At 68.5% G+C, this 55130-nt stretch carries 56 protein-coding genes and 4 tRNA genes (1 of these 60 running past the window's edge); 36 read left to right on the top strand and 24 right to left on the bottom strand.

Annotation, left to right across the window (positions count from 1 at the left end):
* The 4 genes in view from ITJ56_RS12500 to ITJ56_RS12485 are tightly spaced (at most 10 nt apart) and all read right to left on the bottom strand, a layout consistent with a single transcriptional unit that may run on beyond the window.
* Window positions 1-332, bottom strand: partial view of a DUF2071 domain-containing protein gene (locus ITJ56_RS12500; RefSeq protein ID WP_323749799.1) — the 5' portion only. 430 nt of this gene lie to the left of the window's left edge; the window shows 332 of its 762 coding nt (coding positions 1-332); it begins with the start codon at window positions 330-332; the stop codon falls past the left edge of the window.
* Complete coding sequence (locus ITJ56_RS12495; RefSeq protein ID WP_194630939.1) at window positions 329-1162, bottom strand: nitroreductase family protein; 834 nt, start codon at window positions 1160-1162, stop codon at window positions 329-331. Before ITJ56_RS12495 ends, ITJ56_RS12500 begins: the two co-directional genes overlap by 4 nt.
* Window positions 1163-1165: 3 nt before the next feature.
* Window positions 1166-1549: a hypothetical protein gene (locus ITJ56_RS12490; protein ID WP_194630938.1), complete on the bottom strand. Its 384-nt coding sequence runs from the start codon at window positions 1547-1549 to the stop codon at window positions 1166-1168.
* Between the two features lie 10 nt (window positions 1550-1559).
* Entirely contained in the window at window positions 1560-1997 is a 438-nt protein-coding gene (locus ITJ56_RS12485) for an Lrp/AsnC family transcriptional regulator (protein WP_194630937.1), read from the bottom strand.
* A 245-nt stretch (window positions 1998-2242) separates the two neighbouring features.
* Between ITJ56_RS12485 and ddaH the strand changes: the two genes are divergently transcribed.
* Window positions 2243-3151 carry a dimethylargininase gene (gene ddaH / locus ITJ56_RS12480; protein WP_194630936.1) on the top strand — a complete coding sequence of 303 codons (909 nt, stop codon included), beginning with the start codon at window positions 2243-2245 and terminating at the stop codon, window positions 3149-3151.
* The gene (gene rocD / locus ITJ56_RS12475) at window positions 3151-4380 is read left to right on the top strand and encodes an ornithine--oxo-acid transaminase (RefSeq protein ID WP_194630935.1); all 1230 of its coding nucleotides are present in this window, start codon (window positions 3151-3153) and stop codon (window positions 4378-4380) included. Before ddaH ends, rocD begins: the two co-directional genes overlap by 1 nt.
* An 85-nt stretch (window positions 4381-4465) precedes the next feature.
* On the opposite strand, the gene ITJ56_RS12470 is transcribed toward rocD, so the two are convergent.
* The gene (locus ITJ56_RS12470) at window positions 4466-5458 is read right to left on the bottom strand and encodes an NAD-dependent epimerase/dehydratase family protein (protein WP_194630934.1); all 993 of its coding nucleotides are present in this window, start codon (window positions 5456-5458) and stop codon (window positions 4466-4468) included.
* Window positions 5459-5634: 176 nt separating this feature from the next.
* Between ITJ56_RS12470 and ITJ56_RS12465 the strand changes: the two genes are divergently transcribed.
* Window positions 5635-6645: an aldo/keto reductase family protein gene (locus tag ITJ56_RS12465; protein WP_194630933.1), complete on the top strand. Its 1011-nt coding sequence runs from the start codon at window positions 5635-5637 to the stop codon at window positions 6643-6645.
* Window positions 6646-6733: 88 nt separating this feature from the next.
* Here ITJ56_RS12465 and ITJ56_RS12460 read toward each other — a convergent pair.
* The 3 genes from ITJ56_RS12460 to ITJ56_RS12450 all read right to left on the bottom strand — a co-directional run bounded on the left by ITJ56_RS12460 (window position 6734) and on the right by ITJ56_RS12450 (window position 7049).
* Window positions 6734-6806: transfer RNA gene (locus ITJ56_RS12460), tRNA-Phe, on the bottom strand.
* A gap of 1 nt (window position 6807) precedes the next feature.
* Window positions 6808-6884, bottom strand: a tRNA-Asp gene (locus ITJ56_RS12455).
* 92 nt (window positions 6885-6976) lie between these two features.
* Window positions 6977-7049: transfer RNA gene (locus ITJ56_RS12450), tRNA-Glu, on the bottom strand.
* A 258-nt stretch (window positions 7050-7307) separates the two neighbouring features.
* Here ITJ56_RS12450 and ITJ56_RS12445 point away from each other — a divergent pair.
* Window positions 7308-8585, top strand: a complete 1278-nt coding sequence (locus ITJ56_RS12445; protein ID WP_194630932.1) for a M23 family metallopeptidase — start codon at window positions 7308-7310, stop codon at window positions 8583-8585.
* Between the two features lie 33 nt (window positions 8586-8618).
* Entirely contained in the window at window positions 8619-10043 is a 1425-nt protein-coding gene (locus ITJ56_RS12440) for an NlpC/P60 family protein (RefSeq protein WP_194630931.1), read from the top strand.
* A gap of 76 nt (window positions 10044-10119) precedes the next feature.
* Here ITJ56_RS12440 and ITJ56_RS12435 read toward each other — a convergent pair whose 3' ends face one another.
* The gene (locus tag ITJ56_RS12435) at window positions 10120-10611 is read right to left on the bottom strand and encodes an inorganic diphosphatase (RefSeq protein WP_194630930.1); all 492 of its coding nucleotides are present in this window, start codon (window positions 10609-10611) and stop codon (window positions 10120-10122) included.
* A 64-nt stretch (window positions 10612-10675) separates the two neighbouring features.
* Between ITJ56_RS12435 and tilS the strand changes: the two genes are divergently transcribed.
* From tilS to ITJ56_RS12365, 15 genes are all read left to right on the top strand, one after another.
* Window positions 10676-11695 (top strand): tRNA lysidine(34) synthetase TilS, encoded by a 1020-nt coding sequence (gene tilS, locus ITJ56_RS12430; RefSeq protein WP_194630929.1) that lies wholly within the window; start codon window positions 10676-10678, stop codon window positions 11693-11695.
* A 9-nt stretch (window positions 11696-11704) separates the two neighbouring features.
* Window positions 11705-12256, top strand: coding sequence for a hypoxanthine phosphoribosyltransferase (gene hpt / locus ITJ56_RS12425; protein ID WP_110895024.1), 552 nt, complete (start codon window positions 11705-11707; stop codon window positions 12254-12256).
* A 135-nt stretch (window positions 12257-12391) separates the two neighbouring features.
* Window positions 12392-14377, top strand: coding sequence for an ATP-dependent zinc metalloprotease FtsH (gene ftsH / locus ITJ56_RS12420; protein WP_194630928.1), 1986 nt, complete (start codon window positions 12392-12394; stop codon window positions 14375-14377).
* 6 nt (window positions 14378-14383) lie between these two features.
* On the top strand, window positions 14384-15352 hold the full coding sequence (folP, locus tag ITJ56_RS12415; protein ID WP_194630927.1) for a dihydropteroate synthase: 969 nt from the start codon (window positions 14384-14386) through the stop codon (window positions 15350-15352).
* Window positions 15349-15738 (top strand): dihydroneopterin aldolase, encoded by a 390-nt coding sequence (folB, locus tag ITJ56_RS12410; protein ID WP_194630926.1) that lies wholly within the window; start codon window positions 15349-15351, stop codon window positions 15736-15738. The genes folP and folB overlap by 4 nt, the downstream gene beginning before the upstream one ends.
* A complete protein-coding gene (gene folK / locus ITJ56_RS12405; RefSeq protein WP_194630925.1) occupies window positions 15735-16289 on the top strand; it encodes a 2-amino-4-hydroxy-6-hydroxymethyldihydropteridine diphosphokinase in 555 nt (184 codons plus the stop codon). Before folB ends, folK begins: the two co-directional genes overlap by 4 nt.
* Window positions 16286-16777: a DUF3180 domain-containing protein gene (locus ITJ56_RS12400; protein ID WP_194630924.1), complete on the top strand. Its 492-nt coding sequence runs from the start codon at window positions 16286-16288 to the stop codon at window positions 16775-16777. The genes folK and ITJ56_RS12400 overlap by 4 nt, the downstream gene beginning before the upstream one ends.
* Window positions 16778-16801: 24 nt before the next feature.
* On the top strand, window positions 16802-17323 hold the full coding sequence (locus ITJ56_RS12395; RefSeq protein WP_194630923.1) for a PH domain-containing protein: 522 nt from the start codon (window positions 16802-16804) through the stop codon (window positions 17321-17323).
* Between the two features lie 8 nt (window positions 17324-17331).
* Window positions 17332-19101, top strand: a complete 1770-nt coding sequence (locus tag ITJ56_RS12390) for a PH domain-containing protein (RefSeq protein WP_194630922.1) — start codon at window positions 17332-17334, stop codon at window positions 19099-19101.
* Complete coding sequence (locus ITJ56_RS12385) at window positions 19098-19790, top strand: Rossmann-like and DUF2520 domain-containing protein (protein ID WP_194630921.1); 693 nt, start codon at window positions 19098-19100, stop codon at window positions 19788-19790. Before ITJ56_RS12390 ends, ITJ56_RS12385 begins: the two co-directional genes overlap by 4 nt.
* Window positions 19791-19861: 71 nt before the next feature.
* A complete protein-coding gene (lysS, locus tag ITJ56_RS12380; protein ID WP_194630920.1) occupies window positions 19862-21388 on the top strand; it encodes a lysine--tRNA ligase in 1527 nt (508 codons plus the stop codon).
* Between the two features lie 29 nt (window positions 21389-21417).
* Window positions 21418-21621, top strand: a complete 204-nt coding sequence (locus ITJ56_RS12375) for a hypothetical protein (protein WP_194630919.1) — start codon at window positions 21418-21420, stop codon at window positions 21619-21621.
* A gap of 58 nt (window positions 21622-21679) precedes the next feature.
* On the top strand, window positions 21680-21826 hold the full coding sequence (locus ITJ56_RS12370) for a hypothetical protein (protein WP_194630918.1): 147 nt from the start codon (window positions 21680-21682) through the stop codon (window positions 21824-21826).
* Window positions 21827-21889: 63 nt separating this feature from the next.
* On the top strand, window positions 21890-22018 hold the full coding sequence (locus ITJ56_RS18735) for a hypothetical protein (RefSeq protein WP_267239042.1): 129 nt from the start codon (window positions 21890-21892) through the stop codon (window positions 22016-22018).
* Between the two features lie 352 nt (window positions 22019-22370).
* On the top strand, window positions 22371-23429 hold the full coding sequence (locus tag ITJ56_RS12365) for a sigma-70 family RNA polymerase sigma factor (RefSeq protein ID WP_194630917.1): 1059 nt from the start codon (window positions 22371-22373) through the stop codon (window positions 23427-23429).
* Window positions 23430-23565: 136 nt separating this feature from the next.
* On the opposite strand, the gene ITJ56_RS12360 is transcribed toward ITJ56_RS12365, so the two are convergent.
* A complete protein-coding gene (locus ITJ56_RS12360; RefSeq protein ID WP_194630916.1) occupies window positions 23566-24498 on the bottom strand; it encodes an NAD(+)/NADH kinase in 933 nt (310 codons plus the stop codon).
* 286 nt (window positions 24499-24784) lie between these two features.
* On the opposite strand from ITJ56_RS12360, the gene ITJ56_RS12355 reads away from it, so the two are divergent.
* Window positions 24785-27307, top strand: coding sequence for an ATP-dependent Clp protease ATP-binding subunit (locus tag ITJ56_RS12355; protein WP_194630915.1), 2523 nt, complete (start codon window positions 24785-24787; stop codon window positions 27305-27307).
* A gap of 281 nt (window positions 27308-27588) precedes the next feature.
* On the opposite strand, the gene ITJ56_RS12350 is transcribed toward ITJ56_RS12355, so the two are convergent.
* From ITJ56_RS12350 to ITJ56_RS12330, 5 genes are all read right to left on the bottom strand, one after another.
* Window positions 27589-28611 carry a hypothetical protein gene (locus tag ITJ56_RS12350; RefSeq protein ID WP_194630914.1) on the bottom strand — a complete coding sequence of 341 codons (1023 nt, stop codon included), beginning with the start codon at window positions 28609-28611 and terminating at the stop codon, window positions 27589-27591.
* Window positions 28608-29558 (bottom strand): hypothetical protein, encoded by a 951-nt coding sequence (locus ITJ56_RS12345; RefSeq protein ID WP_194630913.1) that lies wholly within the window; start codon window positions 29556-29558, stop codon window positions 28608-28610. Before ITJ56_RS12345 ends, ITJ56_RS12350 begins: the two co-directional genes overlap by 4 nt.
* Before the next feature lie 4 nt (window positions 29559-29562).
* Window positions 29563-30018 carry a hypothetical protein gene (locus tag ITJ56_RS12340; RefSeq protein ID WP_194630912.1) on the bottom strand — a complete coding sequence of 152 codons (456 nt, stop codon included), beginning with the start codon at window positions 30016-30018 and terminating at the stop codon, window positions 29563-29565.
* A complete protein-coding gene (locus tag ITJ56_RS12335; protein ID WP_194630911.1) occupies window positions 30015-30458 on the bottom strand; it encodes a hypothetical protein in 444 nt (147 codons plus the stop codon). Before ITJ56_RS12335 ends, ITJ56_RS12340 begins: the two co-directional genes overlap by 4 nt.
* A 192-nt stretch (window positions 30459-30650) precedes the next feature.
* Window positions 30651-31103 (bottom strand): SRPBCC family protein, encoded by a 453-nt coding sequence (locus ITJ56_RS12330; RefSeq protein WP_194630910.1) that lies wholly within the window; start codon window positions 31101-31103, stop codon window positions 30651-30653.
* A gap of 98 nt (window positions 31104-31201) precedes the next feature.
* Between ITJ56_RS12330 and ITJ56_RS12325 the strand changes: the two genes are divergently transcribed.
* Together ITJ56_RS12325 and ITJ56_RS12320 are read left to right on the top strand one after the other, a co-directional pair.
* Window positions 31202-31744, top strand: a complete 543-nt coding sequence (locus tag ITJ56_RS12325; protein WP_194630909.1) for an amino-acid N-acetyltransferase — start codon at window positions 31202-31204, stop codon at window positions 31742-31744.
* A 64-nt stretch (window positions 31745-31808) separates the two neighbouring features.
* On the top strand, window positions 31809-32480 hold the full coding sequence (locus ITJ56_RS12320; RefSeq protein ID WP_194630908.1) for a hypothetical protein: 672 nt from the start codon (window positions 31809-31811) through the stop codon (window positions 32478-32480).
* Window positions 32481-32590: 110 nt separating this feature from the next.
* On the opposite strand, the gene ITJ56_RS12315 is transcribed toward ITJ56_RS12320, so the two are convergent.
* Window positions 32591-32800 carry a cold-shock protein gene (locus ITJ56_RS12315; protein WP_017887662.1) on the bottom strand — a complete coding sequence of 70 codons (210 nt, stop codon included), beginning with the start codon at window positions 32798-32800 and terminating at the stop codon, window positions 32591-32593.
* 279 nt (window positions 32801-33079) lie between these two features.
* On the opposite strand from ITJ56_RS12315, the gene ITJ56_RS12310 reads away from it, so the two are divergent.
* The gene (locus ITJ56_RS12310; RefSeq protein WP_194630907.1) at window positions 33080-33463 is read left to right on the top strand and encodes an SseB family protein; all 384 of its coding nucleotides are present in this window, start codon (window positions 33080-33082) and stop codon (window positions 33461-33463) included.
* 4 nt (window positions 33464-33467) lie between these two features.
* Here the strand turns inward: ITJ56_RS12310 and radA are convergent, their stop codons facing one another.
* Together radA and ITJ56_RS12300 are read right to left on the bottom strand one after the other, a co-directional pair.
* Window positions 33468-34829, bottom strand: coding sequence for a DNA repair protein RadA (gene radA / locus ITJ56_RS12305; RefSeq protein WP_194630906.1), 1362 nt, complete (start codon window positions 34827-34829; stop codon window positions 33468-33470).
* A gap of 10 nt (window positions 34830-34839) precedes the next feature.
* Window positions 34840-35829 (bottom strand): SGNH/GDSL hydrolase family protein, encoded by a 990-nt coding sequence (locus tag ITJ56_RS12300; protein WP_228517748.1) that lies wholly within the window; start codon window positions 35827-35829, stop codon window positions 34840-34842.
* A gap of 143 nt (window positions 35830-35972) precedes the next feature.
* Between ITJ56_RS12300 and ITJ56_RS12295 the strand changes: the two genes are divergently transcribed.
* Window positions 35973-36062 (top strand) — tRNA-Ser (locus ITJ56_RS12295).
* 290 nt (window positions 36063-36352) lie between these two features.
* Here ITJ56_RS12295 and ITJ56_RS12290 read toward each other — a convergent pair.
* Together ITJ56_RS12290 and ITJ56_RS12285 are read right to left on the bottom strand one after the other, a co-directional pair.
* Entirely contained in the window at window positions 36353-38290 is a 1938-nt protein-coding gene (locus ITJ56_RS12290; protein ID WP_228517747.1) for a hypothetical protein, read from the bottom strand.
* Window positions 38291-38298: 8 nt separating this feature from the next.
* Window positions 38299-39726 carry a site-specific integrase gene (locus ITJ56_RS12285; RefSeq protein ID WP_194630904.1) on the bottom strand — a complete coding sequence of 476 codons (1428 nt, stop codon included), beginning with the start codon at window positions 39724-39726 and terminating at the stop codon, window positions 38299-38301.
* A 628-nt stretch (window positions 39727-40354) separates the two neighbouring features.
* Between ITJ56_RS12285 and ITJ56_RS12280 the strand changes: the two genes are divergently transcribed.
* From ITJ56_RS12280 to ITJ56_RS12255, 6 genes are all read left to right on the top strand, one after another.
* Window positions 40355-41038 carry a hypothetical protein gene (locus ITJ56_RS12280; protein ID WP_194630903.1) on the top strand — a complete coding sequence of 228 codons (684 nt, stop codon included), beginning with the start codon at window positions 40355-40357 and terminating at the stop codon, window positions 41036-41038.
* 83 nt (window positions 41039-41121) lie between these two features.
* Window positions 41122-42288 carry a non-hydrolyzing UDP-N-acetylglucosamine 2-epimerase gene (wecB, locus tag ITJ56_RS12275; protein WP_194630902.1) on the top strand — a complete coding sequence of 389 codons (1167 nt, stop codon included), beginning with the start codon at window positions 41122-41124 and terminating at the stop codon, window positions 42286-42288.
* Window positions 42285-43505: an MFS transporter gene (locus tag ITJ56_RS12270; RefSeq protein ID WP_194630901.1), complete on the top strand. Its 1221-nt coding sequence runs from the start codon at window positions 42285-42287 to the stop codon at window positions 43503-43505. Before wecB ends, ITJ56_RS12270 begins: the two co-directional genes overlap by 4 nt.
* 16 nt (window positions 43506-43521) lie before the next feature.
* On the top strand, window positions 43522-44787 hold the full coding sequence (locus ITJ56_RS12265; RefSeq protein WP_194630900.1) for an FG-GAP repeat domain-containing protein: 1266 nt from the start codon (window positions 43522-43524) through the stop codon (window positions 44785-44787).
* A gap of 3 nt (window positions 44788-44790) precedes the next feature.
* Window positions 44791-46530 (top strand): FAD-dependent oxidoreductase, encoded by a 1740-nt coding sequence (locus ITJ56_RS12260; protein WP_194630899.1) that lies wholly within the window; start codon window positions 44791-44793, stop codon window positions 46528-46530.
* Window positions 46527-47702, top strand: a complete 1176-nt coding sequence (locus ITJ56_RS12255; RefSeq protein ID WP_194630898.1) for an acyltransferase family protein — start codon at window positions 46527-46529, stop codon at window positions 47700-47702. Before ITJ56_RS12260 ends, ITJ56_RS12255 begins: the two co-directional genes overlap by 4 nt.
* A 53-nt stretch (window positions 47703-47755) precedes the next feature.
* Here ITJ56_RS12255 and ITJ56_RS12250 read toward each other — a convergent pair whose 3' ends face one another.
* The gene (locus ITJ56_RS12250; RefSeq protein ID WP_194630897.1) at window positions 47756-48640 is read right to left on the bottom strand and encodes a helix-turn-helix transcriptional regulator; all 885 of its coding nucleotides are present in this window, start codon (window positions 48638-48640) and stop codon (window positions 47756-47758) included.
* A 221-nt stretch (window positions 48641-48861) separates the two neighbouring features.
* On the opposite strand from ITJ56_RS12250, the gene ITJ56_RS12245 reads away from it, so the two are divergent.
* The 3 genes from ITJ56_RS12245 to ITJ56_RS12235 all read left to right on the top strand — a co-directional run bounded on the left by ITJ56_RS12245 (window position 48862) and on the right by ITJ56_RS12235 (window position 51324).
* The gene (locus ITJ56_RS12245; protein ID WP_194630896.1) at window positions 48862-50247 is read left to right on the top strand and encodes an MFS transporter; all 1386 of its coding nucleotides are present in this window, start codon (window positions 48862-48864) and stop codon (window positions 50245-50247) included.
* Between the two features lie 108 nt (window positions 50248-50355).
* A complete protein-coding gene (locus ITJ56_RS12240; protein ID WP_194630895.1) occupies window positions 50356-50502 on the top strand; it encodes a hypothetical protein in 147 nt (48 codons plus the stop codon).
* A 3-nt stretch (window positions 50503-50505) separates the two neighbouring features.
* The gene (locus tag ITJ56_RS12235) at window positions 50506-51324 is read left to right on the top strand and encodes a hypothetical protein (protein ID WP_194630894.1); all 819 of its coding nucleotides are present in this window, start codon (window positions 50506-50508) and stop codon (window positions 51322-51324) included.
* Between the two features lie 184 nt (window positions 51325-51508).
* On the opposite strand, the gene ITJ56_RS12230 is transcribed toward ITJ56_RS12235, so the two are convergent.
* Together ITJ56_RS12230 and ITJ56_RS12225 are read right to left on the bottom strand one after the other, a co-directional pair.
* The gene (locus tag ITJ56_RS12230) at window positions 51509-52165 is read right to left on the bottom strand and encodes a hypothetical protein (protein ID WP_194630893.1); all 657 of its coding nucleotides are present in this window, start codon (window positions 52163-52165) and stop codon (window positions 51509-51511) included.
* A 199-nt stretch (window positions 52166-52364) separates the two neighbouring features.
* A complete protein-coding gene (locus ITJ56_RS12225; RefSeq protein WP_194630892.1) occupies window positions 52365-52586 on the bottom strand; it encodes a hypothetical protein in 222 nt (73 codons plus the stop codon).
* Between ITJ56_RS12225 and ITJ56_RS19125 the strand changes: the two genes are divergently transcribed.
* Entirely contained in the window at window positions 52536-52709 is a 174-nt protein-coding gene (locus ITJ56_RS19125) for a helix-turn-helix domain-containing protein (RefSeq protein WP_375342381.1), read from the top strand. The genes ITJ56_RS12225 and ITJ56_RS19125 overlap by 51 nt on opposite strands.
* Window positions 52710-53362: 653 nt before the next feature.
* Here the strand turns inward: ITJ56_RS19125 and ITJ56_RS12220 are convergent.
* A complete protein-coding gene (locus ITJ56_RS12220; RefSeq protein WP_194630891.1) occupies window positions 53363-54847 on the bottom strand; it encodes an LCP family protein in 1485 nt (494 codons plus the stop codon).
* Here ITJ56_RS12220 and ITJ56_RS12215 point away from each other — a divergent pair.
* Window positions 54846-55049 (top strand): hypothetical protein, encoded by a 204-nt coding sequence (locus tag ITJ56_RS12215; RefSeq protein ID WP_194630890.1) that lies wholly within the window; start codon window positions 54846-54848, stop codon window positions 55047-55049. The genes ITJ56_RS12220 and ITJ56_RS12215 overlap by 2 nt on opposite strands.
* Window positions 55050-55130 lie beyond the last annotated feature (81 nt).

Genomic DNA, 55130 nt, shown 5'->3' with positions numbered 1-55130 from the left:
CCGCGCTGGCCCTGCTCGTCGATCGTGTAGACGCGGACGTTCACCTCGACGAAGTCGCCGACGCTGCCGACCGAGAACGGCGGGAACCGGGTGTCCTCGAACCGGAACGCGATGAGACCCACCCAGGTGGTCACCCCGTCGTCGGTGCCGTCGAGCGCCATCGTGTCGGGTCGCGTGCCGACCGGCAGCAGCGGGGCCACCGCCGACACGTCGACGCGCCAGTGCACGAAGACGACGTCGAGCCAGTCCTGCGAGATCCAGGGGCGGCCCGGCAGGCCGGGGGCGACGGCCTGGAGGCTCGGAGCGGTCTGGGTGGGTCGGGTGTCGGTCACGGCGTGGTCGCCTCTGGTTCGATGTGGGCTGCGACGGGTGCGTCGTCCCACCCTTCCTGCGGGGTGTCGCACGTGCCGCGGAACACGTACTGCGATGGTCGCTTCCGCTCGCTCGACGTCCAGTCGATCGCGGGGCGCCGTCGTTCCGGGGGCAGGTACCCGATCCGGTACACCGCCATCAGCTCGAGCGACTCGGGCACCCGGAGCAGCCCCTCGATCTCCGCCCAGGCACCCGGGGTCTCCATCGGGAACGACACGAACTGGATGCCGAGGCCGAGTTCAGTCGTCGCGAGCCAGATGTTCTCCATCGCCGCGCCCATGCTGAACACCGAGTAGAAGCCGGACAGCTCCTCCTTCCGGTACTCGTGGCGGTCGAGCATCACGCCGAGCAGCAGTGGTGATCCGGCGACGAGCTTCCGGTTCTCCTCACCCAGGGTCTGCGGCACCCGCAGCGTGTTCATGAGCAGCTGCCCGCGCTTCGTGAACACCTGCTTCGTGAACGGCCTCAGCGGCCCGGGGAGCTTGTCGAACAGCATGCCGTCGCGCCGCTCGTCCATCTCGGCCTTCGAGAACCGGAAGTACGGCTTGTACCGTTCGAAGAACGTGCCCTCGGCCATCGTGCGGGTCATCGATCTCCCGCTGATCTCGGCGACGCGGTCGATCGTCTGGCGCTCCTCGATCAGCACGAAGCGCCACGGCTGGCTGTTCAGCTGCGACGGTGCCCGGCCGGCGAGCTCCATGAGCAGCCGCTGGTGCTCCTCGGACACCGGATCGGGCAGGAACGGCCCGTTCGTCGTGCGTCGTCGTCGGATGGCCTCGAACAGCTCCACTGCTCACCTCTCTGATCGCCTGCGCGCGAGCACCGCCCCCAGGTAGGACGGTGCGGCGGCGACCGCGACTCTCCAGTGTGCTCCGGAGCGCGGGTTCGTGCGTGGAACGACGGCCAGCGGCACGAGCGCCGGCAGCAGGAAGAGCGCGGTCCGGTCACGCGTCCACACGGGGGTCGTCGCGGCGACGCCGGTCAGGGTCGCGGTCACGACGAACAGGCCGTGGTGCACGACGCGGAGCTTCTTCGTGCGGATCAGCCGCACGGCGACCGCGGTGCCCCAGAGGCAGTTCGCGACGTACGCGACGCTCGCAGCGGTGACCAGCTGCCGGGCCGGGCGGGATCCCGTGGGGGGTGATCCGGGCCTCCTGGCCGTCGTCTTCCGTCCCATGCGTGGGACGTTACGCGGTTTCGCGGCTGACGAGCTTGGAGAGCACGATCGCGGAACGGGTGTGGTCGACCTGCGGTGCGAGGCGGACCTTGTCGAGCGCTTCCTCGAGTGCGGACAGGTCCTTCGAGCGCATGTGCACGACGGCGTCGGCGCTCCCGGTGACCGTACCGGCGTCGATCACCTCGGGCACGGTGTCGAGCAGCGCGCGCAGTTCGTCGGGTGAGACGGTGCCGCGGCAGTAGAGCTCGACCCAGGCCTCGGTACCGCGGTCCTCCACGGCGGGGTCGACCTTGATCGTGAAGCCCTGGATGACGCCGTCGGCGACCAGCCGGTCGACGCGGCGTTTCACGGCCGAGGCCGAGAGTCCGACCACCGACCCGATGTCGCCGTAGCCGGCACGGGCGTTGTCCCGGAGCTGATCCAGGATGCGGTGGTCGAGCGTATCCATTGCACCCATCGTACGCCGACTTCTTGCGGCGTCGGCGGTCCGGACGCACGAAATGTGCGTCACCCGAACAGGTGTCACGGTCCGACGCACGGGGGACTGCACGCTTCGGACGGTTCATGCCAGACTCTCGACTGGCGTCGACCTGGTCCGCTGCGGTGAGTGAGCCTGCATCTCGCCGGAGCTCTTCTCCTCGTTCCGTTTCGGTTCCTGGCAGGCTCGGGCCCCGGTCCCTTGCAGGAGGACTGATGTCGAACACCGCACCCGCCCCCGAGTCCGTCGCCACCCCGGCCCGTGTCGCCACGAAGCGCACGATCCTGATGTGCAAGCCGGACTTCTACACGGTGAGCTACCGGATCAACCCGTGGATGCACCCGGAGGAGCCGACCGACACGTCGAAGGCCGTTGAGCAATGGCAGTCGCTCGTCGACGTCTACGAGCAGCTCGGCTTCGACATCTCGTACATCGAGCCCATCGACGGCCTGCCGGACATGGTCTACGCGGCCAACGGCGGGTTCGTCCTCGACGGGATCGCGTACGGCGCGAAGTTCCAGTACCCGGAGCGTCAGCCCGAGGGACCGGCGTACATGGACTGGTTCCGCCAGGCCGGCCTGACCGTCGCCGAGCCGGAGCAGACCAACGAGGGCGAGGGTGACTTCCTGCTCATCGGGGACACCATCTACGCCGGCACCGGCTTCCGGTCGGACAGCACCTCGCACGACGAGCTCGCGACGATCTACGGCCGCGAGGTCGTCACGCTCAAGCTCATCAACCCGAGCTTCTACCACCTCGACACCGCCATCGCCGTGCTCGACCCCGAGCCTTCCGTCGACGGGACGAGCAACATCGCGTACCTGGAGAGCGCCTTCGACGAACCGTCGCTCACGATCCTGCGCGAGCGCTTCCCGGACGCGATCATCGCGACGGAAGAGGACGCCGCGATCCTCGGCCTGAACTCGTACTCCGACGGGTACAACGTCGTGATCGCCGCGCGGGCGACAACGTTCGCGTCGCAGCTGAAGGAAAAGGGCTACAACCCGATCGGCGTCGACCTGTCCGAGCTGCTGCTCGGCGGCGGCGGCGTGAAGTGCTGCACCCTCGACCTGCACCCGGTCGGCACCGGTACCTCGGTCGCGCGTTCGCTCGGGGTCAGCTGATGTCGGCGGCAGCGTCGCTCGGGGTCAACACCGCGGCGGCGCTCGCCGTCGAGGACCGCGCTCTCGCGCACAACTACAGCCCGCTGCCCGTCGTCATCGCGTCGGGCTCCGGCGCGACCGTCACGGACGTGGACGGCAAGCGGTACCTGGACGGTCTCGCCGCGTACTCGGCCGTGAACTTCGGCCACAGCAACCCCCGGCTGCTCGACGCCGCGCGGGCGCAGCTCGACCGCGTGACGCTCACGAGTCGCGCGTTCGTGAACGACCAGCTCGGGCCGTTCGCGGCGTCGCTTGCCGCGTTGACGGAGACCGAGATGGTCCTGCCGATGAACACCGGCGCCGAGGCCGTCGAGTCGGCGATCAAGGTGTCCCGCGCCTGGGGCTACCGCGTCAAGGGCGTGCCGGCCGAGCGGGCGACGATCATCGTGGCGTCCGGCAACTTCCACGGCCGCACGACGACGATCATCTCGTTCTCCGACGACCCTTCCGCCCGTGATGATTTCGGCCCGTACACGCCGGGCTTCCGGACCGTGCCGTACGGCGACGCCTCCGCGCTCCGGGAAGCGATGGACGAGACCGTCGTCGCCGTGCTGCTCGAGCCGATCCAGGGCGAGGGCGGGGTCGTCATCCCGCCGCCGTCGTACCTCGGTGACGTCCGCTCGATCTGCGACGAGTTCGGTGCGCTGTTCGTCGCCGACGAGATCCAGTCCGGCCTCGGTCGCACGGGTCACACGCTCGCGGTGCAGCGCGTCGGGGTGCGGCCCGACCTCATCACGCTCGGCAAGGCCCTCGGCGGCGGCATCGTGCCGGTGTCGGCGGTCGTCGGCTCGGCTGCCGTTCTCGGAGTCCTGCGTCCCGGCGAGCACGGTTCGACCTTCGGTGGGAACCCGCTCGCGGCGGCCGTCGGTGCCGAGGTCGTGGCGATGCTCGGCGAGGGCACCTTCCAGCAGCGGGCCCTCGACGCCGAACCGCTGCTGCGCGGGCTGCTCGACGACCTGCTCGGCAAGGGTGTGGTCTCGCACCGCGTCGCCGGACTCTGGGCGGGGATCGACATCGACCCCGCGCTCGGCACCGGCAAGGCGATCGCGAAGGACCTCGCCGACCGCGGGCTCCTGGTGAAGGACACCCACGGTTCGACGATCCGCTTCGCCCCGCCCCTGGTCGTCACCGACGACGAGGTGCGCTTCGCGATCGGAACCCTCGCCGACGTCCTGACCGCGCGCGCCTGACGCTCCCGTCCGCCCACGGAACCAGGTTCCGGACACGACACCGCGATCTTCCGTGGTGCTGTGTCCGGAACCTGGTTCCGATGCGTCACACCGCCCAGCGCGCCGCCAACTCGTCCATCAGGGCGTCGAGGCGCTCGTCGACGACCTGCTCTTCGGGGTGTGCCTCGTACCAGGCGATGACCTCGCGCACACCCTGCCGGTAGGGCGTGCGCGGCCGGTACCACGGCACGAGCGACCGGACCTTGCTGTTGTCGAACACCGAGCTGTTCGCCTTGTCGCCGAGCAGCGCCGCGCCCCACTCGGCATCGGCGGCGGCGATGGCGTCCGCCGGCACGTGCACGATCCGCAGGTCCTCGACCCCGGCCGCCGCCGCGATCTCGTGCGCGATGGCGTTCCACGTCGGCGCCTCGTCGCTCGTGATCGTGAACGGCTCGCCGATCGCCTCGGCCCGATCGAGCAACCCGGTGAACCCGACCGCGAAGTCACGGCTGTGCGTCAGGGTCCACAAGCTCGTGCCGTCCCCGGTGATGATGACCGGCTTGCCGGCACGCATCCGCGCGACCGCCGTCCAGCCGCCGGTCAGCGGTAGCTTCGTCTCGTCGTAGGTGTGCGACGGCCGAACGATCGTCACCGGGAAGTCCTGCTCCCGGTACGCCTGCATCAGCAGCTCCTCGCACGCGATCTTGTCGCGCGAGTACTGCCAGTACGGGTTCTTCAACGGCGTCGACTCCGTGATCGGCAGGTGCGTCGCCGGCGTCTGGTACGCCGAGGCCGAGCTGATGAACACGTACTGCCGCGTCCGCCCGGCGAAGAAGTCGACGTCGGCCTGCACCTGCTCCGCCGTGAACGCGATCCAGTTCACGACCACGTCGAAGCGACGGTCGCCGAGTGCGTCCGCCAGGGCGCTGCGGTCCGACACGTCGGCCTGGAGGCGCGTCACACCCTCCGGGATCGGCCTGCCCCCGGTGGTCCCGCGGTTGAGCACGGTCACGTCGAACCCCTGCTCGACGGCTTCCCGGACGCAGGCGGCGCTGATGACGCCGCTCCCGCCGATGAACAACACGCTCGCTCCGGTCATGGATGCTCCCTCGCTTCGATGCGGCGCAGCGTTGCGCCGTCGTCCCATGTGATCCTGCACCTCCGGCGCTGGGTCGGGCACGTCGTTGCCCCCTCGCCGAGTACGTGCCGCGGCGACGGGACTACCGTCACGGTTCGGGTCGCACCGACGCGCCCCACGACAGGAGTGACACGCACATGGAGTACCGCTACCTCGGCAACTCGGGCCTCAAGGTCTCCGAGATCACCTACGGCAACTGGCTCACCCACGCATCCCAGGTCGAGAACGACGCCGCGATCGCCTGCGTCAAGGCCGCGTTGGAGGTCGGCATCTCGACGTTCGACACCGCGGACGTCTACGCCAACACCGGCGCCGAGACCGTCCTCGGCGAGGCGCTCAAGGGGGAGCGACGCCAGTCCCTCGAGATCGCCACGAAGGTATTCGGGCCGACCGGGCCGAAGGGCCACAACGACACCGGCCTGTCGCGCAAGCACATCCTCGAGTCGATCGACGGCTCGCTCCAGCGCCTGCAGACGGACTACGTCGACCTGTACCAGGCACACCGGTTCGACTACGAGACCCCGCTCGAAGAGACGATGCAGGCCTTTGCCGACATCGTGCGACAGGGCAAGGTCCTGTACGTCGGCGTCAGCGAGTGGACGGCGGACCAGCTGCGCGCGGGTGCTGCGCTGGCGAAGGACCTCGGGTTCCAGCTCATCTCGAACCAGCCGCAGTACTCAGCGCTGTGGCGGGTCATCGAAGAAGAAGTGGTGCCCACCTCGAAGGAACTCGGCATCTCGCAGATCGTCTGGTCGCCCATCGCCCAGGGCGTGCTCACCGGCAAGTACAAGCCGGGTCAGCCGCTGCCTGAGGGGTCCCGCGCGACCGACGACAAGGGCGGCGCGGACATGATCAAGCGGTTCATGCGTGACGAGGTGCTGTCGTCGGTGCAGGAGCTCGAGCCGATCGCGAAGGAGCTCGACCTGTCGATGGCGCAGCTCGCCGTCGCGTGGGTCCTGCAGAACGAGAACGTCGCCTCGGCGATCATCGGGGCCTCGCGCCCGGAGCAGGTCCACGACAACGCTGGTGCCGCCGGCGTCACGATCCCGGCGGAACTGCTGTCCCGGATCGACGACGCCCTCGGTGCTGTGGTCGAGCGCGACCCGGCGAAGACGAACGACAGCAGCCCGAAGACCCGCGAGGCGTAGCCACCGAAGCCAGCGTGTGGAGGCGACCGACGCCAGACGGCTCACGCAACGGAAAAGGCCCCCTGCCGAAGCAGGGGGCCTTCACCGGTGGCTGGACACGGCATCGATCCGTGGACCTTTCGATTTTCAGTCGAACGCTCTACCAACTGAGCTATCCAGCCGTGGCGACCCTGACGGGACTTGAACCCGCGACCTCCGCCGTGACAGGGCGGCACGCTAACCAGCTGCGCTACAGGGCCATGTTGTGTTGTGGGTACTGCGTGTTGTGGGTACTGCGTGTTGTGTCTTGCTGTGGTGTTGCTCAGTTCTACTTGCTCGCTCACTCAGGGAGTGACCCCAACGGGATTCGAACCCGTGCTGCCGCCGTGAAAGGGCGGTGTCCTAGGCCACTAAACGATAGGGCCGCAAGTAGTGCTTCGCGCTACCGATGGACAAGCATACGGATGCCCTCCGGGTTTCACAAATCCGAGCCCGCCAGCCGTGCATCCCCGGCGTGTCGCGTGCCTGACGCACGGCTCCCGAAGGTTCCCGGTGCGAGCATCGACGACGGCCACACCCCTCGTCCGAGGGGCTGTCGAGCCTGCGACCCGTGTTGTTACTGTTGCGTCTGTTAACAGTGTTACGTGCGTGAGCCTTGCCGCGCTGTTACGAAATCGAGATACATGTCGACCATCACTCCCCTTTCCCTCCGCACCCGCAGCCGCTTCGTCGCCGTCGCGGTCGCCGTCGCGCTCACGGTCGGCACCCTCGCGGCGATCGCTCCGGCGTCGTCCGCCAGCGCCGCGAGCTACCCGAGTTGGGACGAGGTCGAGCAGGCGAAGTCATCGACCAGTGCCCAGCAGGCCAAGGTCAGCGAGATCAAGTCACTCATCTCCTCGCTGGAGTCCGAGGCGTCGGCCAAGCAGAAGCAGGCGCAGGCCGCGGGTGAGGCGTACCAGGCAGCGCAGAGCGAGTACGACGCCGCGACCCTGAAGCAGAAGAAGTTCCAGACGCAGGCCGACGATGCGAAGCAGACCGCCGTGCAGTCCGAGGCGCAGGCGGGTCAGCTGGCCGCCCAGCTCGGACGGACCAGCGGCGACGACGTGACGACGGACATCCTGACGCACCCCTCCGACTCGGACGACCTGCTGTACGAGCTCGGTGCCATGTCGAAGCTCAGCGAGCAGGCCGACGGCATCTACTCGCAGGCGTCGCAGGACCGGGGCGTCGCCCAGGGCCTGGCCGACAAGGCCGACCGCGCCAAGGACGCGCTCGGCGAGCTCGCCGACGCCGCCCAGTCGAAGATGCAGGAGGCGCAGGGCGCAGCCGACGCCGCGCAGGCCGCGGTCGACGCCCAGACCGACAACGAGGCCCGGCTCGAGGCGCAGCTGACGGCCCTCACCACCGAGCAGGAGGGTGTCGAGGCCGACTACCGCAAGGGCGTCGCCGCCGAGAAGGCCCGGCAGGCGCGCATCGCCGCCGCTGCCGCTGCAGCCGCCGCGAAGGCCGCCGCCACGACCGAGGGCGGCACGGGCGGCGGGACCGCGAACGCCTCCGGGTGGGTCCGTCCCTCGGGGGGCTACCAGACCAGCCCCTACGGCTACCGCGTCGACCCCTACACGCACGTCAGCGCGCTGCACGCCGGTGTCGACCTCGCACCCGCCTGCTACGCGCCGATCTACGCCGCGCACGACGGCACGGTGACCTTCGCCGGCAACGGCGGCGGCTACGGCAACGAGGTCATCCTCGACAACGGCGGCGGCATCTCGACGGCGTACGGCCACATCGTCGACGGCGGCATCATGGTCACCAACGGCCAGCACGTCACCGCCGGTCAGCAGATCGCCAAGATCGGCTCGACCGGCTGGTCGACCGGATGTCACCTCCACTTCGAGACCCGGGTCAACGGTGCTGCCGTCGACCCGGTCCCCTTCATGGCAGCGCGGGGGATCTCGGTATGAGCATCAGCGCTACCGGAAGGCTCTGACCACGTCATGACCACGTCCGCACGCTCGTTCTCCTGCGGGATCGCGACCATCGCCGTCCTCGGCATCGGCCTGTCGGTCGTCATCGCCGGACCGGCCCAGGCCGCGCCCTCCGCCCCGTCCTGGGACGACGTCAAGGCCGCCAAGTCCGACGCGGCCGACGCCCAGCAGACGGTCGACGAGCTGAGCGAGCGACTCACCACGCTGCAGGACGCCGCCGACCAGGCCGGCGTGGCGGAGCAGCAGGCGGGGCAGGCGTACGCCCTCGCCGCGTCGCAGCAGCAGGAGGCGAAGGACACCCTCGTCGACCTGTCCGCGCAGTCGAAGCGTGCGAAGGACCGGGCGGACGACTCCGCGGGCCAGGTGGCAGGGCTCGTGGTCGAGCTCTCCCGCACCGGCGGCGGCGACCTGTCCACGACGATGCTCATGGACTCGTCCGACTCGAAGGACCTGCTCTACCGCGTCGGTACCATGACGCACCTGTCCGAGCGATCCGCGACCGTCCTCGCCGAGGCGCGTGCCGACCAGAAGACCGTCGAGTCCCTGGCCGCGCAGCAGTCCGCCGCCGAGACGGCCCTGAGCAAGGCGACCGAGGCGACGAAGACCGCCTTCGCGACGGCGAACGACGTCTCCGCCGACGCGCAGGCCCGCGTGCAGCAGGAGCAGGACCAGCAGGACGAGGTCCTCCGCCAGCTCGCCTACCTCAAGGGCACGAGCGTCGCCACGGAGACCGCCTACTGGAACGAGCAGCAGGCGAAGGCCGCGGAGACCGCACTCGCCGAAGAAGCAGCCCATGGTGGCAGCAGCACCGGAGCGAGCAGCGGCAGCTCGAGCAACAGCGGTGGAGGTGCGGGCGGGGCCGACACGACGAGCCCGTCGAAGGCCACGACGCCGAGCACCCCGGCGAAGGCCACGACGCCGAGCACGCCGGCGAAGGCCACGACGCCGAGCACGCCGGCGAAGGCCACGACGCCGAGCACCCCGGCGAAGGCCACGACGCCGAGCGCTGCAGCCCCCGCCCCGGCCACGACGACCACCCCGTCGAAGGCCGCTGGCGCCATCTCCTACGCCCGCGGCCAGCTCGGCAAGGCCTACGTCCTCGGCGGTGCCGGCCCGAACACCTGGGACTGCTCCGGCCTCGTGATGATGGCCTACAGCTCGCAGGGCATCGCGACCGGTGGGCACAACGTCGTGTGGCAGTACGACTACTTCAAGTCGATCGGCCGCCTCGTCCCGCTGTCCCAGCGCCAGCCCGGCGACATCCTCTTCTACTCGTCCAACGGAACTGCCTCGGGTGGTTACCACGACTCGATCTACACCGGCAACGGGATGATGGTCGAGGCCGCGCGCCCGGGCGTCGGCGTGGTCGAGCGGGCGGTCTGGACACCGAGCCAGCTCCTGCCCTACGTCGCACGCCCGAGCGGTTCCCTGTAGCGGGAGCGGCACCAGGACACAGAACGGCGCCCGCCCTCCGGAAGGAGAGCGGGCGCCGTCGCGGTGCGAGACCGTTTCAGTGCGAGCCGGGCACGTAGGCGGCCTGGCCGGCCTGCACGATGCGCTCGGCCTCGGCGGCGTCGCCCCAGCCCTCGGCCTTGACCCACTTGTTCGGCTCGAGGTCCTTGTACCGCTCGAAGAAGTGCGCGATCTCGGCCTTCATCTGCTCCGGCACGTCCGAGATGTCCTGGATGTGCGCCCAGCGCGGGTCCTTGGCGGGGACGACGAGGACCTTCTCGTCGTTGCCGGCCTCGTCGCTCATCTTGAAGACGCCGACGGGGCGGACCTTGACGCCGACACCCGGGAACGTCGGGAACTCGAGCAGCAGCAGGGCGTCCACGGGGTCACCGTCGTCGGCCAGGGTCTTCTCGAAGAACCCGTAGTCGGTGGGGTAGACGAACGAGGTGAACAGCACGCGGTCGAGGTAGACGCGACCGGTCTCGTGGTCCACCTCGTACTTGTTGCGGCTGCCCTTGGGGATCTCGACGACGACGTCGTACGCGGCCATGTTGCGCTCCTGTGTCTGCTTCGGGGACTGTCGTGTGTTGCGAAAGCGCGGCTAACGTTACCGGGTGAACTCTCCGCGTCCCCGGCTCGACCCCGCCGTCGCCGCGACCCGCCTGGCGGTCCGCGACCTGCTCGCCGCCGCGCTCGACGACGGCGTCGTCGTGAGCGGTGACCTCGTGCTCGTCGCGCTGAGCGGCGGACCGGACTCGCTCGCGCTCGCCGCGGCCACCGCGTTCGAGGCGGGCAAGCAGGGGCTCCGGGCCGGGGCAGTGGTCGTCGACCACGCGCTCCAGGCGGGCTCCGAGGCGGTCGCGAGCCGCGCCTCCCGGCAGGCATCCGAGCTGGGACTCGACCCGGTGACGGTCCGCAGGGTCGCGGTCGGTTCGGACGGTGGCCCGGAGGGCGCCGCCCGGGAGGCCCGCCATGCGTCGATCGCCGAGGTCGCGTCCGCCACCGGGTCGCCCCTGGTGCTGTTCGGGCACACCCTCGACGACCAGGCCGAGACGGTGCTGCTCGGCCTGCTGCGCGGCAGCGGGCCGGACAGCCTGTCCGGGATGCTGCCGCTCGCCCGGCGGGACGACGGTCCGGCCTACGGCCGTCCGCTGCTCGCCGTCCGACGGCACGCGACCCGCCAGGCGTGCGCCGCCGCGGGGCTCGCGCCGTGGCACGACCCGCAGAACGACGACCCGGCGTACGCGCGGGTGCGGGTGCGGAACACGCTCATGCCGGTGCTCGAGCGGGAGCTCGGTGCGGGTGTGCCCGAGTCCCTGGCCCGGACTGCCGACCAGCTGCGCGAGGACTCCGCGGCGCTCGACCACTTCGCCGAGGAGATCGCGGAGGACATCGCCGAGCACTCCGAGGCCGGCATCTCGCTGTCCGTGCGGGCGCTCGCGGCAAACCCGCCCGCACTGCGGCAGCGGCTCGTGCGGCTGGCGGTGGAGAGCGAGTTCGGCGTCACGCTGTCGCGGGTGCAGACGCTCGAGGTCTGCCGACTCGTCACGGACTGGAGCGGACAGGGGCCGATCGACCTTCCGGGCGTCCGTGCGACGCGGACCGGCGACCGTGTGGAGTTCAGCGCCGGTTAGGCTGGCGTGGTGGAACTCTCCGACGTCCAGGCAGACCTGTCCGAAGTGCTCTTCACCCCCGAGCAGATCGACGAGAAGCTCGCCGAGCTCGCGGCGGCGGTCGACGCCGACTACGCGGGCCGCGACCCGCTGCTCGTGGGCGTGCTGAAGGGTGCCGTCATGGTGATGGCGGACTTCTCGCGGCACCTCAAGATGCAGGCGCGCATGGACTGGATGGCGGTGTCGTCCTACGGGTCCGGCACGAAGTCGTCCGGCGTGGTGCGGATCCTCAAGGACCTCGACACCGACCTGCACGGGCGCGACGTGCTGATCGTCGAGGACATCATCGACTCCGGCCTGACGCTGTCCTGGCTGAAGCAGAACCTGCAGTCGCGCGGTGCCGCGAGCGTCGAGATCGTCGCCCTGCTGCGCAAGCCCGAGGCCGCCAAGGTCGAGGTGGACGTGAAGTACGTCGGCTTCGACATCCCGGATGCGTTCGTCGTGGGCTACGGCCTCGACTACGACGAGCGCTACCGGAACCTGCGCGGCGTGGGCGTCCTCGCCCCGCACGTCTACTCGTAGCCCGTCCAGGGGGTACTTGCCCCGGGTGGAGTTCGCCCGCAGAGGACACCCATTCTCGCCACAGAATCGCAGCCGTATGCTGATCAGCACGCAACTTCGGCAGAGAAAGGTGTCGGGCATTCGCGCCCGGATCACATGAACTTCAAGCGCATCTTCCGCGGCCCGTACCTCTACGTGTTGATCGCGCTGGCGGGCATCTTCATCGGCTGGAGCGTGATCGCCCAGGCGGGCACGCAAGAGATCAACACCCAGAAGGGTCTCGAGCTCCTCGACGACGGCAAGGTCTCGTCCGTGACCGTCAACTCGACCGAGCAGCGTGTCGACCTGACGCTCAAGGACGGCGGCAAGGTGGAGCAGTTCTACTACTCCACGCCCCGCGGCGAAGAGGTCATCCAGGCCGTCAACAGCGCCGACCTGCCCAAGGGCTACAACGACACCGTGCAGCAGGGCAACTGGTTCCTGTCACTGCTCGGCATCCTGTTGCCGTTCCTGATCATCGGTGCCCTGTTCTGGTTCCTGCTCTCGAGCGCCCAGGGCGGCGGCTCGAAGGTCATGCAGTTCGGCAAGTCGAAGGCGAAGATCAACAACAAGGAGAACCCGCAGGTGTCGTTCTCCGACGTCGCGGGTGCCGACGAGGCGATCGAGGAACTGCACGAGATCAAGGAGTTCCTCAAGGAGCCCGCGAAGTTCCAGGCCGTCGGGGCGAAGATCCCGAAGGGCGTGCTGCTCTACGGCCCTCCCGGAACCGGCAAGACCCTGCTCGCCCGCGCCGTCGCGGGGGAAGCCGGTGTGCCGTTCTACTCGATCTCCGGTTCGGACTTCGTCGAGATGTTCGTCGGTGTCGGTGCGAGCCGTGTGCGTGACCTGTTCGAGCAGGCCAAGGCGAACTCGCCGGCCATCGTCTTCATCGACGAGATCGACGCCGTCGGTCGCCACCGTGGCGCCGGCATCGGTGGTGGCAACGACGAGCGCGAGCAGACGCTGAACCAGCTCCTGGTCGAGATGGACGGCTTCGACGGCAAGACGAACGTCATCCTCATCGCCGCGACGAACCGTCCCGACGTGCTCGACCCCGCGCTCCTGCGCCCCGGCCGCTTCGACCGGCAGATCGGCGTCGACGCTCCGGGCCTCGCCGGCCGCAAGCAGATCCTCGAGGTGCACGCGAAGGGCAAGCCGCTCGCCGCGAGCGTCGACCTCGAGCTGCTCGCCCGCAAGACGCCGGGCTTCACCGGCGCCGACCTGGCGAACGTCCTGAACGAGGCAGCCCTGCTGACCGCCCGCTCGAACGCGCAGCTCATCGACAACCGCGCCCTCGACGAGGCCGTGGACCGCGTGATGGCCGGCCCCCAGCGCCGCACCCGGATCATGTCCGACCAGGAGCGCCTGATCACCGCGTACCACGAGGGCGGCCACGCTCTGGCGGCAGCGGCGATGCGGCACACCGACCCGGTCACGAAGATCACGATCCTGCCGCGCGGCCGGGCCCTCGGCTACACGATGGTGCTGCCGCTCGAGGACAAGTACTCGGTCACCCGCAACGAGCTGCTCGACCAGCTCGCCTACGCCATGGGCGGTCGCGTCGCCGAGGAGATCGTGTTCCACGACCCCACCACCGGCGCCTCGAACGACATCGAGAAGGCCACCGGCACCGCGCGCAAGATGGTCACCGAGTACGGCATGAGCCAGGCCGTCGGGTCCGTCAAGCTCGGCTCCGGCTCGAGCGAGCCGTTCGTCGGCCGTGACATGAGCGGCGGGACCGGTCGCGACTACTCGGAGAACATCGCCGAGACGGTCGACGCCGAGACCCGTGCCCTGCTCGAGGCCGCGCACGACGAGGCCTACCAGGTGCTCAACGACAACCGCGACATCCTCGACCGCCTGGCCGGAGAGCTCCTCGAGAAGGAGACGCTCGACGCCCCGGAGCTCGTCGAGATCTTCAAGGACGTCCGCAAGCTGCCGGAGCGCCCGCAGTGGCTCTCCAGCGACAAGCGCCCGGTGAGCAACCTGCCCGCGATCGGGGTGCCCGGCAAGGCCGCCTCGACCGCGGCGGACGCGTCGGACTCCGAGACCTCGAAGCCCCGACGTCGTCCGTTCGGCAACCCGGGTATCGCCCCCGCGTAGGCCGGGATGACCGACCTGCCGACGCGACGTGAGCGTCGACTCGCCGAGGTGAGTCGTGCTCGTGCTGCCGCCGCCGAACCGCCGACGGTCGCGATCGACCTCCGCGCCCCCCAGCCGGTGCCGGAGGTCGTGACCGGCCGTCGCCGTGGCCGCGGTGGCCCAGCCGGGGACCGCACCCGCGTGCTGGGCATCCTCAACGTGACGCCGGACTCGTTCAGTGACGGCGGCCTCCACCAGGCCTACGACGCGGCCGTCCAGCACGCCCGTGACCTCGTCGCGGCCGGCGCGGACGTCATCGACGTCGGTGGTGAGTCCACCCGCCCCGGCTCGGAACGCGTCCCGGTGCCGGTCGAACAGGAGCGCGTGCTGCCGGTGGTGCAGCAGCTCGTGGCCGACGGCATCCCGGTCAGCGTCGACACCATGAACGCCGCGACCGCCGAACGCGCCGTGGAACTCGGGGCCGTGATCGTGAACGACGTCTCCGGTGGCCTGGCGGACCCCGACATGGCCCGCGTGGTGGCGTCCACCGGCGTCGGGTTCGTCGTGATGCACTGGCGCGGCCACAGCGACCGCATGTACCGCAACGCCGAGTACGTCCACGCCGTCGAAGAGGTCCGGCGCGAGGTCGAGCTCCGCGTCGCCGAACTCATCGTCCTGGGGGTCCGGCAGGAGCAGGTCGTCATCGACCCGGGCCTCGGCTTCGCCAAGCACGGCGTGCAGAACTGGCAGATCCTGGCCGGCTACGAGCGCTTCGCCTCGATCGGCCTGCCCGTGCTCGTCGCCGCGTCCCGCAAACGGTTCCTGGACGGCATCGGCAGCCCCGAGGGCGCCCCACCGAAGGAGCGCGACCTCGCCACCGCCGCCATCAGCCTGCTCGCCGCCGAACGCGGCGCGTGGGGCGTGCGCGTGCACGACCCGGCACCGACCCGTGCCGTGCTCGACGTCTGGGACGCCTGGAGGGCAGCTCGATCGTGAACGACACCATCCGACTCACCGGGGTCCGTGCGCGTGGACACCACGGCGTCTTCGACCACGAGCGCACCGACGGCCAGGACTTCGTCGTCGACGTGGCCGTGGAGCTCGACGCCCGTGCGGCCTCGGGCAGTGACGACCTCGACGCCACCGTGCACTACGGCGTGCTGGCCGAGCAGGTCGTCGCCGAGATCGAACGCGACCCGGTGGACCTGATCGAGACACTGGCCGAGCGCATCGCCGCTGGCGTGCTGACCCACCGTGCCGCCCTGGCGACGGAGGTCACCGTGCACAAACCGCAGGCCCCCATCACCGTGCCGTTCACCGACGTCTCGATCACCATCCGCCGCACCCGCGGCGCGACCGTGCCGGACGAGGAAGAAGAATGACCCGCCGGGTCGTCGTCGCGCTCGGTGCGAACCTCGGCGACCGGGGGAGCACCCTCCGTGCCGCCGCCGCCGCGATCGCCGCGCTGCCCGGGGTCGAGCCGGTGGCCGCCAGCCGCGAGGTCGAGTCCGTCGCGCTGACCGTCGACGGTCTCGACACGTCGAAGCCCCGGTACCGCAACGCCGTCGTGGTCGTCGACACCGAGCTCGAGCCGCAGGACTTCCTCGACGCCCTGCACGGCATCGAGGACGCCCACGGGCGCACGCGCGAGGTCAGGTGGGGCGACCGAACCCTCGACCTCGACGTCATCGCCGTCGACGCCCTGCGGATCGACACCGCCACCCTCACGGTGCCGCACCCGCGGGCCGCGGAGCGCGCGTTCGTGCTCGCCCCCTGGCTCGACGCCGACCCCGGGGCCGTCCTGCCCGGCGCCGGACCGGTGGCCGATCTGCTGGCCGCACTGGGGGACGACACCGAGCGCGTCGACGAGCCGCGCCTGTTCGAGGAGCCGGACCGCGCATCCCGGCCGACGGAGAGCAGGACCAGCGCATGAAACCCACCCGTGCCTCCACCCTGATCAGCATCGCCGTGGTCACGGCGGTCGCGGGCTTCGCGCTCGACGCCGTCCTGGCGTCGCGTCAGCTGCCGACGCTGCTGTTCTCGATCCCGCTCGGCATCACGCTCGCGTTCATCGGCGTCGCCGTCGTGCTCATGGCACGCCCGGTGCGCCGGCACGCTCGGGACGGCGCCGGGCGCGACCGCCCGGTCGACCCCCTCTACGCCACCCGTGTCGTCGTGCTCGCGAAGGCCTCGAGCATCTGCGGCACCCTGTTCGGCGGGTTCGCGCTCGGGCTGGTGCTGTACCTGCTGACCCGGTCGTCGACCCCTTCGCTAGGCTCGACCCTGCCGAACGTGATCGCCGTCGGGGGCGGGGTCGTCCTGACGGTCTGCGCACTCGTGGCGGAGCGCATGTGCATCGCACCCCCGGGTGACGACGACGACCGCGACGACCCGCGGAACGGCACGACGACGGTGAACTGACCGAGCACACCCAGGAGGCCCGCGATGCCGCGTGAACGACTCGACGAGCCGGGCCTCGGCCTCGGTGCCATCAGCTGGCACCGGGTGTCCGTGAAGCTCGTGTGGACCGAACTCATCACCACGCTCGTGATCGGTGTGGTGGTCACGGCCGGCTGTGTGCTCATCGGCGTGGTCAACGACGGCTTCGGTTCCGGTGCCGGCACGGTCTGGATCGCCATCGGCGCGGCCGTCGCCGTCATCACGGCGATCACCGCCGCCCTGACCCCGCGACGGGTCCGCGCCATCGGGTACGCGCTCCGCGACGACGACCTGATCGTCCGACGGGGCCTGATGTGGCAGCGGTTCACCGCCGTGCCGTACGGACGCATGCAGCTGGTCGACGTCGCCCGTGGGCCGCTCGACCGGGCGCTCGGCATGAGCGAGCTGAAGTTCGTGACCGCGGCCGCCGCGACGAACGTGCGCATCCCCGGAGTCCCCGCGGCCGACGCCGACGAGCTGCGCGACCGACTCGTCGAGCTCGCCGAGTCCCGCCGCGCCGGACTGTAGGGGACCCGGTGACGTTCCGACCCGGCACCCCGCCGCCCGCCCCGCCGGCGCCGCCCACGAAGGGTGACGCCGCGGCCGCCGCGCCCCTGACCGACGGCGAGTGGCACCGCCTGCACCCGCTCACCCCGCTGCTCAAGGGCGGGATCTTCCTGATCGTGATCCTCGGGTACGTGCTGAACAGCCTGCGGGACCAGCTCGTCGAGTTCTTCATCCCCGGGGGGCAGCGGGGCGAGGACGGCGACCCCGTCCGCTACGTGTGGGAGCACGGTGTCCTCGGGTGGGTCCTGCTCGGCCTGGCGGTGTTCCTGCTCGTGCTGATCGGGTTGTTCTACCTGTCCTGGCGCATGCACGAGTTCCGGGTCACCGGCGAGATCGTCGAGGTGCGCTCCGGCGTGCTGTTCCGGAACCACCGCAAGGCCCGGCTCGACCGGATCCAGGGCATCAACATCCAGCGGCCGCTCGTGCCACGGCTCTTCGGCACCGCCAAGCTCGAGATCGCCCAGGCCGGCAACGACGCCAACGTGCAGCTCGCCTACCTCGGGGTGCGCGCCGCCGACGACCTGCGGCAGCGGATCCTCGTGCTCGCCTCCGGCGCGAAGGACGACGACGAGCACGGCGGTCCGTCGAGGCAGTCGCACGGGGCGCTGCAGGACCGCGTGGACGAGGTGTTCTCGCCCGAGCTCGACCCCGCCGCGGTGCACGCCACCCGCATCGTCAAGGTCCGTCCCGGACGGTTGATCGCGTCGATGCTGCTGTCCGGCACCACGGTCTTCCTGGTGCTGGTCATCGTGGCGATGATCGTCAGCGTCGTGCTGACCGGCGAGTACGCGGTGTTGTTCGGTCTGTTCCCCGCGGTCCTCGGCGCCGGCAGCTACTACGTCCGCAAGTTCTCGCGCTCGCTGCAGTACACGATCGCCGAGACCCGCGACGGCATCCGCATCGGCTTCGGGCTCATCTCGACGTCGAACGAGACCCTGCCGCCCGGCCGCATCCACGCCGTCAGTGTCGCGCAGCCCCTGCTGTGGCGACCGTTCGGCTGGTGGGACATCCGCATCAACCGTGCAACGAGCGCCGCCAACGCCGCGTCGAGCAACCAGCAGGTGTCGTCCATCGTGCTGCCGGTCGGCACCGCGGCGGACGTCCGCGAGGTCCTCGACATCATCCTGCCCGGCCTCGTCGGTGCCGCCGTCGCCGGCCCGCAGGCTTCGCAGGAGGCCATGCGCGAGGGCTCGGCCGAGGCCGTCAACGTGGTCGACGACAGCCTCACGACCACCGGTGACCGCGGGGGCTTCGTGCACTCGCCGCGTCGCGCCGCGTGGTTGCGTCCCTTCGCGTTCCGCCGCAACGGCTACCGGTTCGTGCAGGGCGCGGTGCTGCTCCGCCTCGGCGCCGTCTGGCGGTCCCTCGTCATCGTGCCGCTGCCCCGGGTGCAGAGCGTCAAGGTCGAGCAGGGTCCGCTCGAGCGCGCGCTGCGTCTCGCCGCCGTCCACGTGCACACGGTGGCCGGCCCGGTCTCCGCGCGCGTCGGTGCCCTGGACGCACGGGACGCGCAGCGACTGTGGTCCGAGACCACCCACCGCGCCGTCGAGGCGGCCGCGCTCGACACCAGCCACCGCTGGCGCGAACGGGAGGCCCGCCCCACCACCGCCACCGACGTCGCGGACCTGTCCGTGCCCGGGTCCGGTACCCCTGCCGGACCGGCAGCGGACCAGCGGCCCGGCACCGTGCCTCCCGGCCCGGGGTGGTCCGACGTGCCGCCCACCGGAGCCGTCCGATGAGGGCCGGTCGTCTCGGCGTCGGGATCGTCGGCGCGGGCCGGGTCGGCCCGGTCCTCGGTGCCGCGCTGGCGAACGCGGAGCACGCGGTGGTCGGGGTGACCGCCGTGTCCGCCGAGAGCCGCGACCGTGCCGAGGCCATGCTGCCCGGCGCACCCGTGCTCGCGACGCCGGACCTGGTCGAGCGGAGCGAACTCGTGCTGCTCGCGGTGCCCGACGACCAGCTCGCGTCGCTCGTGCAGGGCCTGGCGGACGCCGGGATCTGGCAGCCGGGGCAGCTCGTCGTGCACACGAGCCCGGACCACGGCGTCGGGATCCTCGCTCCGGCGATGGCAGCCGGGGCGATCCCGTTGGCGATCCACCCGGCGATGGCGTTCACGGGCACGAGCGTCGACCTGTCGCGGCTGCGTGACGCCTACTGCGCGGTGACCGCTCCAGCGCCCGTGCTGCCGATCGCGCAGGCGCTCGTGGTGGAGATGGGCGCCGAGCCGTTCGTCGTGGCCGAGGGGGACCGACCCGCGTACGCCGACGCGGTGCGGGCCGCCGTGAGCTTCTCGACCGCGATCGTCGACCAGTCGGCCGGCACGCTGTCGGGCATCGGGGTCGAGCATCCGGGGCGTGTCCTCGGAGCGCTCGTCCGCTCCGCCGTCGACAACGCGCTGACGGCGGCCGACGGGCAGTCGACGCTGTAGCGGTTCGGGGGCGGGAGCGCGGCGCGGGTAGCATTTCCCCCGACCCCCACGACCATCGGAGCCGCACCCGCATGACCGACGAGACCGTCACCCCCGACACCGCGATCGCCGACGCCGCCGCACTGGCCGAGCAGGAGACCAGCGAGCAGCGACAGGTCCGGCTCGACAAGCGGGCGAAGATGCTCGAGTCCGGCATCGAGGCGTACCCCGCCGAGCTCCCCATCAGCACGACGATCCCAGCCGTGCGCGAGCAGTACGCGCACCTGGAGACCGGCGAGGAGACGCAGGACGTCGTCGGCATCGCGGGCCGCGTCGTGTTCTCGCGCAACACCGGCAAGCTCTGCTTCGCATCCCTGCAGTCCGGTGACGGCTCCCGGATCCAGGCGATGGTGTCCCTGGCCGAGGTGGGGGAGGAGTCCCTCGCCCGCTGGAAGGAGTTCGTCGACCTCGGCGACCACGTGTTCGTGCACGGCCGTGTGATCTCCTCGCGCCGGGGCGAGCTGTCGATCATGGTCGACGACTGGGCGATCGCGGCGAAGGCGATCCTGCCGCTGCCGAACCTGCACAACGAGCTCAACGAGGAGACGCGGGTCCGCCAGCGCTACCTCGACCTCATCGTCCGCGACGAAGCGCGCGCCACCGTCCGAGCCCGCGCCGCGGTGATGACGTCGCTCCGCCAGACCTTCACCTCGCACGAGTACCTCGAGGTCGAGACCCCGATGCTGCAGACCCAGCACGGCGGTGCCTCGGCCCGACCGTTCGTGACGCACTCGAACGCCTTCGACACCGAGCTGTTCCTGCGCATCGCACCCGAGCTGTTCCTGAAGCGCGCCGTCGTCGGCGGCATCGACCGCGTGTTCGAGATCAACCGGAACTTCCGCAACGAGGGCGCCGACTCGTCGCACTCGCCCGAGTTCGCGATGGTCGAGGCGTACCAGGCGTACGGCAACTACGAGCAGATGGCCGACCTGACGCAGGAGCTCGTGCAGAACGCGACCCGTGCGGTGACCGGCGGGTCGCTCGAGGTCACCCTGCCCGACGGCAGCGTGTACGACCTCGGTGGCGAATGGCCCCGCATCGACATGTACGGCTCGCTGTCCGAGGCCGCCGGGCGGGAGATCACCCCGGAGACCCCGCTGTCCGAGCTGCAGGCGCTCGCCGAAGCCGAGGGCGTCGAGGTGGCCCACGCCACGCACGGCAAGTACGTCGAGGAGCTGTGGGAGCACTTCGTCATCGACTCGCTCGACCGCCCGACCTTCGTCATGAACTTCCCGGTCGACACCTCGCCGCTCACCCGACAGCACCGCACCCGTCCGGGCATCGTCGAGAAGTGGGACCTGTACATCCGCGGCTTCGAGCTGGCCACGGCGTACTCCGAGCTCGTCGACCCGGTCGTGCAGCGCGAGCGGTTCGTCGAGCAGGCGAAGCTCGCGGCCGGCGGTGACCCCGAGGCGATGCGCGTCGACGAGGAGTTCCTGCGGGCCCTGGAGCACGCGATGCCGCCGTCTGGCGGCATGGGCATGGGGATCGACCGGCTGCTGATGGCCATCACGGGCCTCGGCATCCGCGAGACGATCCTCTTCCCGCTGGTGAAGTAGCCGTCGGTTCCCCGGGGTACCATGCTCCGGTGCCTGAAGGAGTCGTAAGCGGGATCGTCTTCGCCCTGACGCCGACCATCGTCGTCGGCCTGATCTTCTGGTTCGTGATGCGCGCGATCATGCGTGCCGACCGGACCGAGCGTGCCGCGTACGCCAAGGTCGAGGCCGAGGAACGCGCCCGCTTCGAGCGTGAGCACGGCTACCCCGCGCCGGCTCCGACGTCCGCCGAGTAGCCGCCAGCGCACGTTCCACTTCACCCCGCGTTCACCACGTGGTGTGAGTCTGTCGCGCATGCCGACCTTCCCGGAGCCCGTCGACGACCTCGACGACCTCGACCTGGAGGACGCCTTCGGGCACCCGGTGTCCGTCGTGCGCGCGTCGCCCCGTGATCGTCCCGGCGTCGATGACGACGGCGACGTCGACGACCTCGACGTCTGAGCGCCGACGCCCCGTCACGCACCGTTCACCTCGCCGACGCGTGCCGGGGTGAGCATCGTCCGCATGACAACCACACCCTTCACCGGCCGCAGCCTCGTCGGTGACATCGAGAGCGAGTACGACGAGTTCGACCGGGACGCCGACCTCGAGGTGTCCAAGCGCCGGGACGGGTGGCTCGAACCCTCCTGGTGACCCCCACCCATTCGGTATTCGGGGTACGACGACCAGATCGGACAGATCGGGTCGGACGTACCCCTTTCGCATGTCCGCAGGACGCACTGCTGCGGGGTACATGGTGCGAAACGCCGACGAAACACCCCTGCAACGCCGGAAACATCACGTCATGCGCTTGATCTGCGGCGGTGTGGGGGACGAGACTGCCGGTGGGCTGTACCCCGCGGGGGACGGTTTGGATGACGAAGCACGGAGATCCCTGAGAATCGCTCCGAACGATTTGTGGGGTACACCTCCCGACCGCTTTACTCATCAGCACCCCCGGCAACACCCCACGAAGCCATCACCGTCGAACGCAGGGAGAAACACCATGACGATCGCAACGGCTGCACCCAGCACCACCCGCCGCACTGCCACGAAGAAGGCATCGGCATCGAAGACCGCGACCGCCGAGTCCGCCACCACCTCCCTCGACACCGAGGTCGAGGCCGACGAGCAGCTCGCCGGTGTCCGCGGCGCCTCCGTCGACCAGGTCGGCGACTACCTGCGTCACATCGGCCGCCTCTCGCTCCTCACCGCCGAGGAGGAAGCGCAGATCGCCCGTCGCATCGAGGTCGGGCTCTTCGCCGAGGAGAAGCTCGCAACCGAGAAGGGCCTGCCGAAGACCCTGCAGCGTGAACTCCGCTGGCTCGTCCGTGACGGCGAGCGCGCCAAGGAGCGGATGATCACCTCGAACCTCCGCCTGGTCGTCAGCATCGCCAAGCGCTACTCGCAGCGCGGCCTGCCGTTCATGGACGTCATCCAGGAGGGCAACCTCGGCCTGGTCCGCGCCGTCGAGAAGTTCGACTTCACGCAGGGCTACAAGTTCTCGACGTACGCCACGTGGTGGATCCGCCAGGCGATCTCGCGTGGTCTCGCCGACAAGGCCCGCACGATCCGCATCCCGGTGCACACCGTCGAGCTGATCAACAAGATCTCGCGCACCGAGCGTGACCTGACCGTCGACCTCGGCCGTGCGCCGATGCCCGAAGAGGTCGCCGCCGAGCTGAGCATGAGCGTCGAGGAACTCGTCGACCTCAAGGGTCGCTCGCACGAGCCGGTCTCGATCCACACCGTCGTCGGCGACTCCGACGACAGCGAGCTGGGCGACTTCATCGAGGACGAGGACGCCGCGTCCCCGAACGAACTGACCGAGACGACGCTGCTGCACCGCGACATCCGCTCCATCGTCGCCGAGCTGCCCAGCGACGAGGCCAACGTCATCCGCATGCGCTACGGCCTGGACGACGACAAGCCGATGACCCTCGACGAGATCTCCAAGATCGTGCACACGACCCGCCAGGCCGTCAGCCGGGTGGAGTCGCGCGCCAAGCTGCGCCTGTTCGCCAAGGCGGTCTCGCAGGACATGCAGCTGTACCTGACCGACTAGGTCAGTGGACTTCCGCCGGCGCGCTCACCCGTGCCGGCGCGGGGAAACCGGGTCGTTCTGTGGGAAGACGATCCGGTGGGGTGATGGGACGGCCCGCTCGAGCACTGCTCGGGCGGGCCATTCACGTTCCCCGGCCTCACTCGTCGATTTCGCGCCCCAGCTTCTGCCGCAGGTCGTTCGGGATGAGCTCGATGAGCTGGTCGGGGCGGACCGGCAGGTCGAGCAGGCTGAGCTTCACGCGGCCCGTGCGCCCGTGCCGCTCGGCGTCCAGTCGCACGACGCTGCCGGCGTCCTTCCGCAGGCGCATGTCGATCTGGGCTCCGGTGGCGACCTCACCCACGACGAGCCCGTCGACCTCGAGCGCCGCGCTCCGGGTGCCTTCGGCGATGTCGAACCGGTAGCGCTCCCGGGCGGCGAGCACCACGGACCGGTCGATCCCGGCCATCGGCGCGACCGGGGTCACCACGGACCCGGACAGCGCGGGGGAGAGCACCGGGCCGCCAGCGGCGTAGTTGTAGGCGGTGGACCCAGCGGGGGTCGCGGCCACGATGGCGTCGGCGCGGTAGTAGCCGTACCCGAGCCCGCCGACGCTGAGGTCGGCCGAGACCTGCCCGGCCCCGGGCCGCCGGACGATGGTCAGGTCGTTGAACGCCAGGTAGTCGGTCCGTGCGCCACCCCAGGACAGCCGGGCCTCGAGTGCGTGGTGGGGTTCGAGCTGGTACTGACCGGCGGACAGTCGTTCCAACGCGACCTCGAGCTCGGGCGGCTCGATCTCGACCAGGAACCCGACGTTCCCGTAGTTCACCCCGAGCACGGGCACCGGGCGCTTGGCAACGAGTCGCATGGACCCGAGCATCGTGCCGTCACCGCCGAGCGCCACGACCAGGTCGACGCGGTCCGTGAAGTCGTCGTCCTCGACCACCTCCACCCCGCCTCCGAGGCGCTGCGCGTCCGCACGGCGGGCGAGGAGTTCGCCCCGGCCGGACGCGTTCCAGCGCTGCAGGGTCACGACGGACTCCTGCACGTTCTTGGTCGGGTGGACGACGAGGCCGACGACGGGCTGCTCCATGCTCGGATGCTACCGAGCGGACCTTCCCCGCGCGCCCTGCGTCGCGCGGTGCGGCAGGCCTGGGACGCGACCCACGAAGAGGACGGGAGGCCCGTGGCGGACCCCGCCACGGGCCTCCGATCCGTCTTCTCGTTCGCTCACTGCGCACAAGACGCACCCTGGTCACGCCCACGGCGAACAGGGGCAGCCCAGGGGCTGAGCGCTGGTTACTCTCGAAGTACTTGGCCGGAGTCACACGATTCCGGCACAGCGTCGGCTCCGCTCACGAGGGGCCAAGGGAGAGCACATGTTCGAGAGATTCACCGACCGGGCCCGTCGTGTTGTCGTCCTCGCTCAAGAAGAAGCGAAGATGCTCAACCACAACTACATCGGCACCGAGCACATCCTCCTCGGCCTCATCCACGAGGGCGAGGGCGTCGCCGCCAAGGCGCTGGAGTCGCTCGGCATCTCGCTCGATGCCGTCCGCGAGCAGGTCCAGGACATCATCGGCCAGGGCCAGCAGCAGCCGACGGGGCACATCCCGTTCACGCCGCGCGCGAAGAAGGTGCTCGAGCTGTCCCTGCGCGAGGCGCTGCAGCTCGGTCACAACTACATCGGCACCGAGCACATCCTGCTCGGCCTGATCCGCGAGGGCGAGGGTGTCGCAGCCCAGGTGCTCGTGAAGCTCGGCGCCGACCTGAACCGGGTCCGCCAGCAGGTCATCCAGCTCCTGTCCGGGTACCAGGGCAAGGAAGCCGTCGCCGTCGGAGGCGAGCAGCAGCAGAACGCGCAGCAGGGTTCGCAGGTCCTCGACCAGTTCGGTCGGAACCTCACCCAGGCGGCGCGCGACGGCAAGCTCGACCCGGTCATCGGTCGCGAGAAGGAGATGGAGCGGGTCATGCAGATCCTCTCCCGCCGCTCCAAGAACAACCCCGTCCTGATCGGTGAGCCCGGCGTCGGCAAGACCGCCGTCGTCGAGGGCCTCGCGCAGGCGATCGTCAAGGGCGACGTGCCCGAGACGCTGAAGGACAAGCAGCTCTACTCGCTCGACCTCGGGTCGCTCATCGCCGGGTCCCGCTACCGCGGAGACTTCGAGGAGCGCCTGAAGAAGGTCACGAAGGAGATCCGCACCCGCGGCGACATCATCGTCTTCATCGACGAGATCCACACCCTCGTGGGTGCGGGTGCCGCCGAGGGCGCGATCGACGCCGCCTCGATCCTCAAGCCGCTCCTCGCCCGCGGTGAGCTCCAGACCATCGGTGCCACCACGCTCGACGAGTACCGCAAGCACTTCGAGAAGGACGCCGCGCTCGAGCGTCGCTTCCAGTCGGTGCAGGTCAACGAGCCGTCGTTGCCGCACACCATCAACATCCTCAAGGGCCTCCGCGACAAGTACGAGGCGTTCCACAAGGTGTCCATCACCGACGGGGCGATCGTCTCCGCGGCGAACCTGGCGGACCGTTACGTGCAGGACCGCTTCCTGCCGGACAAGGCCATCGACCTGATCGACGAGGCCGGCGCTCGCCTGCGTCTGTCGATCCTGTCGGCGCCGCCGGAGCTCCGCGAGTTCGACGAGAAGATCTCGACGGTCCGCGGGTCGAAGGAAGCCGCCATCGAGGAGCAGGACTTCGAGAAGGCCGCGAGCCTGCGCGACGAGGAGAAGAAGCTCCTCGGCGAGCGTCTCCGCCTCGAGAAGCAGTGGCGTGCAGGTGACGTCGCCGCGTCCGGCACCGTCGACGAGGGCATCATCGCCGAGGTCCTGGCGCAGGCCACGGGCATCCCGGTGTTCAAGCTCACCGAAGAGGAGACCTCGCGTCTCGTCTTCATGGAGAAGGCCCTGCACCAGCGCGTCATCGGTCAGGAAGAGGCCATCTCGGCCCTCTCCAAGACCATCCGCCGCACCCGTGCCGGCCTGAAGGACCCGAACCGTCCCTCCGGCTCGTTCATCTTCGCCGGCCCCACGGGCGTCGGGAAGACCGAGCTCGCGAAGGCCCTCGCCGAGTTCCTGTTCGACGACGAGGGCGCACTGATCTCCCTCGACATGTCGGAGTTCGGTGAGAAGCACACCGTCTCGCGTCTGTTCGGTGCCCCTCCCGGGTTCGTCGGGTTCGAGGAGGGCGGCCAGCTCACCGAGAAGGTGCGCCGCAAGCCGTTCTCCGTGGTCCTGTTCGACGAGATCGAGAAGGCCCACCCGGACATCTTCAACTCGCTGCTGCAGGTGCTCGAGGAAGGCCGTCTCACCGACGGTCAGGGCCGCGTGGTCGACTTCAAGAACACCGTCATCATCATGACCACGAACCTCGGTTCGCAGGGAATCGCCGGTGGCCCGGTGGGCTTCCAGGTCGAGGGTGACTCGGCCGTCGGCTACGACCGCATGCGCGGCAAGGTCAACGAGGAGCTCAAGAAGCACTTCAAGCCGGAGTTCCTGAACCGTGTCGACGACACGATCGTGTTCCCGCAGCTCTCGCAGCCCGAGCTGCTGCAGATCGTGGACCTGTTCGTCAAGCGTCTGGCCGACCGTCTGCTCGACCGCGACATGACGGTGGAGCTCACGCTCCCCGCCAAGGAGCAGCTCATCAAGGTCGGGTTCGACCCGTCCCTCGGTGCTCGCCCGCTCCGCCGCGCGATGCAGCACGAGATCGAAGACCAGCTGTCCGAGCACATCCTGCAGGGTGAGCTCAACGCCGGGGACCACGTGAAGGTCGACTTCGTCGACGGTGCGTTCCACTTCGAGACCGGGCGTCAGCCGGGCCGCGAAGAGGTGCTCGCGGGCGCAGCCGCCGTCGAGGCGGCCGTGACCGACACGCCCCAGGGTGAGATCGAGTCCTAGGACCCGACGCTCCGCAGACGGGAGGCCCGGTGCCAGCTGGCACCGGGCCTCCCGTCTGTCGTTCGGCCCGCTCACGGGCCGCGTGCAGATCCGGGCAGGCCGATCTGCGCGTCGTACGTTCCCCCACCCTCGTCCGGGGGTACTGTGAGGGTCACGCGCGAGACGTTCCCCCCAACTCCTCGCGCGGTGCACTCGATCGGTTCCCCCCAACGGATCGAGTCGCAGCCGGCCCCGGTCTGTTCGCAGACCGGGGCCGTTGCGCGTTCCCGGGCGCCAGCGTCTCAGGAGCCGTCCGGCAGCCCCGCGGCGAAGTCGCGGACGGCGCTCTCCCAGCGCTCCGGGTCCTCGTTCCACTCGAGCGTGTGCGGGGCCGTCTGGAACCCGACGGACGCGGCGTGCTGCCGAGCGGTGACCGCGGCCACGTCGTCGGCGGCGACCAGGGCGTCGGCCTCGGAGTGGAGCAGGAGCGTCGGCGTCGACGAGTCCTGCCAGGCCGTGGTCGTGACCGGCTTCGGCGCCCCGGCGAGCCGGGACAGCGCCGGGGTGGTCGCGATGCGCGCTGCGACGGTGCCGACGAAGCCGGGCAGGTGCGCCGCGCGGACCGCGCCGCGGAGTGCCGAGCCGACGTCGAGCAGTGGCGAGACGCCCACGAGCCCGTCGACGTCGACGCGTGCGGCGGCGACCGAGCAGGCGAGTGCGCCAGCGGACCAGCCCTGCAGGACCACGCGCTGCACACCGCGGGCACGGGCGGCACGGACGGCGCCGACGATGCGGTCGGCGGCCTGCGGGTCGAGGGAGCGGAGCGGCAGGCCGGTGGTGTCGAGGACCTCGGACGTGGCACCGAGCGTGCGCCAGACCCCGAGGCCGCGGAGGACCTGGCGTGGGCCGAGCGACTGGCCGTGCACGTGGACCACGTGGGTCGTGGCGGCCTCGGGCTCGTCACCGGGGACGTCGTCCGGTCCGTCGTACCGCAGGGCGTCCCAGGCCCACACACCGGGCGTCACGGCGCCGGTGACGCTGCGGCGGACGGTGTCACTGTCGCTGCTGGCCCCGGTCTCCGTGCTCCCGCCGACGATGGCGCCGACCTGCACCCGGGTGCCGTCCCGCTGCAGGTCGTAGGTGCCCGGCAGCCGGGTGTCGCGGCTGGCGGCGAGCTCGACCTCGGTGTCGGTGGAACTGCGGACCGTGGCGGTCGCGGAGTACGGCGTCGGGAACAGCAGCCGCCGGGCGACGAAGGCACCGAGCCCGAGTGCGCCGACCACTCCCGCCGCGGTGCCGAGTGCGGTGATGCGTGCGCCGGTCATGAAAGCTCCCTGAGTCGTGCCGTGGTGAGCGTCGCAGCCGCTGGGACGTCCTGCCCGGCCTCGCGCGCGCGGTCTTCGATCTCGACGGAGAGCCGGTGCTGCCGGCTCCGCCACTGGCGACGCTGCCACACGATCGTGAAGTAGAGCCCGGTGTTGCCCGAGGCCCGCTCGAGTCGGAGGAGCTCCGGCTCGAGCGCACGGAACCGGACCCGGGCGTCTCGCCAGTCACGGAACTCGCGAGCGGCGTCGGGCAGCACGCCGCCCGCGGCGCCGATGGCGAGCAGGACCATGGAGCCCAGGAAGACCGGGGTGTAGAGCGTCGACAGGACTCCGACCGCGCCGTCGGCACCGGCCACGTGCACGGCGTCGAGGGCGATCGCGACGGCCGCGAGCAGCACCAGGCCGGCGGCGCCGACGACGAAGAGCCAGTACAGGCGACCGAGACCGTCGTCGCTCCGGAACCCGCGCAGCACGGCGACGGCGGACCGGGCGATGACGACCGCGATGTAGGTCATCTCGACGGCGGAGTACAGGGCGGTCGGCAGCTGGTCGCCGTAGACCGTCATGAACTGCGCCGTGGGGGTCGGTGCGTCGACCAGGCTGAACAGCACGACGAGCGCGATGAGCACGAGCACGCAGCTGGTGATCCGGCCGGGGCGCAGGAGCTTGGCGGAACGAGCGGCGGCCTCGACCGACTGCGCGAGTGCGAACAAGCCGCACACCATCAGACACCGGCCGAGCAGGTCCGCGATGTTCGGTACGTGCGTCACATCGGCGAGGAACGTGGTGACGTCGGGCTGGTTGATCGTCAGACCGACGGCGACGAAGCTGCAGCAGACCATGAGCCAGGTCACGCTCGCCGACTGGGTGCGCACCAGGAACAGCCGGACGACGAGCACCGTCAGGATGAGCCAGACCGGGATCGATCCCCAGACGTGCAGTGTCATCGCGTCACCGGAAGATCCCGGGCTGGCCTTCGGGGTCGAGCAGGCCGATCCGGAGCGCGAGCTGGTCCGCGACGAGCTCGACGGCCTGCTCGTGCGGGGTGTCGAGCGAGCGGGTGAACGCCGTCCTGCCGCTGAGCAGCCCGGTGTACGCCTGGTGGTCGCAGCCGCCGTCGTCCATGAACACGTGGGCGAGCTCGTGCAGCACGCAGGCCACCCGGGAGCGCTCGGACAGGCCGGGCCGGGTCTCGAGCAGGGCGTGGTCGGTGCGCTGGATGAGCCGCGCGGACAGGTCGCCGGGTAGTTCGGTGGTGCGCACGTGGATCGGCTTCCCGAGGGCGGCCTCGGCGCGGGCCGTCAGCTCCGGCAGGGACAGTCGGCGGGGGAGGCCGAGGCGCTGCACGCGGCGACGGGCCTCGGCCTGCCGGCGGAGGGCGCCGAAGCGGTCCCGGTACCCGCTCACGGTGTGGTGCCCGACTCGTCCAGCCGGCGCAGGTGCTCGGTGAAGTCGCGGATCTCGTCGGCCGAGGCGAACTCGCCCAGGCGACGGGTGGCGAACGCGACCACCTCGCGCTTGCGGAGTTCGAGCACGAGTTCCAGCTGCGCCTGCACCCGCTCCGGCACGTCCGTGTTGCCCGCGGCGTCCGTCAGGTACTCGGCCGGCACGCCGAAGTACGACGCGAGGGCCGCGAGGAGGCGCGGGTCTCGCACGGCGGGCCCGTTGCCGCCGAGCATGTACCCCCAACGCGGTCGGCTCATCGACGCACCCTGCGCCTCGACCTCGGCGGCGATCTCCTTGTACGGCGGTCGCTGGCCGGAGTTCGCCTCGACGACGTCCATCAGGAGCTGCAGCTTGCGCGACAGTTCCCGTCGGTGCGCGTCGTCGTCGTTGTACTCGATCACGTGTCCCCACTCTCACATCTGTCTCAGACATGATAAAACTGAACCAGCGCGGCGGCCGGTGTCACCACTCTGCCAGGCTCGCGCTCGCTCGTCAGGTCGGCATTTCGATGGGGGGATGCCGAACGGGGGAACGACGGACGGGAGGCGCGGTGCCCGCTGGCACCGCGCCTCCCGTCCGTCGTGGGGTGCCGACTACGCCTGCACGTCGCCGCGCCAGCCCGGCTGGGTCGGTGCGTTCTCGACGCGCTCCTTGTAGTTCTGCAGGTCCTTCTTGACGGCGTGGCCGCCGACGCCGACGGCGGAGCCGAGCTTCTCGAGGATGCCGGAGGGCTCCCAGTCGATCTGCACGGTCACACGCGTCTCGGCGTCCGAGAGCTTGTGGAAGGTCACGACGCCGGCGTGCTCGGTCTCGCCGTCCTTGACGGTCCACGCGACTCGCTCGTCGGGGTGCTGCTCGGTGATCAGGGCGCGGAACTCACGAACCTGGCCGGCGACCTTCACGGTCCAGTCGGTGGTCTTGTCGTCGACCTGGACGATCTTCTCGACCTCGTCGAGGAAGTGCGGGAACTCCTCGAAACGGGTCCACTGGTCGTAGGCCTGGCGGACGGGGACGTTGACGTCGACGGTTTCGATGATCTGAGGCATGCACCGGACGGTAGGCCGCTCGACCTGGGCGGCACTCAGCGGGGCTGTCCCCCTGTGGTGCTGTTCTCGCCTGTTGGCTGCGCAGTAGTGTGGTGCGGATGACAGAGCACGGGAAGCACGCGTTCCACGAGCGTGACGAGCACGGGATCCTCGTGCGTCCGGCGCTCGCCTCGGACGTCCCGCACATCCAGCGGCTCATCGCCCCCTACGTCGACCGGCGCATCCTGCTCGGCAAGGAGAACGTCGCCCTGTACGGCTCGATCCAGCAGTTCCGGATCGCCGAAGGGCCCGACGGCACCCCCATCGGGTGCGGCGCGCTCGCCGTCTTCTGGGACGACATCGCCGAGGTGCGAACGCTCGCCCTGGACGAGCAGTGGATCCACAAGCGCGTCGGGCACCGGATGCTCGAAGCCCTGGAGCACGACGCTCGCGAACTCGGTGTCGCCCGGATCTTCTGCCTGACCTTCGAGGTCGATTTCTTCGCGAAGCACGGGTACCTGGAGATCGGCGAGAGCGTCGTCCCGCCCGAGGTCTACGCCGAACTGGTCCGCTCGTCGGACGAAGGGGTCGCGGAGTTCCTCGACCTGGCCCGGGTCAAGCCGAACACCCTCGGGAACACCCGCATGCTGAAGATCCTCTGACGCTTTCTCGTCGTGCCCGGCGGGGTTGCCGCTCGCGACTCGTGGCGTTGTCTACCCTGTCCGCATGTCGTCGTTGCGTCACCCCGTCGGGCCCGAGAAGCCGGTCGTCTACTGGCGGCGTCGGGTCCTCGTGCTCGGGGTGCTCACGATCATCGTGCTCGTCGTCGTGCTCATCGTCGTCGGGCGAGGAAGCGGGGCGACGTCCGCGGCGCCGACTTCGTCGGCGTCTGCTGGTGCTGGTTCGGCTGCTGGTTCTGGTTCTCCGGGGTCCGATGCGCCGAAGCCGTCCGCCTCTGCTTCAGCTTCGGCTTCGAAGTCCGCTGCCGCCGGAGGATCGACCTGCACGAAGGACCAGATCGTCCTGACCCCCGTGCTCGACAAGCAGGCCTACGGGCCCACCGAGGACCCGGAGATCGCGATGTCGATCAAGAACTCCGGCACGAACTCCTGCCACCTGGACCTCGGGTCGGCGCAGCAGGTGCTGACCATCAGCTCGGGCGAGGAGCAGTACTGGTCGTCGAAGGACTGCCAGACCGGTGGCACGAACCAGGACGTCACGATCAAGGCCGGTCAGACGCTGACGACCCCCGCGATCGCCTGGGACCGGACCCGCTCGTCCACGTCGACGTGCGACTCGTCACGGCCCGCGGTCACCGCCGGGGGAGCCAGCTACCACCTGCAGGTGGGGGTCGGGAACCTGGAGTCGAAGCGCTCGGTGCAGTTCATCCTGCAGTAGTCGGTCGGCGCGGCGTGCCGGTTGCGGCTGCGTGGTTCCGGTCCGTTCGGCCGGGAACAGCAACAGGCCCCGTCGTCCGAAGACGACGGGGCCTGTTCAAGCTGATGTGATCAGCCGAGGACGGTGATGTTCTCCGCCTGCGGGCCCTTGCGGCCCTCGGTGATGTCGAACTCCACCTTCTGGTTCTCCTCGAGCGACTTGTAGCCGTTGCCAGCAATCGCAGAGAAGTGCGCGAAGACGTCAGCGCTGCCGTCGTCCGGGGCGATGAAGCCGAAGCCCTTTTCGTTGTTGAACCACTTGACGGTACCGGTAGATGCCATGATGGCGTTTCCTTAGCTTTCTTGCTTCCGCCATGGTGCGATTGCACCGACGGAGACCCCGACGTACGTCGACGGGGGTAATGCGCCACGCGGGCAGGTGCCGGCGGGACGGGTTCGGGGTCAGGCCTTTCGGCCAGTGACCCTGGGGCCCGGTTGAGGGGCAAACCACCTCGCCCGGACGTTGAGCGCCGCCGAAGCGGTCTCATCAGGCTAGCGTGCTCTGGGCCGACTGGCTACCCGTGCGGCACGGATCGACGAAAATCTGGTGGAATTGAGCTGATGGCAGACAAGGAACAGCGATTCCGGAGCGAACAGCTCGAGGAAGCCCTCGCGAAGCAGGACGTCGCTGCGGTGGCGTTCGCGCTCCGCCACGACATCGTGATCGTCCCCCGACTCGTCACCGGGAAGAAGGACATGCAGGTGCGGGTGTTCGGCCGCGAGGGGTCGGACAAGCGCATCCTGCTGCTGTTCTCGTCGGCCGACGCGTACACGGCGATGGTGCCGGACGAGAAGATCCGGCAGGTCATGGTCTACGACGGGCCGCGGCTCGAGGAGTTCCTGGCCGCCCACCTCGACATGCTCGAGGGCGTGTTCTTCGACATCGCCGGGCCGCACACCATGCAAGCCACGCCGGAGGACCTGCTGGCCGCTTTGCGCGCATAGGCGATCAGAAGGCGCGGTCGAGCTCGCGTTCTCGGGCGGACTGCGTCATCGAGAACACCACGCGCAGGGCTTCGCGCAGATGCCCGGAGTCTGACCCGAGCACGGTCGTGAACCCGAGGCGGGTGGCTTCGCTCACGCGCTGCTTCGTGCCCGTGGCAGGTCGGATCTCGCCCGCGAGGCTGATCTCACCCACCGCCGCGAGGGTGTGCGGGTACGGGCGATCACGTGCTGCGCTCGCGAGTGCCAGCGCGATCGCCAGGTCGGCGCCGGGCTCGGTGAGCTTCATCCCGCCCACCGTGGACACGTAGACGTCAGCGTCCGAGAGCTTCAGGCCGGCGCGGCGCTCGAGCACCGCGAGCAGCATCGCCACGCGCGAGGCATCGACACCGTTCACGACCCGTCGGGGCTGCGGCGCCGAACTCGGCACGATGAGGGCCTGTACCTCGACCGGGAGCGCTCGACGCCCCTCGAGCGCCACGGTGACGCAGGTGCCGGACACCGGTGTGGTGTTCTTCGACATGAAGAGGCCGCTCGGGTCCGGGACCTCGTGGATGCCGTCGCCGCCCATGTCGAAGCAGCCGACCTCGTCCGTGGGGCCGAAGCGGTTCTTGAGCGCCCGGACGAAGCGCAGCGCGGTCTGCCGGTCGCCCTCGAAGTGGCAGACGACGTCGACCAGGTGCTCGAGCAGTCGCGGGCCGGCGATCGTGCCGTCCTTCGTGACGTGGCCGACGATGAGGACGGGCAGGGCACGGTCCTTCGCGATGCGGATCAGGGTCGAGGCGACCTCGCGCACCTGGGACGTGCCACCGGCGATGCCGTCGATCGAGCTCGACGAGATCGTCTGCACGGAATCGGCGATGAGCAGGTCGGGCTGGACCTGGTCGATCTGGCCGATGATGACGCCGAGGTCGACCTCGCTCGCCAGGTACAGGTCGTCGTGCATCGCCCCGGTGCGCTCGGCACGGAGCCGGACCTGGTCGACGGACTCTTCGGCGCTGACGTAGAGGACGCGCTTGCCGGCGGCTGCCGCGCGCGAGGCGACCTCGAGCAGCAGGGTCGACTTGCCGACACCGGGCTCGCCGCTCAGCAGGACCGCGGCACCCGGCACCACCCCGCCGCCGAGCACGCGGTCGAACTCGCCGATGCCGGTCTGCCAGCGCTGGACCGACGTGCCGCGGGCCTCGGTGATCGGCCGTGCGGCCCTGGCACCGGTCACGGCCACCGCCGCCGTGCCGCGGGTGCTCGCTGATGCAGCAGAAGAGTCTTCGACCGTGCCCCACGTCTGGCACTCGCCGCAGCGGCCGACCCACTTGATGCTGGTCCAGCCGCACTCGGTGCAACGGTAGAGGGACTGCGGGCGCGCCATGTCGTCGAGGCTAGGCCGTACGGCCGACATCACCGGCGCGGTCGTCCGGCTCGTCCGGCTCGTCGCGCTCGTGGGGGAGCGCGATCGACCCGGTCATCCGGTGGCGCAGCCGCTCGACCGGGCCCGGACCCTGGCGGGACGTGTGCTCGAGTGCCTCGGCGCCGTCGGTGTCCTGCTCGGAGCGGGCGGTCGCCACGGCGCCGGCCTCGCGCCCGAGCGTCTCCGCCTCTTGCGCGGAGAGGTAGTGCCGGATCGCCGCCACCGTGTCGACGCGGGCGTCGACCGCGGGCTCGAAGGCGCTCGCCCAGATCTCGTAGCCGCGGTCGTTCGGGTGGAACAGGTCACCGTAGCTGTTGAAGAACGTCCGGCGGATCCCGACCCGCTTCGTGATCGTGTGCAGCGGCGCGACGGTCAACCCGAACTCGTCGGCCACGCGGTGCACGATCTCGTTCGCCACCGCCACCTTGCGCTCTCGGTCCGGCACGAACATGCACGGCAGCTCGGCCACCACGGCGTGCGATGGCACAGCGCCGTAGATCGCGCGGACGTTGCGCTCGAACTTGTCCGGGTCGAAGTCAGCGATGTCGTTCGCGCCGATCGACACGGTGCAGACGTCGGGCGAGTAGTGCCGGAGCTTCGGCAGCTGGTCACGCTTCGCGCCCCACGTCGTCGAACCGGAGACGCTCAGGTTCACCACCCGGACCGACGTGCGCGAACGGTGCCGGATGCGACGGGCGAGCAGGCCCACGTACCCACGACCGGGTGCGGTGGCGCCGACGCCCTGCGCCGCCGAGTCCCCGATGGCCACGTAGAGCAGCTGGCCCTCGTGCTGCTGGCGCTCCCGCCACCAGTCGGCATGGGTCGGCAGCATGTCGACGACCCGTTGCGCCGCCGCCCGCTGGCCCTTCACACCGGCGCGGGCACCGACGGCTGCGGCACCGACGACGCCGAGGCTGCCCAGGACCGAGGTGAGGAGTGCGATGAGCGTGCGGGATCTCATGGCGTGGACGGTACGCCCGTCGATCTTGCCGGAGACGAGGCGGACCTGTGGGTGTGGGAAGAGCCCCGGAGGTGACCGCCTGTGGACGGCGAGCCGACCCGGGGTGTCATCACGGGCCTCCCGGATCGTGTAAACTCTTTCCCGGTACCGTGTCCGAGCGGCCGAAGGATCATGTCTCGAAAACATGTGTGGGGGCAACTCCACCGTGGGTTCAAATCCCACCGGTACCGCCACAGGGTTGATTGCAAGTCTGGTCTCCAGCGTTTGCAGGTCTGACCCAATAGAAGAGCCCCCGGCTTCGGCCGGGGGCTCTTCTGGTTCTCTGGCGCTGTTCCGCGCCGCGTTTGGGCGCTCGCCGCAGGATCTTGGCGCGCGCAGGCTCAACTCGACGCCTCTGCGGCCCGTTTTCGGGCGCGCCAAAGCACCCCGGACGCTCAGCCGCTGGTTGAAGGCGCGACGGAGCGTCGGGGTGTGCGGGTGGTGTTATGTGGTTCTGCCGGCGGTGCCGGTGCGGGTCAGCCCGCTACGCGGGCACTGGTGGTAACTCCAGCGGCTCCCATGGGACGAGTTTGCGTGGCGGTGGGTTCCGCATGTACCGGGTTTCCCCGTTGCGGTCGCGGGCGCGGTCGAGGTATTCGCCTGCCTGCTTCCGCGGCTTCGGTGCACGGCCGGCGGCCACACGTCGTTCCATCACGAGGGTTTCGTGTTCGAACTTGATGATGCGCCGCATGTTCGATGCGACTGCGAAGAGCGCGAGCGCGAACTGCTGCGCGGCGAGACCGTGCATGGGGCGACGGAGGGTGTCTTCGAGGTTGTGGTCCTTCTGCAGTAGGTCGTTGGTCGATTCGCTGCTGTTGCGGTCGGCGCGGTACGTTTCGAACCATTCCTTGCTGCCGTAGCGGAGTTTCTGCCGCTGCTGCACGTGCGTGGTCGGCTTTACCGACACGGACTTCTGGCAGCAGACCTTGTAGTCCTTTTGACGGTCGGTGATGTTCGACAGCTGGATGCTGACACGGTCCCCTTCCTCGATGGGGACGGCGTTCTTCTGCAGCTCTCGGAGCGGGCAGACCGCTGTCGGCGACGGGCCTGACGCGGGGCAGCTGAGGCGGAGGGTGCCGTTGTCCTTCTTCTCGTGAAGATGCAGCTCGTACTTCTCCAGCTTCTTCCGAGCGGCCCAGTACTCCTCGTTCGTGAGCTTGCCCTGTTCCCAGAGCTCAGTTGACTGCAGTAGTTCCATGGGCGTGGACGGGCAGTAGTACCGTCCTTCGACCATGACTGAGTTGCCGATGGCGCCGTTGGTGATGCCCTTCTGCCGGTCGATGTAGTCCTTCACGACGGGGATGCCGCGCGCGACGAGCTGTTCGTGGAACTCGTCCTTGAGTTGCGAGTATCCGCGGTCGAAGCTCAGACGAGTCAGTTCGTACCCGCGGGCCTGCAACGAGTCCAGCAGGGAGATGGCGTGACCGCCGATGCGCTTGTTCGGGGTGCCGAGACTGATGGCGCGGATGAGCTGCGGCGCGTGCTGCCTCTTGTCAGCGGACGGGTTCTCGAGAACATCGATGATGATGTTCGCCATGTAGCCCAGCTCCCACTTGATGCGGGAGATGCGTTCCTCTTGGTCCGCGTTGCGCTTCTTCGCGCCCTTCTTCTTCGTCACCCAGTCCGCTTCGAGCGCCCGGACACGACGTGACTCTGGCTTGTCCGTCGTCGGGTCCAGTTGGTTGGTCATCGGGATTTCTTTGCCCGTGTTCGGGTCCCGCTTCCATCGGGCCATGACCGCGCCGGCCTTGACCGCGCTCTGGTCGATGGTCATCGCGGTCTTCTTCCGCCGGTGTTTGCGAGCCTGCTGCTGCACGGACATCTCGATGAGAGCGTTCATGAACCATTCCGCGCGGGCAGTCATCTCCGCGACGAACGCCGGGTCGACGGCGTCCTCCCAGGCGATGCGTTCTTGGTAGGTCATCGCGCGCCACTGGTTCCGCTCCGCCCCGTCGTTGGTGATGTAGGGGTCCCAGGTGGCGATGACACGGTGGATGGCTCGGTGCGCGATGAAGTACCAGTTCCGGAATGGGTTGTCGTAGAGGTGGTCGATGCCGAGCACTTCGCGGGCTTCTGGGGTGAGCCGGTGCTGCAGCGCACGTCCCATGTCCTGGACACGGACGGACGAGTGTTCCATGACGAGGATGAGCGCGATGGTGAGGATGACCGCGTCGTTGATGGCTGGTGGTGGACCGCCGGCTCGCTTCCCGGTCCGTTCCCGGTTGCGGAGCCGCCATTGCCCAAGCGGCGGGAGGACACGGGACTGAATGACTCGGTTGAGCCATGTCTGTGCGAGGTCAGCGTCGATGGGTGTCATCGGACCCGGACCTGCGGCGATTTCCTGCTCGGTCAAGCTGCCTTCACCGACCGTTCGCAGCAGGTCGAACGTCGTCGCGACGGTGCTGTCCCAGGTGTTGGACATCGCGGTGCTCATCGCTTGCCACCACGTCGGGTGCGGCGAGCATCGGCGACGAGCGCTTCGCGCAGCGCACTGAACTCGGATGCTGCCGAGGTCGGCTCGTCGTCCGTGACTCGTTCGGCGAGCACCTCTGGTAGCGCCGGGAGGTACAGGCTCTTCGGCGGTTCAACAGTGCTCGGGGACTCGTTGCGCGGACGCTGCGGAATCCAGTCGGCTTCAAGACGCTCACGAGGTCGCGGCAGTGTCTCGTCCATGTCGAGGTGACCATCGGCCGCTTCCACTTCGCTGGCGTCGTTCTGCTCTGGCGCCTTCGTGGTCTCGAACGGAGCGGCAGGGGTGCCTGCGGGGAAGGCGGTGCTGTCCGTCTCGATTGCCTGGGCACGCAGTTCGTCGGCCGTCAGCGCCGAGAGTCCGCCGGGGGCCCGCCGCTTGTACGTGCCTCCGGCGGTTCGGTCCCGCGGAACGGGCTGGCGCCCGGGCTTGGCCTCGTGCCCCAACTTCGTGTTGAACGTCTCGGCGTCGTCGCGGAGCTCTGCGTAAGCGGCCATCCAGCTGTCACTGCCGTAGGCGGCGGGGTTGCGAAGTGCGGACTCCCACTCCTCGTAGGGCATTGAGGCGTTCGGGAGGTAGCGGCGGAGCGTGGTCACGTCGGGCATCCCTGCGGCCTGCATCACGATGCTGGCGGGGAGCGCGCGCAGCTGACGAAGCATCCACGTGTCTCGGAACCACTGCGGGTTCGGGGACGGATGCGCACCTCGGTACAAGGTTCGGAGAGAGACTGCGCGACTCTCTGGGGTCCCACGGTGGAAGAGCACGAACTCGTCGTCGCGGAGGTGTCCGATGACTCTCTCGAGGTATCCGGCGAAGTCCGACAAGACGGGCACGACGCGAGGGTTCCTGCCGGCAATGCGGATGGAGTACCCGTTGCTATCGCCGAGGATGTCGGCACCGGTGACGCCGAGTGCTTCCTTCGTCCAGAGGCCTGCGCCGCCCATCAGTGCGAGGACCGTGTAAGCCCGGCGGCGGCGGATGTCGGTCCTCTGGGTAGCGGCCCAGCTCTCCAAATCGGCGAGCTCTCCGGCGGTGTACTCGTGCACGGGGACGGCGAACCGGCCGCGCTTCTTCCGGTTGTGGTCGACGTCAGCGACGGCGCTGGCGATGCGGAAGAGCCGTGAGTGAAGGGACTTGTAGGCGCTTGAGTTTTTGTTGCTGACGCGGCTGCGCAGGTACCGACCCATGAGTGCGGGGTGGAAGATGCCTTCGTAGTCGAGCGGTGCGTACTCTTCACGCGTCGCCCAGAGGACGAAGAGTGTCACCGTTGAGAGCATCTCTCCGGCGACCTTCGCGTTCACCGGCCCGTAGGTGAGGACAGCCTGCCGGCAGAAGTCCTTCACACGGTTCCAGTCGGCGGGCAGGACGTTGACGGGGCGGTACTTCATCAGCGCCTCCCGAATCTCCGGCGAGTCTCGTTCCGTGTTAGGAACAGAGTGTGCTACAGGCCGAGTCGGAGCGGAAGGGGTCTGAGGGGGGTGATCGGTCATGCCGCTGCTATGCGCGGGGCGACGCCTCAGGCGGGATCTGGAGTGTGAGATCGGCTGGCCAGCGAGGGCTCGTTATCGAAGCGGTTCCACGAAAATGGCCGATCAGGGATCACTTGGACCTGGTTGCCACGAGGTAGACGCGTATGCGGGTTTTCCGCCTTCGACAGGCGCACCCCGGGCGTGTCGGGGTGCACGAAGTGAATTTCGACGGCGTCCGCCTGGCACTCGTTCGTCACCTGGCGGAAACGGACTTTTTACGTCTCACTGCGGCCGAGGTTTGATGCACGATGCAACGCGCGCGTCGTAGCGCTTCAATCTGGACTCAGTCAAGCAACCCGCCGTCGGCAGCCTGTCACTGTCAGGGAGTGGATAGCGATCCTGAGCAACTGTTGTTATTGCCTCACTGCGGGACGAGGAAGTGCCACACGGTCAGTCAACCGACTTCCTCATCCCGCAGTTTTCCTGTTCAGAGTGGGGGTTCTACAGGGGTGCCCTCATCTGACGGTCAACGACTCAGGGGGTCGGCATGAGCATCACCACCGCAGAGAAACTGAACTTCGACAGCGAACTCGCATCCGCCGTGATCCTCCGCGACACGGTCGAGTTCCCGATCACCGGACGAACCGTCGTCGTCAACCTCGCTCAAACCGACGCCTTCACCGGCACGGCCCAGCTCGCCCCATTGCCGCCGATGAGTTCGACCATCCTCGTCAACGGGACGGTCACCGGTGAGCTTCTCCTCGCCATCACCATGCAGTCCGAGGGTGATCAGGAACAGCGCGCCCGGGATCTCGGCTGGCAGGACTTCTACGGCGACGGCGGACCGGTCCTGTTGAAGTCCCCGCAAGAGACCATCGGAACCATCGTCATCGACCGGCGCACCGTGCTCCGTCAGCCGGCGCTGCCGTCGGCGCCGGAACCGTTCACCGTGAAGGCGAATCTCTGGTTCAGCCCCGCCGGCACCGACTGCGGCATCCACAACCTGCACCCGTTCATCGAGGTGCACACGCAAGTCAGCGGGCTCGGCCGGATGCAGAAGTTCGACGAGAAGACCTACACGGCGCTGTACGAAGACCAGCAGCTCAGCCCCGGTACTACGAACCCGATCCCGTTCTGCATCGACGTGGACGGCACGTTCACCTACCCGTGGCACCAGTACCGGGCAGACACCGACTGCATCTGGCTCGCACTCGAGTACCACGCGGCCTGAGCTCCAGCACTCCCACCATCACCGACGCCAACCGGTCCGTCACCGGTTCCTTCGGCGTCCCCGAAACAGGCAGGAGCACCACCATGAAGACCATCGGAATCGTTTTCGGCACCCGACCCGAAGCCGTCAAGTACGCACCGCTCATCCACGCTCTCCGCGACGACGAGCGTTTTCGGACCGTGCTCATCTCCACCGGGCAGCACCGGGAGATGCTCACGAGCACCCTTGAAGAGTTCGGCATCGTCCCCGACGTCGACCTCGCCATCATGAAAGACGGGCAGACCCTCTCCGAGGTCACCCACCGCATCCTCGAGGGACTTTGCGCGGGCGAGCACCTTGCCGGCCTCGACGCAGTCCTCGTGCACGGCGACACCGCCACGACCCTTGCCGGCGCCCTCGCCGGACTGCACGCACAAGTACCCGTCATCCACGTCGAGGCGGGTCTACGGTCCGGCAACAACGCATCCCCGTTCCCTGAGGAAGCCAACCGGAAGCTGGTCGGCCAGATCGCGGCCCTCCACCTCGCGCCGACGCCGGGCAATCACGCGAACCTCATCCGTGAAGGCGTCAAGGAAAGCGCGATCACGGTCACCGGCAACACGATCGTCGATGCGCTCGCGTGGGGCATGCAGAACCTGCGCTCCTACGGCGACCCGCGGCTGGAGGACCTCGACACGGATCCGCGCCGAGTCATCCTCGCGACGACTCACCGACGAGAGAGCCACGGTCAGCCGATGCAGGAGATCGCCGAGGCCCTCGCAGACATCGCCACCCGCGACGACGTCCGAATCGTCGTGCCGCTGCACCTGAACCCGAAGGTCCGGTCCGTGATGCTCCCAGTGCTGTCCGGCATCGACAACGTCGACCTCGTCGACCCGCTGCCGTACCTGTCCTTCTGCCGGCTCCTCCGCCGCAGCGACATCATCCTCTCCGACAGCTCCGGCGCCGAGGAAGAGGGCCCCGCCCTCGGCAAGCCCACCCTCGTCCTCCGCGAGATCACGGAACGGAGCGAGTCGATCCTCACCGGGTCTTCACGTCTCGTCAGCCGACACCGCGGACAGATCGTCGCCGAAGTGCAGCGCCTCCTGAATGACCCCGACGCCTACACGGAGATGTCGACCGCCATCAACCCCTACGGCGACGGACGCGCCACCGACCGCACGGTCGCCGCAATCGCGAACTTCTTCGGCATGGGCCCGGCGGTCATGCCGTTCGTTCCCGGCGCTGACGTCGTGCCGTCGCTGGCATGAGCGAAGCGCGGACGAGGCCGCCTGCCGGGCTGATCGCCCTCGCCCTCGGCGGCTTCGGCATCGGACTCACCGAATTCGTCATCCTCGGGTTGCTCCCCGAGGTCGCGGACGACTTCTCCGTCACCATCCCGCAGGCCGGGTACCTCGTATCCGGCTACGCGATCAGTGTCGCGTTCGGTGGGGTCTTCGTCACCGCCGCGACCGCGTCCATGCGGCCGAAGACAGTGCTTTGCGGCTTGATGGTGCTCTTCATCGTCGGCAACCTCCTCTCTGCTGTCGCCAGCGGATACGGAGCGATGCTCCTCGGTCGGATCGTCGCGGCGCTCTGCCACGGCGCCTTCTTCGGCATCGGTTCGGTCCTCGCCGCATCGCTCGTGCCGGCGAACCGGAAAGCACAAGCGATATCGGTCATGTTCCTCGGTCTGACGGTCGCGAACGTGCTCGGCGTCCCGCTCGGTACTTTCCTCGGGCAGGCCTACGGATGGCGGTCGACATTCTGGACCATCACCGGGATCGGAGTGGTCGCACTTGTCGGGCTCCTGGCCTTCATCCCGACACAGCCGGCGGAGCATCGGCCGACCGGGCAGCTCCGCCGGGAGCTCGCCGCGTTCCGCAACGGGCAAGTGTGGTTGTCGATCCTCGTCACGGTCTTCGGCTTCGGCGCGATGTTCGGCACGTTCACCTACATCGCGCCGATCCTCACCGACCTCGCCGGCTTCCCGGAGACGGCAATCCCGTGGATGCTCGTCTTGTTCGGCAGCGGACTCTTCGTCGGCAACCTGCTCGGCGGTCGCGCCGCTGACCGGCAGCTCGACCGCACACTCCTCGTGCTGCTCAGTACGCTCACCGTCGTCCTCATCGGCTTCGCAGCCGTCGTCGGAAACGCCTGGGGTGCAGGCACAGCACTGTTCCTCCTCGGCGCCGTGGGCTTCGCTTCCGTTCCCGGCATGCAGATGCGCGTCCTCGAGTTTGCGGCCGCAGCACCCACGCTCGCATCCGGCGTCAACATCTCCGCATTCAACGCGGGAAACGCCATCGGAGCATGGCTCGGCGGTCTCACCATCACCGCCGGGCTCGGCTACCGATCACCGATCATCGTCGGCGCTTCCCTCGCCATGACTGCCCTCATCCTCATGGCGGCCGCCGCCTCCGCACATCGCCGTCGGATAACCGCGTCAGCGTCCGCGGAACCCCTCACCGCCACCATCCCCTCCTGACCAGGAAGGCACGCCAATGACCATCAACACCATCCGCGAAACGGCAGCACGCACGCTGCCGATCACCGCACCGACCTTCGACTCCGAGACCGTCACGGACTTCCTCCGCGACGGCTACTGGCTGGAAGCAGCCGACGTCGACGGTGACGGAAACCTCGACCTCATCGGCTACGGCCTGACCGTGGGCGAGATCTACTGGTACAAGTCGCCGACATGGGAGAAGCACCTCATCGTCGACAAAATCAAGGAGCCCGTCGGAGCCGGGACCGGTGACATCACCGGCAACGGTCTGCCCGACCTGGTCGTCTGCTACCAGCTCTACGGCCCCGGCGGAACCATCCACCACGCCGACGGCGAGGGCGGCAAGATCGACTGGCTCGAAAACCCCGGCGACCCAGCCGTCAGCACCGAGAATTGGAAACGCCACTACGTGGGCCGAGCCACCGGCATGCACCGCCTCCGCGTCGGTCACTTCTCCCGCGCTGACCGCATGCAGATCATCGGGTTCCCCATCGTCGCCGTCGAGGACGTCCACGCCGTCCTCCCCGTCACGCTCTTCACCCAACCCGACGACGCCACGCAAGAGTGGGACGCAGAAGTCATCAGCCGCACCGACTTCCGGATGATCCACGGCGTCGCTAACAAACCCGGACTGATCCCCGGCTCCGCGCTGGACTCGATCCTCATGGCATCAGACGAAGGCGTGACCTGGCTCTACTACGACGAGCCGTCCGGGCACTTCGCCTGGGAACACATCGGAGACGGCGAGGCGAGCCAGTTCGAACAGACCACCTTCAAGGGTTCCGGCGACGTCGACGGTGGCCGAATCGGTGACGACCCGCTGGCATACGTCGCCGCGATCGAACCGTTCCACGGCAACACGGTCGCCGTTTACACCCGGACCACCGGCGACGCCGAAGCGTCGACATGGCAGCGGCACCTCCTCGACATCTACGGCGACCCGAACGAGAACGGTGAAGGACCCGGCCACACCGTCATGTGCCGAGACTTCGACGGAGACGGCGACGACGAGTTCCTCATCGGCCTCCGCGGACCCGAACCCTGGCAAGGCGCCTACTACTACAAGGCCGTCGACCTCGAGAAGGGGTTGTTCGTGAAGTGGAAGGTCTCCAACGAATCGGTCGCCCGAATCGTCGCCGGCGACTTCGGCAACCGCGGCGTCGACGACTTCGCCACCATCTCGTACTCAGTGCCGCACTACTTCGTCGCACCGAAGGCCGAGATCACCCTCCACCGCAACCTCACCCCTCAGGAAGGCTGAGCGATGCCGACGACCACCAACACCGACAAGGCGCCCCCGAAGAGCAACGTCGGCCGCCGAACGTTCCTGTTCGGCTCCGCTGGAACCGCCGCGGCCGGCGCTATGGTCGCGCTCGAGAACGCGAACCCGCTCACCGCATTCGCCTCGGATGCCGCCACCGCAGCGCGGAACGCTCTCGCCCCGACCGGCACCGTCATCACCCCGGGCGACTCCCGCTACCTCGACATGATGACCGGCAACAACGTCCGCTTCGTCGCGAAGCCCGACTACGTGCGTCTGATCGGATCGCCGAAGGACGCAGAAGCCGCCGTCCGGACAGCGGTCGCCGCGGGCAAGAAGGTCTCCGTGCGCAGCGGCGGTCACTGCTTCGCCGACTTCGTCTGCAACCCCGAGGTCGAGGTCATCCTCGACCTCTCCACGATGACCGATGTGTACTACGACCAGAAGATGCGCGCCTTCGCCGTCGAGCCCGGCGCACGGCTGCTGAACGTGTACGAGAAGCTCTTCAAGGGATGGGGCGTCACCATCCCCGGCGGCATCTGCTACAGCGTCGGTGCCGGCGGTCACATCGCAGGCGGCGGGTACGGTCTCCTCACCCGAGCGCACGGCCTCGTCGTCGATCACCTGTACGCCGTCGAGGTCGTCACCGTCGACGAGCACAAGAAGGTCTCGACGCACATCGCCACACGCGAGTCCAAGGGCGCCCTCCGCGACCTGTGGTGGGCACACACCGGCGGTGGTGGTGGAAACTTCGGCATCGTCACCAAGTACTGGTTCCGCTCGCCCGGCGCGATCGGGACGAACCCAGCGGACCTGCTCGTGAAAGCACCTTCCCGGGTACTCGTCAGCGCCCTGTCGTTCCCATGGGAACAGGTCGACGAAACCGCGTTCCGGAAGCTCATGACGAACTGGAACACCTGGCACGAACGCTACAGCGGCCCCGGCACGCCCGAGTCGAACCTGTCGAGCCTGTTCAACCTCAACCACCGTGCGCACGGAAGCCTCGGCATGTTCACCCAGATCGACGCGGATGCGCCGGATGCCGCCGGTGTGCTGCACCGATTCATCGCTGCCATCACCGACGGCGTCGATGTCAGCTCGGAGCCGATGACCGCTCCCAGCGGTGAGCTCCCTGCACTCCCGGACTTCTACGAAACGCAGCAGATCTCGTGGATGCAGGCGACACGAACAGTTGGCACCAACAACCCCACCATCACCAACCCCACCAGTCGCGGCGCCCACAAGAGCGCGTACTTCAAGAAGGGCTTCACGAGTCAGCAGCTGCGTGTGATGTGGAAGCAGATGACGCGGACCGACTTCACCAACCCGGACACGATGATGGTCGTCTTCTCCTTCGGCGGCCAGGTGAACGCCGTCGCCGAGGACGCCACAGCCAATGCGCAGCGCGACACGATCTTCAAGATCTGCCTGCAGACCTTCTGGCAGGACGAAAAGGATGACGCGTTCTACCTCGGCTGGGAACGCGAGACCTTCGAGGGGCTGTTCCCGAACACCGGCGGCGTCCCGGTCCCGGGCGACCAGATGGACGGCTGCTACATCAACTATCCGGACGTCGACATGGCGGACCCGAAACGGAACCGCTCCGGCGTCCCGTGGTCGACCCTCTACTACAAGGGCAACTATCCCCGCCTGCAGCGCGCGAAGCAGGAATGGGATCCGACGAACTACTTCACCCACAGCCTCGGCGTCCAGCTGCCCGCCCGAAAGGACGGGAACCGATGACCATTGAGGCGCCCACCATCAAACGGCAGCCGAAGCTGCCGTCGCTGACCGGCCTGCGGTTCTTCGCCGCGCTCCTGGTCTTCGGGTTCCATATGACCCTCTCGGCATCGCCGATTCCGCCGAACGATCCGATCAACCTCTTCGCGGACAAACAGGTCGCGGACGCCGCGGAGAGGATCTTCATCACCACCGGTTACATCGGGGTGTCGTTCTTCTTCGTCCTCAGCGGGTTCCTTCTCGCCTGGGCGGCGAAGCCAGGAGAGAAGATGACGTCGTTCTGGCGTCGGCGGATCATGAAGATCTTCCCGAACCACCTCGTCATGTGGCTCCTCGCCATGGTGCTGTTCGCCGCCACGATCACCCCCGTACACGCCGTGGTGCTGAACTTCTTCCTGCTGAACTCGTACTCGCCGGATGGTGCTGTGAACGTCGCCGTGAACCCACCGTCGTGGACGCTGTGCAGCGAGCTGCTGTTCTACATGCTCTTCCCGCTGATCATCCTCGGCCTCCGGAAGATACCGGGGAACCGGCTCTGGTTCTGGGCGGCGATGATGGTGGCCGGCATGATTCTCGTGCAGGTCATCAACCTCACCGTCGTACCAGACAGCCCGAAGTCGGCGCTGACCCCGGTGTCATCGTTCCAGTTCTGGTTCGGCTACATCTTCCCGCCGTCCCGCCTCTTCGAATTCATCCTCGGGTCCATACTCGCCCGCATCGTCATGGAGCACCGGTGGCCCGCGATCCGCATGTGGCATGCCCTGCTTGCCTGCGCCGCCGGGTACGGCGTCGCGAACGTGGTGCCGTTCGTGTGGACGTTCAACGTCGCCACGATCGTTCCTATCGCGATGCTCATCGCGACGGCGGCAGCGGGCGACGCAGCCGGGAGGCCGACGTTCCTGCAGTCCCGGCCCATGCAGTGGCTCGGTGATACATCGTTCGGGTTCTACCTCTGCCAAGGCGTCGTCATCTTCTGGGTCCGTCAGATGATGCACAACGCAACGTTCTCAACCCCGGTCGCCGTGCTGGTCATCGCGGGCTTCTTCGGGTTGACACTCGTCGGCGGATGGGCGCTCTACGCGCTCGTCGAGAAGCCGATGATGGACCGATTCGCCAGGCCACGCCGCAAGGTGCTGCCGACTGCGGAGGCGGTCGTCGTCGCTCCGACTGTCTGAGCGCGAAGAGAAGGCCCGACCCCACTCGGGGTCGGGCCTTCTCCCGTGATGATTCAGCGGGCCGTGGCCGTCGGGCTCGTGACGCGGTCCTCCACACCACGGCCGAGGAGCTCGAGCGCTCCGGCTGCGGAGGATCCGGAATCCGGGGTGTACATGAGCACCCGGTGGCCGGAATCGTCCGGCGGGGTGAGCACCTCGAAGTTCAAGTCGAAGTCACCGACCTCAGGGTGCCGGAACGACTTCGCGCCGGACACACAGTTCTCCACCGGGTGCTTCGCCCACAGCTTCCCGAACTCCGGACTCTTCACCGTCAGCTCCCCGACGAGCGCAGTCAGCTCGCCGTCCTCGGGGCTCTTCCCGCCGAGCACACGGAGCGACGACACAGCACGGACCGCCTCCTCCTGCCGGCGGGTGTACAGCTCGCGGGTGTGCGCATCGAGGAACAGCATGCGGGTCATGTTCGGCCGGTCGCTGATCCGTTCTGGGCTCTCGAAGTCGAGGTGCCCCGCAACGAGTCGATGACCGAGCGCGTTCCATCCGAGCACCTCACTGCGCTTGCCGATGATGACAGCCGGCGTTGCAGCGAGCGACGTGATCAAGCGGATCGTGCCCGCGCGTGCGTGGTCCGGTTTCGACGCCGACTTCCGTTTCGGCGCCGAGTGCTCGGGACGGGCGAGGTTGAACAGGTGCGCACGTTCGTCACCGTTGAGGTTCAACGCACGCGCGATAGAAGCGATCACCGCCTCCGACGCATTCGTGCTCAATCCCTGCTCAAGCCTCGAGTAGTAAGTCGGGCTGACGCCGGCGAGCATGGCGAGCTCTTCGCGGCGGAGCCCCGGGACGCGGCGCACGCCGTAGCCCTGCAACCCGACATCCTCGGGCTGCAGGGCGGCGCGACGGACGCGAAGGAAGTTCCCCAGTTCGTTCGGACCGTTCATCTCCTCATTGTGAGGCCCCTAGACCGATCTGTCCTGTCCCTGGCAGTGACAGGCACGCCGGGGTGTGGCTGTTCGATCGCCGCATCGCGAGAGTTGCAGCACGCCACCGTCAACGCGGATCCGATCCGCTCGCACACGATCGAAGGGCCACCGTGACCACGGAACATGCATCAGACCTCGCGACCACCGTTGCGACACCCACGTCCACCCCGGATCGTGCGATGACCGGCAGGCAGCGCGTCGCGCTCATCGTTCTCCTCACCGCCAGCTTCACGCTCGCCGTCGACTTCTCCATCCTGAACGTCGCGCTGCCGACCATCGGCGCGGACGTCGGCTTCGCTCTCGAAAACCTGCAATGGATCGCGACCGCGTTCGCGCTCTGCGCCGCAGGCTTCACCCTTCTGATGGGGCGAGTGGCGGACATCGCCGGACGCCGACGTATGTTCCTCATCGGCATGGTGCTCCTCGGCGCCGGCTCGCTCGCCGGTGGCCTGGCCACCACCCCCGAGCTTCTCCTGGTCGCACGCGTCGCACAGGGATTCGCCACCGCGATCGTTGTCCCGGCTGCGCTCGCCCTGCTGCTCAGCGCCTTCCCCGAAGGCCCCGCACGTGACAAAGCACTCGGGTTGAACGGATCGCTGATGGCCGCCGGGTTCACCACCGGCGCGATCCTCGGCGGACTCCTCACCGACCTGCTGTCGTGGCGGTGGGCATTCCTGATCAACGTGCCCGTCGCCATCGGCGTCCTGATCCTCGCGCCCATGGTCCTGAAGAACAGCCGCGCCGCCGAGCGCACGCGCCTGGATGTGCCCGGCGCCATCACCGTGACCTTCGGACTGCTCGCACTCGTCTTCGGGCTCACCACCGCCGCAGAGACATCGTGGACCGATCCGGTCGTGCTGCTCTCGTTCGCTGCCGCCGTCGTCCTGCTCGTCGCGTTCGCGTTCATCGAACGGCGAGCCGCGTTCCCACTGGTCCCACTCAGCATCCTCCGGCGCTCGAGCGTGTCGTGGGGCAACCTCGCCGGCATGCTCGCCTTCGTGACGGAGACGTCATTGGTGTTCTTGTTGACGCTGTACCTGCAGAAGGTCCTCGGGTACACGCCCCTCGCCGCAGGGCTCTCGTTCGCGGTACTCGGAATCGGCACCGTCGTCGGCGGCCTCGTCGGTCCCCGGATCATCGGCCGATTCGGGAACAAGGCAGCCATCGTCGGCGGATTCATCGGGCAGGGCGCGGCGACACTGCCTCTGGTCCTCATCAGCGATGCCGCGTCATCGATCTGGTTGGTGCTCGTCGCGACGTTCATCGGGGGAGTAGCGAACCTTGTCGTGATCGTCGGGTTCATGGTGACCGCAACCTCCGGTCTCCCGGAGGGTGAGCAGGGCATGGCGACAGGTTTGACGACCATGAGCCAGCAGGTCGGCATCACGATGGGGACCCCGATCATGAGCGCCGTGTTCACTGCGGTGGCGCTGGCGAGTGCGGCACCGCAAGCCCAAGGAGTCCTCGCCGGGGTCACGACCGCCATCTGGGTCAACGGCGGCATCTGCATCGCCGCAGCGGTCGCAATCGCGCTCTTCCTTCGAGGACGCGCCAAGACCGCCTGACGGGTTCAGGCAGGCGGACAGTGCTTGAGCGCTCGCCCCCCTCGCGCTCGGGCACGCGTCCTTCCACCGATCAACGGTCCAACTGAATCTCAAGCAAGAAAGCAATTCGTGGCAGTTCTCATCTTTACCTTCGTCGGTGAGCACCTCTGGGACATCGTGCAAGCGGTCGCCATCACAGTCGCGACCGCCGTCCTCACACCGGCGATTCAGAACGCTCGAGCTCGCCGCATCGGCCGGCGCGGACAGCGACGCTGATCCGTGCAGCTCCTCGTCACAAGTGTTCCCGGCGGCATCATCGCGCTAACCGCGTTCATCGTCGGTCTCGCAACGGGGACCGCATTCGGGCCGCTCGGCACCAGACGCGACACCCCCACGGCGATCTCGATGGGCGCAGCGTTTCAGGACGCGAACACGCTCACCGATTGGCGGGTCTGGTCGTGGCTCCGCCGAGCATTCGCCAGCGGATCCGCTCGGAACCAAACGGAGGGGAATCCACCCGCCAACCTCTTCATCGTCGGCGTTGTCGTCGTCGTCCTCGTGCAGTTGTACGCACGGCATCGCGACACCGTCGCCGTCGTCGTCGTCCTGGCCACACTGGGAATGCTCGCGACTGTCACGCTGTCCTTCGCCGCACTCTGGTGGAAAGAGGTCGTCGAGGGTCGAGCGACTGCATGGAGGTTCCTCGTCTCCGTCGCCTTGGTCGCAGTCGGTCTGTACGACGGCGTCTCGCTGGTACACCCGGCATTCGATGGCAACGCGGTCACCGACCTTCTCGCGCACGGCGTGTTCGCGTCGGGCGGCGCCTCGTTTGGGACGGTCCTCTATCAGGCTGCAGGCGCTTGCATGGCGCTCGCGATCGCAGTGGTGTCCGTCTTCTATTGCATGGCGAGCATCACCGCCGTCTACATAACAGCGGGGGCCTTCGGGCGTCCGCTCTGGCGTCTGCTGTACTGGGCGAGCCGATGGACGGTGCCCGGATGGGTTGGATGGGTTGCCCTCTTCATCGGCGCTCTATCTGTCGTCATGACAAACGGGCTACTCGCGCATCTCCTCGCCACGTTGCAGTCCGACGCCTGATTCGCCGCATCTGCTCCATTCGAACAGATTGGAGCCCCATGGGCGTCATCATTTTCACCGTCGGCGCAACCCTCCTCGGAGTCGCGCTCGCGAGCGATGTCGGTCGCTGGGAGAGCAGCATCCGTCGACGAACGGAAGCCAGAACAGGGCCGAACGAATCGGAGCGTGAACCCGTCAGGGGCCTCTAGCGTGCTGACCCGTCGTCTGCGAAGGGCAGCACCCGGTCGAGTGCTTCAGCTGATTGCAGCCCGGCGATCCGCAGCAGCGCCTTCAAGGGTGTCGCCCGGTTGAGGTGTCCGACGAGCCACGTCGCTCGCATCCGGCGGGTCTGCAGCGGCACTTCGGGCCCGGTGCGTGAGACGAAGTCGGTGATGAGGTTGATGTTGCTGCCACGCTGGTCGGTCCGGAACGCCCATCCTTCGCGGTCCATGAACTGAAGCCGTGCACGCAGGCCCTCGTCCCACTCCTGAAGCACCGGCACGTCGCGTTCGTTCTCGCCTGCAACCTGAACGATCAGCGTGGCGCCTGATTCGGAGATGTCCTCGAGTCGCTGGCGGATGATCTCCGCCCCGGTGAGGCCGGCGCCGAAGCCAAGCGCCAACAGCGCCGCGGCCGAGGTACGCCGCTCTTCTGACGTCTGCGTCCGCGACCAGCTCTCAAGTGATGCCTGTTCGGCGACGCTGTACGGCGTGACGGCATCCGCTTTCCCGAGCGTTTTGAACTTCCCGACGGCGTCGTCGCCGAGGAGCGCTTCGGAGACGCGTCGGAGCCGGGCACGGATCGTGTTCCGGCTGGCGCGGTTGTAGGCGGCGAGATGGTGCGTGATGAACCGGTTCACCATGTACGGGTCGAAGACGGATGCGTCGTCGAGGGGTGCGTATTCGGTCCGCGTGAAGTGGGCGAGCCGGGTGACGGCTGGATATAGCTCTCGGGCGCTATACGTGACGAGCGGCTCTGCGCGGGCGACGACGCCACGGACGTACGGTGCGATGACGTTCCAGTCCTTCGCGGGTAGTTGTGGTCGATACGGCCGGGGTGCTTCAGCCATGCCACTTCTCCCGCCCGTGCCCGTTGCCCTCTACGCTGAACGCATGGGTCGACCGATGCGTGCGCTGCCGGTGGACCTCGCTGATGCTCCGTGGCCGAGCGTTCGGTCCCGTGACCCGTTTGGTGAAGTCGCCCGCCAGTTCGTCGTCAATCTCCGTGACGCGATGGCGGGACGCAGTCTCCGCGCGGTCGCCGCTGACGCGGGCATCGGCCATGTCACTCTCCAGCGGGTCCTGGCGGGTCAGGCGTGGCCGGACCTGCAGACGATTGCCCGGCTTGAGGCGGGACTGGACGCGGAGCTGTGGCCACGGCGTGGGGCCTCCGAAACTCGCGGTTGAATTCCTCGGTTCGGGCGAAGAACTCCGCCCAGTCTGCGGGTCTCTTTCGTGCAGGTGCTGGCGGGTACCAGGAGCCTTCCGTTACTGCCGCGAGGAGTTGCATCGATGTCCACCTGTCCGGGTCGTCCTCACCACGGTCGGGCGGTGCGGGATGGGTTTCGATGCCGCACTGTTCGTCGAATGCGTTCCGATCCGCGACGTAGCTCAGCACGAGGCGACGGAGGGTTCGCTCCTGCACTTCGTCCATGCCGCTGGAGGTGACCACGACTTCTCGCGTGATGAGGTCGAGTCGGGCACCCGCTTCCGCGCCCTCGGAGGACGCGAAGATGCTCAGGCTCGAGCCTCGTTCGAAAGCTTCAACGTGGACGCCGTCTGGGGGCAGCAGAGACGTCGGCCAGCCCAGACGTGGCACGTCGACATCAGCAACCAGACTAAGGAAGTCCGCCAACGCGTCCGGAGTGGTCATAAGTAGGAACGTAGACCGCGAGGGTGGTCCCTGTCCAGCCTCCAACGGCTGACGGCACTTCGCATGCCTCGACAGCGAGGCAGCCACGCTTCGGCTGTCGGACACGTCCCTCGCCCTGCAAGACCGTCTCAGTGGTGTTGCAATGACCAGCTGAACCCAAGGATGGTCTATTGAATCGCTGGGCCTCTCACCTCTTGGCGGCGCATGTCTCGGTGTCGGCACTTTGTCCGGACACTGATGCGGGCAAGGGTGCGGCCGACGTCGCAGCGGGTGCCGGGGTCCCGGTGGATGCGGGTTGCGCAGGTTCGCTCGGTTGCGCTGCGGAACGTGTCGTCGTTGGTGCTGTGGGCGTCGGCGCGCTGGGGTCGCGGACCGCGGAGCGGCCGAGGCTGTCGGCTGCGAGGACGACGGGCTTGTTTGTTTGGAGCGCGGTGTTGAGCAGCCCGGCGGGGTAGTCCGCAACGATGACACGGTTGGTGTCGTCGGGGTCGTCGGTCACGGGGTACTGAACGAAGACCATGTTCGATAGCCCAACGGTGTTCACCGCGAGCGCGAGACGCGCGAGGGTCGGGGCGTCGGTGAGGGTGTCGGAGAGCGTCATGTGTTTGAACGCCGTGTTCGCTAGCCGCAGCACCTTGGCAGGGTTCGTGAGAGTGCCTGCGGAGACGGTCTGCCGTGCGAGGGCGGACATGAAGGTCTGTTGGTTGCTGATCCGGCCCAGGTCGCTGGAGTCCCCGACACCGTGCCGGGAGCGCAAGAACGCTGCTGCTTGGGCCCCGGAGAGCTCGCGGTTCCCGGCAGCGAGGTCGAGCGCGGGAGTGACGTTGTTGTCCTTGATCGGGGTGGCGAGGCAGACCTTTACGCCGCCGACGGCGTCGGCCATCGCGACGACACCGTCGAAGGTGATCATCCCGGCGTAGCCGATCTGCAGTCCGGTGAGCGAGCCGATCGTGTTTGCCACGCACGCCAGGCCGTGCTTTTCGCCGCCGCGGGAGAGCGCCGTGTTGAGCATCGCTGCCGGCGAGGCGGGGGTGACAGACCCCGTGTCGTTCGTGCATGCCGGGATGGGGAGGATGAGATCGCGGGGGAAGCTGACCACAGCCATGTTGCTGTGGTCCTGGGAGATGTGGACGAGGATCGTGGTGTCGTTGTTCCCGACACCGGAACTCGCTGCCCGGTTGGCTTCGTCATCGAATCCGGTTCCTTGGCCGTCCCGGGTGTCGGTGGCGACCAGGAGCATGTTTACTTCGCCGGACTGCGCGGTCAGCGTCGGCGCCTTCTTGCTGGTCGTGCCCGGCATCGCCAGCGACACCGATGGCCGCGCCCCTTGGAGCACCTGCCAGGTAGCGATCGCAGTCACGGACCCGGCACCGATCAACGCCACCGCTGCCACTGCCGCGGTCGTGCGCACGACGAACCCCGCCACTCCACGAGTGCGGATCCGCCCATGGCGAGCGATACCTGCCAGATCACTGCTTTGCTGCCGAACACGTGCCACGTTTCCCCCACTACGACGCTCGAGATTTGCGTGTCGCGTCGTCGTATCCGACGGTCTGCACGCCGACGCTACGTTACCGACGAATCGTCGCGTGTTGGCGCGTGGGCCAAAGCCAAATGCTGTCCGCTGATTGATCGGCCACCGAGACGGTCTCAAGCGGTAGGTTCGCGACATGGACGTAGTGAGCGCGAAGGTGCTGGGCTCCGTCGCCCTCGTCTTCGGCGTCGTCTTCGTCTCGACGTCGATCCTGCGTCTCACGCGCGCCGACGTGGACCTGCTGCTGGTGCTGCTCAACATGGCATTGGGCGTCCTGTGGATCGGTGCCGGGGTGTGGTTGTGGCGCTTTGGCCTCCGCAAGTCGAAAGGTGACCGGTAAGCGATCCTTGGGTTCAGCTGGTCGTTGCAACACCATCGTGAATCGGAGTGTTGCAGATGGGGTCGAGGCTGGAACACCGTG

Origin of the sequence: Curtobacterium sp. VKM Ac-1376 (genome assembly GCF_015351025.1) — a bacterium.
Lineage (GTDB): Bacteria > Actinomycetota > Actinomycetes > Actinomycetales > Microbacteriaceae > Curtobacterium.
Note: the sequence above shows the minus strand (reverse complement) of the source record. Positions and strands in the feature narration are given on the sequence as shown.

Bases quoted from the DNA above. Each gene is read 5' to 3' on its own strand.
- ITJ56_RS12300 (WP_228517748.1), bottom strand. From the start codon at position 35,829: ATGAGATCCCGCACGCTCATCGCACTCCTCACCTCGGTCCTGGGCAGC.
- ITJ56_RS12365 (WP_194630917.1), top strand. From the start codon at position 22,371: ATGACGATCGCAACGGCTGCACCCAGCACCACCCGCCGCACTGCCACG.
- ITJ56_RS12350 (WP_194630914.1), bottom strand. From the start codon at position 28,611: ATGACCGGCGCACGCATCACCGCACTCGGCACCGCGGCGGGAGTGGTC.
- ITJ56_RS12355 (WP_194630915.1), top strand. From the start codon at position 24,785: ATGTTCGAGAGATTCACCGACCGGGCCCGTCGTGTTGTCGTCCTCGCT.
- ITJ56_RS12325 (WP_194630909.1), top strand. From the start codon at position 31,202: ATGACAGAGCACGGGAAGCACGCGTTCCACGAGCGTGACGAGCACGGG.
- ftsH (WP_194630928.1), top strand. From the start codon at position 12,392: ATGAACTTCAAGCGCATCTTCCGCGGCCCGTACCTCTACGTGTTGATC.
- ITJ56_RS12260 (WP_194630899.1), top strand. From the start codon at position 44,791: ATGCCGACGACCACCAACACCGACAAGGCGCCCCCGAAGAGCAACGTC.
- ITJ56_RS12470 (WP_194630934.1), bottom strand. From the start codon at position 5,458: ATGACCGGAGCGAGCGTGTTGTTCATCGGCGGGAGCGGCGTCATCAGC.
- ITJ56_RS12440 (WP_194630931.1), top strand. From the start codon at position 8,619: ATGACCACGTCCGCACGCTCGTTCTCCTGCGGGATCGCGACCATCGCC.
- radA (WP_194630906.1), bottom strand. From the start codon at position 34,829: ATGGCGCGCCCGCAGTCCCTCTACCGTTGCACCGAGTGCGGCTGGACC.
- ITJ56_RS12265 (WP_194630900.1), top strand. From the start codon at position 43,522: ATGACCATCAACACCATCCGCGAAACGGCAGCACGCACGCTGCCGATC.
- ddaH (WP_194630936.1), top strand. From the start codon at position 2,243: ATGTCGAACACCGCACCCGCCCCCGAGTCCGTCGCCACCCCGGCCCGT.
- ITJ56_RS12395 (WP_194630923.1), top strand. From the start codon at position 16,802: ATGCCGCGTGAACGACTCGACGAGCCGGGCCTCGGCCTCGGTGCCATC.
- ITJ56_RS12445 (WP_194630932.1), top strand. From the start codon at position 7,308: ATGTCGACCATCACTCCCCTTTCCCTCCGCACCCGCAGCCGCTTCGTC.
- ITJ56_RS12465 (WP_194630933.1), top strand. From the start codon at position 5,635: ATGGAGTACCGCTACCTCGGCAACTCGGGCCTCAAGGTCTCCGAGATC.
- folP (WP_194630927.1), top strand. From the start codon at position 14,384: ATGACCGACCTGCCGACGCGACGTGAGCGTCGACTCGCCGAGGTGAGT.
- ITJ56_RS12345 (WP_194630913.1), bottom strand. From the start codon at position 29,558: ATGACACTGCACGTCTGGGGATCGATCCCGGTCTGGCTCATCCTGACG.
- ITJ56_RS12330 (WP_194630910.1), bottom strand. From the start codon at position 31,103: ATGCCTCAGATCATCGAAACCGTCGACGTCAACGTCCCCGTCCGCCAG.
- ITJ56_RS19125 (WP_375342381.1), top strand. From the start codon at position 52,536: ATGGCGGGACGCAGTCTCCGCGCGGTCGCCGCTGACGCGGGCATCGGC.
- rocD (WP_194630935.1), top strand. From the start codon at position 3,151: ATGTCGGCGGCAGCGTCGCTCGGGGTCAACACCGCGGCGGCGCTCGCC.
- ITJ56_RS12485 (WP_194630937.1), bottom strand. From the start codon at position 1,997: ATGGATACGCTCGACCACCGCATCCTGGATCAGCTCCGGGACAACGCC.
- ITJ56_RS12255 (WP_194630898.1), top strand. From the start codon at position 46,527: ATGACCATTGAGGCGCCCACCATCAAACGGCAGCCGAAGCTGCCGTCG.
- ITJ56_RS12320 (WP_194630908.1), top strand. From the start codon at position 31,809: ATGTCGTCGTTGCGTCACCCCGTCGGGCCCGAGAAGCCGGTCGTCTAC.
- ITJ56_RS12370 (WP_194630918.1), top strand. From the start codon at position 21,680: ATGCCGACCTTCCCGGAGCCCGTCGACGACCTCGACGACCTCGACCTG.
- ITJ56_RS12490 (WP_194630938.1), bottom strand. From the start codon at position 1,549: ATGGGACGGAAGACGACGGCCAGGAGGCCCGGATCACCCCCCACGGGA.
- ITJ56_RS12315 (WP_017887662.1), bottom strand. From the start codon at position 32,800: ATGGCATCTACCGGTACCGTCAAGTGGTTCAACAACGAAAAGGGCTTC.
- ITJ56_RS12230 (WP_194630893.1), bottom strand. From the start codon at position 52,165: ATGGTGAACCGGTTCATCACGCACCATCTCGCCGCCTACAACCGCGCC.
- lysS (WP_194630920.1), top strand. From the start codon at position 19,862: ATGACCGACGAGACCGTCACCCCCGACACCGCGATCGCCGACGCCGCC.
- ITJ56_RS12270 (WP_194630901.1), top strand. From the start codon at position 42,285: ATGAGCGAAGCGCGGACGAGGCCGCCTGCCGGGCTGATCGCCCTCGCC.
- ITJ56_RS12435 (WP_194630930.1), bottom strand. From the start codon at position 10,611: ATGGCCGCGTACGACGTCGTCGTCGAGATCCCCAAGGGCAGCCGCAAC.
- ITJ56_RS12220 (WP_194630891.1), bottom strand. From the start codon at position 54,847: ATGTCGCGAACCTACCGCTTGAGACCGTCTCGGTGGCCGATCAATCAG.
- ITJ56_RS12385 (WP_194630921.1), top strand. From the start codon at position 19,098: ATGAGGGCCGGTCGTCTCGGCGTCGGGATCGTCGGCGCGGGCCGGGTC.
- ITJ56_RS12400 (WP_194630924.1), top strand. From the start codon at position 16,286: ATGAAACCCACCCGTGCCTCCACCCTGATCAGCATCGCCGTGGTCACG.
- folK (WP_194630925.1), top strand. From the start codon at position 15,735: ATGACCCGCCGGGTCGTCGTCGCGCTCGGTGCGAACCTCGGCGACCGG.
- ITJ56_RS12360 (WP_194630916.1), bottom strand. From the start codon at position 24,498: ATGGAGCAGCCCGTCGTCGGCCTCGTCGTCCACCCGACCAAGAACGTG.
- ITJ56_RS18735 (WP_267239042.1), top strand. From the start codon at position 21,890: ATGACAACCACACCCTTCACCGGCCGCAGCCTCGTCGGTGACATCGAG.
- ITJ56_RS12215 (WP_194630890.1), top strand. From the start codon at position 54,846: ATGGACGTAGTGAGCGCGAAGGTGCTGGGCTCCGTCGCCCTCGTCTTC.
- wecB (WP_194630902.1), top strand. From the start codon at position 41,122: ATGAAGACCATCGGAATCGTTTTCGGCACCCGACCCGAAGCCGTCAAG.
- ITJ56_RS12285 (WP_194630904.1), bottom strand. From the start codon at position 39,726: ATGAAGTACCGCCCCGTCAACGTCCTGCCCGCCGACTGGAACCGTGTG.
- ITJ56_RS12290 (WP_228517747.1), bottom strand. From the start codon at position 38,290: ATGTCCAACACCTGGGACAGCACCGTCGCGACGACGTTCGACCTGCTG.
- ITJ56_RS12280 (WP_194630903.1), top strand. From the start codon at position 40,355: ATGAGCATCACCACCGCAGAGAAACTGAACTTCGACAGCGAACTCGCA.
- ITJ56_RS12250 (WP_194630897.1), bottom strand. From the start codon at position 48,640: ATGAACGGTCCGAACGAACTGGGGAACTTCCTTCGCGTCCGTCGCGCC.
- ITJ56_RS12245 (WP_194630896.1), top strand. From the start codon at position 48,862: ATGACCGGCAGGCAGCGCGTCGCGCTCATCGTTCTCCTCACCGCCAGC.
- ITJ56_RS12225 (WP_194630892.1), bottom strand. From the start codon at position 52,586: ATGGCCGATGCCCGCGTCAGCGGCGACCGCGCGGAGACTGCGTCCCGC.
- ITJ56_RS12310 (WP_194630907.1), top strand. From the start codon at position 33,080: ATGGCAGACAAGGAACAGCGATTCCGGAGCGAACAGCTCGAGGAAGCC.